This window comes from Candidatus Poriferisodalis sp., from assembly GCF_965198245.1.
In the GTDB taxonomy this organism is placed as follows: Bacteria; Actinomycetota; Acidimicrobiia; order Acidimicrobiales; family Poriferisodalaceae; genus Poriferisodalis.
This window is the reverse complement of sequence record NZ_OZ240249.1, coordinates 630,964-688,634: the sequence shown is the minus strand read 5'-3', so window position 1 is coordinate 688,634 and position 57,671 is coordinate 630,964. Positions and strand designations below refer to the sequence as shown.

The 57,671-nt window shown below is 63.7% G+C and carries 48 protein-coding genes, 1 tRNA gene, 2 pseudogenes and 1 other annotated feature (2 of these 52 only partly in view); of the genes and pseudogenes, 19 read left to right on the top strand and 32 right to left on the bottom strand.

What is annotated here, in order from left to right:
• Positions 1-629, bottom strand: partial view of an SMODS domain-containing nucleotidyltransferase gene (locus tag ACOCMM_RS03160; RefSeq protein ID WP_419551742.1) — the 5' portion only. Its footprint begins 397 nt before the window's first position; only the first 629 of its 1,026 coding nucleotides appear in the window; it begins with the start codon at positions 627-629; its stop codon lies beyond the left edge, outside the window.
• A 3-nt stretch (positions 630-632) separates the two neighbouring features.
• On the bottom strand, positions 633-1,766 hold the full coding sequence (locus tag ACOCMM_RS03155; protein ID WP_419554815.1) for an HNH endonuclease: 1,134 nt from the start codon (positions 1,764-1,766) through the stop codon (positions 633-635).
• A 497-nt stretch (positions 1,767-2,263) separates the two neighbouring features.
• Between ACOCMM_RS03155 and ACOCMM_RS03150 the strand changes: the two genes are divergently transcribed.
• The gene (locus tag ACOCMM_RS03150) at positions 2,264-3,394 is read left to right on the top strand and encodes an XRE family transcriptional regulator (protein WP_419551741.1); all 1,131 of its coding nucleotides are present in this window, start codon (positions 2,264-2,266) and stop codon (positions 3,392-3,394) included.
• Positions 3,395-3,450: 56 nt separating this feature from the next.
• Here the strand turns inward: ACOCMM_RS03150 and ACOCMM_RS03145 are convergent, their stop codons facing one another.
• The 5 genes from ACOCMM_RS03145 to ACOCMM_RS03125 are packed head-to-tail and all read right to left on the bottom strand — an operon-like array spanning position 3,451 to position 15,922.
• Positions 3,451-6,024 (bottom strand): AAA family ATPase, encoded by a 2,574-nt coding sequence (locus tag ACOCMM_RS03145; protein WP_419551740.1) that lies wholly within the window; start codon positions 6,022-6,024, stop codon positions 3,451-3,453.
• Between the two features lie 60 nt (positions 6,025-6,084).
• Complete coding sequence (locus ACOCMM_RS03140; RefSeq protein ID WP_419551739.1) at positions 6,085-9,303, bottom strand: DEAD/DEAH box helicase; 3,219 nt, start codon at positions 9,301-9,303, stop codon at positions 6,085-6,087.
• Positions 9,296-12,214, bottom strand: a complete 2,919-nt coding sequence (locus tag ACOCMM_RS03135; RefSeq protein WP_419551738.1) for a DUF1156 domain-containing protein — start codon at positions 12,212-12,214, stop codon at positions 9,296-9,298. The genes ACOCMM_RS03140 and ACOCMM_RS03135 overlap by 8 nt, the downstream gene beginning before the upstream one ends.
• Entirely contained in the window at positions 12,207-12,623 is a 417-nt protein-coding gene (locus ACOCMM_RS03130; protein WP_419551737.1) for a DUF7680 family protein, read from the bottom strand. Before ACOCMM_RS03130 ends, ACOCMM_RS03135 begins: the two co-directional genes overlap by 8 nt.
• Before the next feature lie 11 nt (positions 12,624-12,634).
• Entirely contained in the window at positions 12,635-15,922 is a 3,288-nt protein-coding gene (locus tag ACOCMM_RS03125; RefSeq protein ID WP_419551736.1) for a DUF499 domain-containing protein, read from the bottom strand.
• A gap of 129 nt (positions 15,923-16,051) precedes the next feature.
• Here ACOCMM_RS03125 and ACOCMM_RS03120 point away from each other — a divergent pair, with 129 nt between their 5' ends.
• Positions 16,052-17,326 (top strand): tyrosine-type recombinase/integrase, encoded by a 1,275-nt coding sequence (locus ACOCMM_RS03120; RefSeq protein ID WP_419551735.1) that lies wholly within the window; start codon positions 16,052-16,054, stop codon positions 17,324-17,326.
• Between the two features lie 474 nt (positions 17,327-17,800).
• Here ACOCMM_RS03120 and ACOCMM_RS03115 read toward each other — a convergent pair whose 3' ends face one another.
• Together ACOCMM_RS03115 and ACOCMM_RS03110 are read right to left on the bottom strand one after the other, a co-directional pair.
• Positions 17,801-18,631 carry a hypothetical protein gene (locus ACOCMM_RS03115; protein WP_419551734.1) on the bottom strand — a complete coding sequence of 277 codons (831 nt, stop codon included), beginning with the start codon at positions 18,629-18,631 and terminating at the stop codon, positions 17,801-17,803.
• A gap of 103 nt (positions 18,632-18,734) precedes the next feature.
• On the bottom strand, positions 18,735-20,102 hold the full coding sequence (locus ACOCMM_RS03110; RefSeq protein WP_419551733.1) for an HNH endonuclease: 1,368 nt from the start codon (positions 20,100-20,102) through the stop codon (positions 18,735-18,737).
• A gap of 355 nt (positions 20,103-20,457) precedes the next feature.
• Between ACOCMM_RS03110 and ACOCMM_RS03105 the strand changes: the two genes are divergently transcribed.
• Both ACOCMM_RS03105 and ACOCMM_RS03100 read left to right on the top strand, forming a co-directional pair.
• Complete coding sequence (locus ACOCMM_RS03105) at positions 20,458-20,835, top strand: hypothetical protein (protein WP_419551732.1); 378 nt, start codon at positions 20,458-20,460, stop codon at positions 20,833-20,835.
• 4 nt (positions 20,836-20,839) lie between these two features.
• On the top strand, positions 20,840-21,256 hold the full coding sequence (locus ACOCMM_RS03100) for a TIR domain-containing protein (RefSeq protein WP_419551731.1): 417 nt from the start codon (positions 20,840-20,842) through the stop codon (positions 21,254-21,256).
• A 14-nt stretch (positions 21,257-21,270) separates the two neighbouring features.
• On the opposite strand, the gene ACOCMM_RS03095 is transcribed toward ACOCMM_RS03100, so the two are convergent.
• Positions 21,271-21,705: a RipA family octameric membrane protein gene (locus ACOCMM_RS03095; RefSeq protein WP_419551730.1), complete on the bottom strand. Its 435-nt coding sequence runs from the start codon at positions 21,703-21,705 to the stop codon at positions 21,271-21,273.
• 435 nt (positions 21,706-22,140) lie between these two features.
• Between ACOCMM_RS03095 and ACOCMM_RS03090 the strand changes: the two genes are divergently transcribed.
• Positions 22,141-22,365 carry a ribbon-helix-helix protein, CopG family gene (locus ACOCMM_RS03090; RefSeq protein ID WP_419551729.1) on the top strand — a complete coding sequence of 75 codons (225 nt, stop codon included), beginning with the start codon at positions 22,141-22,143 and terminating at the stop codon, positions 22,363-22,365.
• Complete coding sequence (locus ACOCMM_RS03085) at positions 22,302-22,769, top strand: type II toxin-antitoxin system VapC family toxin (protein ID WP_419551728.1); 468 nt, start codon at positions 22,302-22,304, stop codon at positions 22,767-22,769. Before ACOCMM_RS03090 ends, ACOCMM_RS03085 begins: the two co-directional genes overlap by 64 nt.
• Positions 22,770-22,973: 204 nt before the next feature.
• Here ACOCMM_RS03085 and ACOCMM_RS03080 read toward each other — a convergent pair whose 3' ends face one another.
• The 10 genes from ACOCMM_RS03080 to ACOCMM_RS03035 all read right to left on the bottom strand — a co-directional run bounded on the left by ACOCMM_RS03080 (position 22,974) and on the right by ACOCMM_RS03035 (position 30,712).
• On the bottom strand, positions 22,974-23,105 hold the full coding sequence (locus ACOCMM_RS03080; protein WP_419551727.1) for a hypothetical protein: 132 nt from the start codon (positions 23,103-23,105) through the stop codon (positions 22,974-22,976).
• Positions 23,102-23,332 (bottom strand): hypothetical protein, encoded by a 231-nt coding sequence (locus tag ACOCMM_RS03075; RefSeq protein WP_419551726.1) that lies wholly within the window; start codon positions 23,330-23,332, stop codon positions 23,102-23,104. The genes ACOCMM_RS03080 and ACOCMM_RS03075 overlap by 4 nt, the downstream gene beginning before the upstream one ends.
• 282 nt (positions 23,333-23,614) lie before the next feature.
• Positions 23,615-24,178 carry a hypothetical protein gene (locus ACOCMM_RS03070; RefSeq protein WP_419551725.1) on the bottom strand — a complete coding sequence of 188 codons (564 nt, stop codon included), beginning with the start codon at positions 24,176-24,178 and terminating at the stop codon, positions 23,615-23,617.
• A gap of 24 nt (positions 24,179-24,202) precedes the next feature.
• Entirely contained in the window at positions 24,203-25,414 is a 1,212-nt protein-coding gene (locus ACOCMM_RS03065; RefSeq protein WP_419554814.1) for an ImmA/IrrE family metallo-endopeptidase, read from the bottom strand.
• A 211-nt stretch (positions 25,415-25,625) separates the two neighbouring features.
• The gene (locus ACOCMM_RS03060; RefSeq protein WP_419551724.1) at positions 25,626-28,136 is read right to left on the bottom strand and encodes a hypothetical protein; all 2,511 of its coding nucleotides are present in this window, start codon (positions 28,134-28,136) and stop codon (positions 25,626-25,628) included.
• A 230-nt stretch (positions 28,137-28,366) separates the two neighbouring features.
• The gene (locus tag ACOCMM_RS03055) at positions 28,367-28,990 is read right to left on the bottom strand and encodes a DUF6088 family protein (RefSeq protein ID WP_419551723.1); all 624 of its coding nucleotides are present in this window, start codon (positions 28,988-28,990) and stop codon (positions 28,367-28,369) included.
• 214 nt (positions 28,991-29,204) lie between these two features.
• The gene (locus ACOCMM_RS03050) at positions 29,205-29,549 is read right to left on the bottom strand and encodes a type II toxin-antitoxin system HicB family antitoxin (RefSeq protein ID WP_419551722.1); all 345 of its coding nucleotides are present in this window, start codon (positions 29,547-29,549) and stop codon (positions 29,205-29,207) included.
• A 136-nt stretch (positions 29,550-29,685) separates the two neighbouring features.
• Complete coding sequence (locus ACOCMM_RS03045) at positions 29,686-30,039, bottom strand: type II toxin-antitoxin system HicB family antitoxin (protein WP_419551721.1); 354 nt, start codon at positions 30,037-30,039, stop codon at positions 29,686-29,688.
• A complete protein-coding gene (locus ACOCMM_RS03040) occupies positions 30,036-30,236 on the bottom strand; it encodes a type II toxin-antitoxin system HicA family toxin (protein ID WP_419551720.1) in 201 nt (66 codons plus the stop codon). Before ACOCMM_RS03040 ends, ACOCMM_RS03045 begins: the two co-directional genes overlap by 4 nt.
• Positions 30,237-30,562: 326 nt before the next feature.
• Positions 30,563-30,712, bottom strand: coding sequence for a hypothetical protein (locus tag ACOCMM_RS03035; RefSeq protein ID WP_419551719.1), 150 nt, complete (start codon positions 30,710-30,712; stop codon positions 30,563-30,565).
• Positions 30,713-30,730: 18 nt separating this feature from the next.
• On the opposite strand from ACOCMM_RS03035, the gene ACOCMM_RS03030 reads away from it, so the two are divergent.
• Both ACOCMM_RS03030 and ACOCMM_RS03025 read left to right on the top strand, forming a co-directional pair.
• Positions 30,731-31,036, top strand: a complete 306-nt coding sequence (locus ACOCMM_RS03030) for a transposase (RefSeq protein WP_419551718.1) — start codon at positions 30,731-30,733, stop codon at positions 31,034-31,036.
• On the top strand, positions 31,033-31,662 hold the full coding sequence (locus ACOCMM_RS03025) for an IS3 family transposase (protein ID WP_419551717.1): 630 nt from the start codon (positions 31,033-31,035) through the stop codon (positions 31,660-31,662). The genes ACOCMM_RS03030 and ACOCMM_RS03025 overlap by 4 nt, the downstream gene beginning before the upstream one ends.
• Here ACOCMM_RS03025 and ACOCMM_RS03020 read toward each other — a convergent pair.
• Entirely contained in the window at positions 31,610-32,986 is a 1,377-nt protein-coding gene (locus ACOCMM_RS03020) for an IS30 family transposase (RefSeq protein ID WP_419554813.1), read from the bottom strand. The genes ACOCMM_RS03025 and ACOCMM_RS03020 overlap by 53 nt on opposite strands.
• Positions 32,987-33,059: 73 nt before the next feature.
• Here ACOCMM_RS03020 and ACOCMM_RS03015 point away from each other — a divergent pair.
• Positions 33,060-33,344: pseudogene (locus ACOCMM_RS03015) on the top strand (transposase); the annotation flags it as partial.
• 131 nt (positions 33,345-33,475) lie between these two features.
• Here the strand turns inward: ACOCMM_RS03015 and ACOCMM_RS03010 are convergent.
• The 6 genes from ACOCMM_RS03010 to ACOCMM_RS02985 form a co-directional block, all read right to left on the bottom strand.
• Entirely contained in the window at positions 33,476-34,330 is an 855-nt protein-coding gene (locus ACOCMM_RS03010; RefSeq protein ID WP_419551716.1) for a cytochrome P450, read from the bottom strand.
• A gap of 11 nt (positions 34,331-34,341) precedes the next feature.
• Complete coding sequence (locus ACOCMM_RS03005) at positions 34,342-34,500, bottom strand: hypothetical protein (RefSeq protein WP_419551715.1); 159 nt, start codon at positions 34,498-34,500, stop codon at positions 34,342-34,344.
• 57 nt (positions 34,501-34,557) lie between these two features.
• Positions 34,558-34,689 carry a hypothetical protein gene (locus tag ACOCMM_RS03000; protein WP_419551714.1) on the bottom strand — a complete coding sequence of 44 codons (132 nt, stop codon included), beginning with the start codon at positions 34,687-34,689 and terminating at the stop codon, positions 34,558-34,560.
• A gap of 46 nt (positions 34,690-34,735) precedes the next feature.
• The gene (locus tag ACOCMM_RS02995; protein ID WP_419551713.1) at positions 34,736-37,186 is read right to left on the bottom strand and encodes an ABC transporter permease; all 2,451 of its coding nucleotides are present in this window, start codon (positions 37,184-37,186) and stop codon (positions 34,736-34,738) included.
• 9 nt (positions 37,187-37,195) lie between these two features.
• Positions 37,196-39,205, bottom strand: a complete 2,010-nt coding sequence (locus tag ACOCMM_RS02990; RefSeq protein WP_419551712.1) for a cytochrome P450 — start codon at positions 39,203-39,205, stop codon at positions 37,196-37,198.
• 174 nt (positions 39,206-39,379) lie between these two features.
• A complete protein-coding gene (locus ACOCMM_RS02985; protein WP_419551711.1) occupies positions 39,380-40,573 on the bottom strand; it encodes a tyrosine-type recombinase/integrase in 1,194 nt (397 codons plus the stop codon).
• Positions 40,574-41,147: 574 nt separating this feature from the next.
• On the opposite strand from ACOCMM_RS02985, the pseudogene ACOCMM_RS02980 reads away from it, so the two are divergent.
• Positions 41,148-41,465 (top strand): annotated as a pseudogene (locus tag ACOCMM_RS02980) (transposase); the annotation flags it as partial.
• A gap of 302 nt (positions 41,466-41,767) precedes the next feature.
• On the opposite strand, the gene ACOCMM_RS02975 reads toward ACOCMM_RS02980, so the two are convergent.
• A protein-coding gene (locus tag ACOCMM_RS02975) for an IS3 family transposase (RefSeq protein WP_419551710.1) occupies positions 41,768-43,047 on the bottom strand; the annotation gives its coding sequence in 2 pieces (ribosomal slippage) (positions 41,768-42,768 and positions 42,768-43,047; 1,281 coding nt in all).
• Positions 42,641-42,769, bottom strand: a sequence feature (AL1L pseudoknot). It overlaps the preceding gene by 129 nt.
• 122 nt (positions 43,048-43,169) lie before the next feature.
• Between ACOCMM_RS02975 and ACOCMM_RS02970 the strand changes: the two genes are divergently transcribed.
• The 9 genes from ACOCMM_RS02970 (at position 43,170) to ACOCMM_RS02930 (ending at position 53,943) form a co-directional block, all read left to right on the top strand.
• Entirely contained in the window at positions 43,170-44,834 is a 1,665-nt protein-coding gene (locus ACOCMM_RS02970) for an ABC transporter substrate-binding protein (RefSeq protein WP_419551709.1), read from the top strand.
• Between the two features lie 101 nt (positions 44,835-44,935).
• A complete protein-coding gene (locus tag ACOCMM_RS02965; RefSeq protein WP_419551708.1) occupies positions 44,936-45,970 on the top strand; it encodes an ABC transporter permease in 1,035 nt (344 codons plus the stop codon).
• Positions 45,967-46,926 (top strand): ABC transporter permease, encoded by a 960-nt coding sequence (locus ACOCMM_RS02960; protein WP_419551707.1) that lies wholly within the window; start codon positions 45,967-45,969, stop codon positions 46,924-46,926. Before ACOCMM_RS02965 ends, ACOCMM_RS02960 begins: the two co-directional genes overlap by 4 nt.
• Positions 46,923-47,930 carry an ABC transporter ATP-binding protein gene (locus ACOCMM_RS02955; protein WP_419551706.1) on the top strand — a complete coding sequence of 336 codons (1,008 nt, stop codon included), beginning with the start codon at positions 46,923-46,925 and terminating at the stop codon, positions 47,928-47,930. Before ACOCMM_RS02960 ends, ACOCMM_RS02955 begins: the two co-directional genes overlap by 4 nt.
• Positions 47,923-49,086: an ABC transporter ATP-binding protein gene (locus ACOCMM_RS02950; protein ID WP_419551705.1), complete on the top strand. Its 1,164-nt coding sequence runs from the start codon at positions 47,923-47,925 to the stop codon at positions 49,084-49,086. Before ACOCMM_RS02955 ends, ACOCMM_RS02950 begins: the two co-directional genes overlap by 8 nt.
• A complete protein-coding gene (locus ACOCMM_RS02945) occupies positions 49,086-49,949 on the top strand; it encodes an endonuclease/exonuclease/phosphatase family protein (protein ID WP_419551704.1) in 864 nt (287 codons plus the stop codon). The genes ACOCMM_RS02950 and ACOCMM_RS02945 overlap by 1 nt, the downstream gene beginning before the upstream one ends.
• Before the next feature lie 173 nt (positions 49,950-50,122).
• Positions 50,123-50,195: transfer RNA gene (locus ACOCMM_RS02940), tRNA-Arg, on the top strand.
• Between the two features lie 204 nt (positions 50,196-50,399).
• Positions 50,400-52,592: a YncE family protein gene (locus ACOCMM_RS02935; protein ID WP_419551703.1), complete on the top strand. Its 2,193-nt coding sequence runs from the start codon at positions 50,400-50,402 to the stop codon at positions 52,590-52,592.
• 316 nt (positions 52,593-52,908) lie between these two features.
• Positions 52,909-53,943, top strand: a complete 1,035-nt coding sequence (locus ACOCMM_RS02930; RefSeq protein WP_419551702.1) for a TIGR03617 family F420-dependent LLM class oxidoreductase — start codon at positions 52,909-52,911, stop codon at positions 53,941-53,943.
• Between the two features lie 27 nt (positions 53,944-53,970).
• Here ACOCMM_RS02930 and ACOCMM_RS02925 read toward each other — a convergent pair whose 3' ends face one another.
• The 4 genes from ACOCMM_RS02925 to ACOCMM_RS02910 all read right to left on the bottom strand — a co-directional run.
• Positions 53,971-54,852 carry a DM13 domain-containing protein gene (locus ACOCMM_RS02925; RefSeq protein ID WP_419551701.1) on the bottom strand — a complete coding sequence of 294 codons (882 nt, stop codon included), beginning with the start codon at positions 54,850-54,852 and terminating at the stop codon, positions 53,971-53,973.
• 76 nt (positions 54,853-54,928) lie between these two features.
• Entirely contained in the window at positions 54,929-55,420 is a 492-nt protein-coding gene (locus tag ACOCMM_RS02920; protein ID WP_419554812.1) for a disulfide bond formation protein B, read from the bottom strand.
• A gap of 69 nt (positions 55,421-55,489) precedes the next feature.
• A complete protein-coding gene (locus ACOCMM_RS02915; protein ID WP_419551700.1) occupies positions 55,490-56,866 on the bottom strand; it encodes an MFS transporter in 1,377 nt (458 codons plus the stop codon).
• A 277-nt stretch (positions 56,867-57,143) separates the two neighbouring features.
• Positions 57,144-57,671, bottom strand: the 3' portion of a protein-coding gene (locus ACOCMM_RS02910; protein WP_419551699.1) for an enoyl-CoA hydratase-related protein. 303 nt of this gene lie beyond the right edge of the window; the window shows 528 of its 831 coding nt (coding positions 304-831); the start codon falls outside the window, past its right edge; it ends in the stop codon at positions 57,144-57,146.

Sequence of the window (57,671 nt, the reverse complement as noted above, 5' to 3'; positions counted from 1 at the left end):
TGCATTCCGAGCACTGTCGTGAGCACTACAGACTTGACGCCGCTGAAGCTGCCCCGCTCGTCCCGAAGGAACTTCATGAGGCGAACCACCTTGCGAAAGTGCTTTTCGGTGATCTCGTCTCGTCTGTAGACCCAATTTGAGAATGCCTGAGGGTCTGTCGAGCCGTAGGGTGGTTCCCATTCGTTGTCGTCTCGGTTAACGATTACGCGTCGCCCGTCCTGAAGCGTGACGAATGGAACGATATCCAAGTGGCAGCCGATATTGTTCTTAGGAGCGTACTTGAGGTATACGCAGCGACATTTGCGGCCGTGACCTTGCTTTGAATAGGTTGAATGACGGTGCAAGGCGTTGTAAACTTCGTTGGGATATGTCTTGGGTTCCCAATCCTGTTCTTGGTCCATTTCCAACAGAAAGTCGGCATCGAAGTCACCTCCCGCCTTTGGTTTTATTATTAGGCGGTGCGGCCAAGAACCCTGCGGGATCTTGCCAGTGATGAGACTGCCGATAGTGTCGTCCTGCTTCAAGGCATCATAAACGGCATCGACCCGTTCCACGAGCAGGTCCAGCGAACTCTGGCTGAGGTTCACTTCGTTCTTCAAGAATGTTTCGAAATAGGTTGCATGTTCCATGGTTCATTCCTCCGAGATCGGAAATGAGATTGCAGGCTGGTAGGTATTGTCTGTGCGGTGGTAGACGGTAAATCGGGGAGCTGCATTGTCGTGGGGCCACGCTCGGCCGATCGCGATGGCGGCAGAAATGGGTGAAGCCAAGAAGAGATGGACGTGAGCCAGCTGTTTGTGCTCTTCGAGGGCGGCTAGGAGTCTACGTATCACATCGACGAAGGCGTCAAGAGTCGCATGCGAGGCGAATGTGGAGGGGCCTGAAATGTGATCTCCCACTGGCTCGACGACGATCTGCGGAATGGCTCTCATCGGAGCTGGCAGCTCGGCGGGTTCGATTGTTCCGCTTGCGTTCACAAGCACCGCTGCTTCGGTGGCATCGCGTGTTTCCGGAATGCGGTACTTAAAGGCGATCATTGGCGCCTCTGCGTCCCAAAGCCATGAATTTGTCTCGCGGTGGCGGTCGTAGATGTCGACATTGTTCGCGTCATCGAGCAGGTACCCAAGTGCGACGAGAATCGGGATCAGGGCGAACGCGAAGACGCTCACATGGGAGGTATCTCCGTTTCTAATGGCTGCGCGAAGTCGTCCAAGCTCGGGTTGCATTGCCGTGATGCAGGCAGACCAGTAGTCAGTGGTGCCGGGGTCGGGAACTGTCGTCAGGTCGATGGTGAGGCCGACACCGCGTGGATCGGGCAGGTAGTGGGGTGTCCGCAACTGCTCGCGCATCGTGGCTTCTGCTGCTTCATCAACTCCGACGAGGTTTGTTGAGCTGCGCACATCGCCAAACAGGCGCAGCACCGTGGTCGTGCGCTCGGAGCTCAGACCTGTGACGAACTTGACCCATGCCTCCTTGGTCCTCTTGTGGCCGCGGAGATAGTCCTCGGTGTACAGCTCGTCGCTGAGCCGTCCCGAGTCGGCTTCGGTGTGGTGGCTCGGGCACAGCAACATCAGATTGTCTGCTTCGTTGCGACGCGACTCTGGTGTCACAGAATCACCACGAGGCCCTTGCCTAGATTCTCCCACGATGTGCGCGACCTCCCCAATCTGGCGAATGGGACCCGGTCCGCCCAGGTGCTCCGAGGCCAAATACTGATTGCAGAGGAGGCACCGGCCCCCTGCTCGGACCCATGCGAGTCGCTTCACTGGTTCGCTCACTGGCACGATGCACTCCCGTACGCAAGAGGCCGGACATGACAGTGGTCACAACCGGCGACAGGTCGGAGGGGGCAGCGAGCGGCTGTCAGGGCGGCGGTTGCGGGCCGCGTCGACACGACTTGGCGACGGGTCGGACATGAGCGATGTCGCGTCGAGACGTCGGGACCCAGCAAGAAAGTCGTCGGCGATGAGCCCGAAATGCTGGATTCGCCTGCGGGACGGCGGCATGTCAAGCGACGAACGCAGTGCTGTCCGCCGATCGCGCCGTCCGGACTTCGCGCCCACGGTATGCCGCCGAAATCTGTCATGACTTTATTCTAACAACCTAGATTCTGGTAGAATGCCAATTCTGGCCGGAGATTTCGCATGTACTGTGGTTGGAGTACGGACGCTGTCGGAGAGGCCCGTACAGGGGGAATCATGCAGAGTGCCCGTTCCTGCTGGCGCGCGAGCGACTCGCGCGGAGTCTTGAGGGGCGAACACGGATGACGCGTGCATCCCCTGAAGCTCACGACGATCTGATGGCAGCTGCGAGGCGAACAGCGCCTGTGTTTGCGGGCGCCCAGCTGGTGGCGATGCGAGAACTGCTTGGCCAGTCGCAAGCCGATCTGGCCGAATCCCTCGGTATCAGCCAATCGGCCTTGAGCCAAGCCGAGCGGGGCGAGACGACGCTCTCGACAGCCAACATCGCCCTTGCCGCCCTGCTCCTAGAGGTGGAACCGGAGGCGTTCGCCGATCGGCCGGCGTTCGACGTAATCCTCGCACCGCAATTCCGCCACCTGAAGAGGACGCCGAGGCGGGAACAACTGAGAGCCGAGCGATTCGTCCAAGCTACGGCGCAGGTTGCACGGGGTTTGCGAGAGGAAGTCGTGTTCCCCGATCCCTTCGAGTACGCCCATCACATTGACCCTGACCTTGAAATCGAGAGTGCCGCTGAGCAGGTCGAACTCGCTGCGGCGCGAGCCAGAGAAGCACTGAAACTGGCACCGGATCGGCCGATTAGCGAGGACTTAGTGGACGACTTGGAGTCAGGTGGGATCACGATCGTGCGCGACCCAGAAACTGACCGGGACATCGACGCCTACTCCGCAATCGTCGACGACCTTCCGATCATCGTTCTTGACGGCGGGGAGGAATCCGTCTGGGATCGCGACAATTTCAACCTCGCGCACGAACTCGGGCATCTGGTAATGCACCGCGGAAGCGAACGCAGGCCCGGCACCCGTACCGTCGAAGCACAAGCAAACCGCTTCGCCGGAGCTTTCCTAGGCCCCGCTCCCGCACTGGAGAGCGAGCTACCGTCCGAACTCGATTGGGCCTGCTACCTCGATCTGAAGCGCACATGGGGCCTGTCGATGGCTGCGCTCGCGAGACGCGCCAAAGACATCGGCAGGATTGACGAAGCGACCTACACGCGGGCTATGAAGCAACGAAGTGCATTCGGCTGGCGACGGGTCGAGCCAGGTTCAACCGATCGCGCCCTGCCGACTCCAACGCACCTCAGTCGAGCTTCGGACCTCGCCGGATTGTCCCCAGACGACATCGCGCGGCGAGTGTTGCTGCCCTGCGACGTAGTGAGCCGCATATTGGGAACCCAGCGTCCCACGTTGGTGTGACGGGATGGATCTCTAGGTCGTCGCGACTCAAGTCTCACGCGAGATTGGGCCGCTGATCAGCCCGCGTAGCGGTCTCTAGCGTCAGTCAGTTCTTTCCAGTCGTCCTTGAGATCTTGGATTTTCGGCTTTGTGTTCTGTTGCTCGAATGCCTGAGAATGGGCCGTGACATACCGACTGATCTTGGCGAACATCGGCCCGATGACAGCGATTGCACCGTCTAAGCGGTCCACGCGTACGTCTTTGAGATTGGTCATCATCACATGTGCACGAAAACGTTGTGTCACGCTCTGAAAGAGGCGCTGCTCGACGAACGCCTCACACCAACTCCGCATCAGCGAGTACGCCTCTGAGATCAGCCGGTCCTGCCTCTCGAAGTCGGATTCAGCCCCCGCTTCTTGGATGGCCTTGTTCGTTTTCTTAGCAAGATTCTCGGGCGTGTCGAGGCGGGGTTCGACGTTGAGCCCGATGACTCCCTTGAGATCGGTGCCCTGATCGCGAACCTCGATGCACGTAGTCCTTGTCGGTGTGCCGCGGTTTCCCTCCAACAGCGCTGCAGCGAACATGATGTTGTGCGTGAAGACTATGACTTGTCGCTCTTTGGCCAGTTCACAGAGCCGCTTGGTCACGCCCTCGATGCCACGTTCGTCGAGGCTCGAAACGGGGTCGTCGAACAGCAGCGGAGAGCCCTGGCCGTCAGTGCGGCATTCGGCTAGGAAATCTGCGAGGGCGAGCATCTTTTGCTCGCCCTCGGAGAGCACTGCTGACGGGCGATGGGTGCCCATGTGTTTTGCCCGCTCGGCCTTGCCGCGGCGCGCCTGGAAGTCGAGCGATACCGTACGCGCTCCCAGCGAGACGCATTCTTGCTTGAAGAGTTCTTCGAAGCTGTGGTTCATCGCATCTTCGCTGGCGCGTTTGGCGGCAAGCGTGAGGCTGCGTCGTGTCTGGCTTGAGGTGCGCTCGTTGTTCGCGTTAAGACGAGCGGCGACCTGTGCTTGCTCAATGCACCGCTCTATTGCTTCAAGGTGGCTCGACAGCTTGATCGCGTCTTCGAGGTCCCGGATTTCCCGCTGCAGCTGTGGGAGTACATCGCTCTTGCGCTCGTGCTGCTCAGCAAGATCGTTGAGTCTCTGCTTGACGCCCTCCCGCAGTTGCGCCAGCGGCTCTATGAGCTGCTGAGCGCGATCGAACAGTTCTGCGTCTGAGCAGTGCTGTCGGTTGGCGATCTGCAGCAGCGAGCCCTGTGCATCGCGGCACACCTTCTCTGCTCGGACCAGCAGGTCTTGAGGCTCAGGGAACGCCGTCGGCATCTCCAGCGATCGTTCGAGCCTCCCTTCATCTATCTGCGGCAGCGTGTGGGCGAGTTCCCGCTCGGCTGCATCGAGTTGCTGCTGTGCGGCGGAGTTCAAGAACTCGCCGTACAACACGATGAGCCTGTGAGCGTCGTCGCCCAGGTGCTGCCCGCAGTACAGGCATACCGATTCCTCCGTCGGGTAGGCGTCCAGGTCCGAGTGGCTCGCGTAGTCCGCTCCAGCCCTGACGAAGCTCTCCCAGTGCTCGTCGAGCGGGAGGCCCGCTGGCGTCGATGCTGACAGTGTCGATCGAAGCAGTGCCACTGCCTCGCGCCCTTGATTCACCGACGCGACAGCAACGTTGTATGCCTCAACGTCGAAAGCGGTTAGGGCAGTCAAGATGTCAACCGCCTCGGCGACCTCACCGACTTGTCGTTCCAGTTCTCTGGCCTGCGCGCTCTCGGTTCCTGCAGCGAGCGCAGCCGCCTCCGCTCGCTTGTGCTGCAGTGTTTCCTCGGCGTCAGGCGCGACCTGTGCGAGCTGCCGTATGGCGTCCATCAAGGTCGATTCCGTGATGTTCTCGACGCTCCGGTGCACGGCCGAATCTGGTGTGAATGGGTTGGGTGAGAGTTGTGTTCTCGACGCATGCTCCTCGGCGCGCTTGCCGATGCTCTCCTGTACGTCTTGCAGCGCCTTGGTGACATCGTCGAAGCGGGCAAGTTCGGCAGGCGTGAAGACATAGTTCAGGTCATCGTCGACGTGAACCTCTGCGGTCGCGGAGTCGAACACTGCGATGCGCCTGATGTGCTCGATGCCGACTTCGTTGTTCCAGGCGATGGAGTGTTGCGACGCGCCTATCTCGACTTCGAATTCTGCGCTCGGCGGTACGGGCACACCGGCGCTGTCGATGTTGCCCAAGATGTCTTCGTGCTCGCGTGACCCGGCAGCGCGCTTGATGACTCGCGCATAGCCAGTCTTTCCGACGCCGTTCTGGCCGTACAGAACAGTGAGGCCTCGGCCGAACTCGATCGACTGGTTCGGTGCCAGAGCATTGACGCCATGCACATTCGAGAGCTTGAGCAAGCGGATCGGGTCATCGCCAGAGCCGAGGTGGCCCTCGTCAACGAGGGCCGGAATGCCCGTGAAGTCCGCATCGTCGCTGAGCCCATCTTCCGCCAAGAAAATGGCGAATGCACCGTCGACGACTTCACGTCCCACGGGACCGGCTGCCGCCAACACTTCGCCGACGAGGTAGCGCACCCACGATTGCTGCCGATTTGCCCACTCGATCAATACGCCTCGCGGGGACAAAGCGACCGCCTGTGAAGTCTCGGTGTTCATGTCCATACCATCCATCGCAAATTGGTCACGGTGCGTCGGCAGACGATAGGTCCCCGGTAGTCACAACTCGCCGGTGGTGGACTGTGCGGTGTCGAGCAGTCGGTCGAGTAGTGGGCTGCCCCATGTGAGGAGTGACAGGCCGTCAACCTGCTGCACGCGGGCACGGTCGAACGTGACGCCGTGAACCGATCCATCGAGGTGGAGCAGCCATGCTCCGTCGATGTCGGGGTGCTGGCTCAATCGCTCGGCACACAGCGTGATCTTCAGGAGCGCATCCCTGAGACCGCTGAGATCCATCGCAGGTTGCAGAGGCCGGGCGTGTCGCGGCACCGCGTCGAGGTCTGCCAGCTTGACGGGTGACGCCATCGCCTGGCGGTTCATCTGCTCCACCTCGAGCACGGCGCCATCCGGTGTGATCTGGCCCAGGGCCGCCCGCTGCATGGCTGATTCCATCGACGCGAGCACCGGTTGCGCGTTTCCTACAACGGTCGTGAACCAGTGCAGCCGGTCCTCGATCCGCCGCAGGATGTCGTCCTCGACCGTGCCCTTGTACGACAGGTTGGTCACTTCCACGCGAGGCTGGCCTCCGATGCGGTCGACACGCCCGATGCGCTGTTCGACACGCATGAAGTTCCACGGCAGGTCGTAGTTGATGACACGGGCGCAGGTCTGCAGGTTCAGGCCCTCCGACATCGAGTCGGTGCCCAGCATGATGCGGACGTCGTCGCCCTGGCGGAACAGCTCCTTGACACGTTCCTTCGGAAGGACAGCCCACTCGCCAGCGTCAGGATCCCACCGCTCGCCCCGCCCGCCGAAGTAGCAGACGATCCCTGTGCCGTAGATGACCCGCAGGCGTTCCCGCAGGTAGCACAACGTGTCGGCGTACTGCGTGAACACCACCACGCTTCGATGCCCACCCGCGAAGCTCGACTCAAGCAACTCGTACAGCCGTCGAGTCTTGGGCTCGTCAGGCGGCAAGTCGTTCAGCTCGTCGATGAAGCTGTCCAGCTCAGCCAGCTCCTCAGCCAAGTACTCGCTGGCAGTCGCAGTCACCGCGTCGTCCCACTCGGCACCGGCGATCTCGGGATCCCACGCTGGATCAACCCCGGCGCCGCCCGACGCCGTCTGTGCAACGGCTAGGCCGTTTGCGGCGAGGGCATTCGACTCCTCAGACGACGCCACATCGTCATCGTCGACGAACGCCTGCAGATGGCGCTGGCCCCGCAGCACCTCTCGGCGCCGCTCAAGCGAACAGCGCACCGCATGGAAGCTCGACGTCAGCCGCCGCCGGTAGACGGTCATGATGAAGCCCAAGGGGCGTCGCCGGCCCCGATCGGCCAAGTAAGCGTCGTAGTGGCGCTTGATGTAGCTGTCGATGCGACCGTAGAGCGCCTCGGCCGACTCACCCAGTTCGCACGACTCGTGTGTGACTCGGCGCTCTGGAACCACCGTGCCCTCGGGCAGCACGCCCTGCTCTTGGTAGGTACGCAAGGTTGCCCGTGTGGTCCGGAACACCCGGTCGCGCACGGGTGTGTTGGCCCGCAGCCAAGTGTCCCACCACGATTTCTGTTCCTTGCCCAAGTCCCGTGTCGAGCCTTTTGTGTACGGCCGCTTGTGGAACTCGGTGATGCGCTTTGCCGCTACGAGACCGAGCGCCCCGGTCATCTCGTCAACAAGTGCGGGCTCAGCATTGGCCGCTGCGAAGTGCCCTGCCAGCATCTGCCGAAGAAACGTCCACTTACGGTCGGCGAACTCGGCGCCGAACTCACCGAAGTACCGCTCCATGTGCTCCGGCGACTCGGACCACGGCGACGGGAGACCGAAGAGCAGGAGCAAGTCCCAGATGTCGTGGGTATTCATCTGCATCGGGGTGGCGGATGCCAGCAGCAGCACGTTCCACGTGCTCGCACGCTTCATCGCCAACAATGTGGCCAGCATCTGGTTCGGCGAGTCCGATGCCTTGGTGCCGCGACGGCGAGCGTGGTGGGCTTCGTCCACGAACACAAGATCCCAAGCGGTGCCCTCGGTCAAGGCAGCACGGTGTTCCCGCCGGCGGGCGAGATGAGACGATGCCAGCAGCACGGGTGCCGACCGCCACGCACTCTCGCCGGACGCCGCCGCCTTGTGACGTCTGCCATCGGCCCACACCAAGTCGCCGCTGTCCAAGCGTGGAATGTCCAGCAGGAACTTCTCGCTAAGTTCCTCTTGCCACTGGATCAGCACCGAAGCGGGAACCAGGAGCAGCGCAGTGCTGAGACGACCAGACAGCAGCAGCTCACGCAGCACCAATCCGGTTTCGATGGTTTTGCCGAGGCCGACCTCATCGGCCAACAGGTACGAACGCGGCCACGTCTCGCAGATGCGCCGTGAGATCGCCAGCTGATGTGGCCAAGGCTCGACAGCCGCCGAAACCAGTCCGACCCCGGTGCATGTACTTGGCGCTGTGCGGATTGCAGCCAGATGCTCAAGCTCTGATGGAGTCAGCGAGGGGGACGGCTCCAGCGGATCGCGAGGCGGCGGTGTCCAACCGGGCGATACGAGTTGCAACAACCGATCGCGCACTGCTTGAGGCAATAGCACGGTTCGCCAAGCGGCAACACCGGTTTGATTCCCGCTGCTGCCGCCACCGGGAGGTGGCTGGCCGCTCCAGAGTTCCTCGAACTCCTGTGACAATGGTTCGCCGTAGTCCGCCCAGCTCTCGGCCCGCCACGATCGGTACACGTTGAATGACTCGAAATTGCGTTGCCAGCCCGCAGCCGATTCGTTGATGCTGCCGGTGAACGCCACCCGATTGGCTGCGTCATCGGCAAGCACTCCGAACTTGGAGTGGAAGTAGCGCTGCCCGGCGTCCGAGCCGGCCAAGGGGACACCGCTCGGGTCGCACGGCACGCCGACCCGGATCTGGAGGCGTCCCTGCTGCACCAGCCAAGCGATGACTCCGAGACGCTGGCGTGCGATCTCATCGGCACTCACGGAGCGGTCCAAGTCGTCGTTGAGGCTGTGAGCCAAGACATCGGTCAGCGGCGCTTGGCCGAGCAGTGCGTCACGGTCGGCTTCGGACAACTGCGAGCCGACCAGCAACCTGATGGTGCCGCTGTTGTTGATGAATCGCGCCAGCCCTGCCGCTGCTGACACGAACGACGACGACGAGAAGTATCCCGCCACTCGGTCGTACGAAGTCGCACGTTCCAGGACGGGTACGTAGAACGTGTTCAGCGGATCGTCGAGTGTGTTGTAGCGCTTGCCCAGGTTCAGTCCGACGAAGCCGTCGTCAGTCATTCGCGATGCCTGGCAACGACAGATCCTCGATCTCGAACACGACCGGCTCGGGCGGCAACTCGATGTTCTCGAAGTACGCCTTCACGAGCGAGTGCAGATGCTCGGCCTCGGGGACGTTCCAGTCCCCCTGATGCTTGGTGTTCGGAAGCGCACGCACGAATGCCTGAAGACAGGACTCAAAGACAGTGTTTTCGGTGAGATCGCGCTCGTCCAGCCATCGCTTGGCCGCTCCCGGACCGTCTTGCGTGGTGGTGTACGCGGCGGTGTGGATGGCATCCACCCAGACGTCAACAACAGCGCGGGAACGGTCGATGCCCGGCAGGTGCGCGTCTGTCTCTCTGCGCAGGCGAAGCCGCGGCTCGATCAGCCTCGCAACGCCCGACTTGACGCTCAGCAGCTTGGCGCGCTCTGCGTCGTCGAGATCGAGATCACTAATGGACAGAGCCAACTTCCGGGCTTCGTCGTAGGGGAACTCGCGGGCACCGAACGTGCTCCAGGCGAGCAGCGTGAAATCGGTGAGTGGATCGAATTCGATGTCGTGGCCCACGAGCCGCATCCGCTCACGTCGCAGGACCTCTGCCCGAGCGACGGCCAGTGCTTCCTCTGGTCGCAGCAGCCGCGAGCGGCCAGTCTCGTCGGCTTCCGCGGCGTACACGGGCCACTGCGACGACAGCACTGAGAGGGCAGGTCCGTACGTGGACAACAGCAGGTCGACGCCGATGAGACCTTGCGTGTGGCCGCGCTGCAGGGCTTCGCCAGCGGCGTTGCGAATGTCTGCTGCGATGTCGTCGAGGTACACCAAGCCATCACCGACTTGGTCGTCCGCGCGCTTGCGGCAACTCAAGAACACCGTCGACTTGACGGCATTCTGACGGGCTTGGTGGAGCGACTGCTCACTCTCGGTGTGTACCGGCCAGGATGCTCGGATCTCGAATCCGGCCTGCAACAGCGCAGTGCCGAGCGAGTCCCATGCATCGGCCCGCTTGTGGGTGAACATCACCGTCATCACGCCGTCTGGAGCGAGCACGCGGTGACACTCGGCGAAGATGGCCGCCATCTTGGCCGTGTAGTCGTGATCGGCCAACGCTCCGGCTCGCCTGCCGGCGTGACTGAACCGCGCCTTGTTGGTGACGGCCTCGTCATGCTTGTTGGTGAGCTGCTCCGCGAACAGATCTGGCCACAGCCGTCCCAGAGTCCGCTTGTGCCAGACGTAGAAGAAGTCCGCCAACTCGGCGTACATCACGTTGTCGTAGTACGGCGGGTCGATACACACGAGGGACTGCGACTCATCGGCCAGCGAACTCAGATTGCCGGCGTTCTCACTGGTCACGGTGACTGGAGCAGGTGGCGTTACGGAGTCGTCCAGGAGCCTGGCATCGCCGTCCAGCGACAGCAGTCTTGCGATGCTCCGGTATGCATCGAGCAACTGGCTGAGCGTCCAAGCCGGGAGTTGTTCCGCGCCCTCAAACTCCGCAAAGGTGTTCTTGAAGGCATAGTTATGGGAGTCGAAAACCGAGCGCATTACTTGGCGACCGGCATTCCATGAACCAAGGCGGGCGTCATAGTTGAGCGCCTTTCCGAGCATCATGGCGAGCAGCGCCAGTACCGCATTTGCACGATCAGGAGCATCAGAAATCCCGGCTCGCACCTCGTCGGCGAGATTGCGCCATTCCTCTACGAAAGATCCATGCACGAGCAGCTGGCGCGGGGTGAACATGTCCCGCCAGTGAGGCATTCCGTACTCGATAGGTCGATTGTCATTCCCTTCTGGAAACACCTCGCGTGGGAGCACGTCATCACGCTCCCATTTCGGCAGCAGACGCTCCAACTCGGCTTCCGCGGCGGCGAGAGCCTGCAGATCGACTTCCGCCGGCGCTCTGAAACCTCGTCCTCTCGTGGTGCGGATCGCCACGGCGTACATCACGTCGCCCATGCGACCGGCTTGGGCTTCGGCCTTGATGTAGTCACTGTCGATCACCAAGTGATCCCACGGTGAGACCCCTTTGCCGCGCGACCACGTACCAGTTTTCTTGGTGTCGAACCGCGCGGCAGCGCCCTCGACGATCTCGAATTCGGGCACGTCAAGAAGGTCGCCGGATCGTTCTGTGACCAGCCGCACCGCGACCGGCTTGCTGCCCCGCCGCAGTGCCCAATCGCTGACCAACGGCACACACTTGCCCGTCCTCGGGCACGCCACTGTCCGGGCGAAGATGTACGTTGCTGCCTTTTCATTGGGCAGCGAAGGAAAGTAGCGGTTGAGCCTTGTCTGTAGACGCTCAACGAGAATCGAGCCCCAGCGCTCCAGGTCCGTGATCAACACAGGACCATAACGAGCCGGAATCTCAACGCTGGCCCGTAGCACCGACGCCGCGACCGGGTTTAGGTCATTTGCGTAGGAGGGCAGATTGAAGCGCACGGCCTCGTAAGGGATCGAGCCGCCTCCCGCTGTGGGATCGAGCACCGTCGGAACGCGGTCCCAAGTGTTCTCCAACACCCTGTGAAGGAGTTCGACGTTGTACGTGTCAGGAGAATTCTTGTACGCCTGCTTGTAGGTGTACGGATTCGGAATCGAGTTACCCGTGGCCTTTGCCGCACGAACCAGCTGGTCGGCAACAATAGGGTCGCCCCAGATGCCGCAGAGATGCAGGAACCAGCGTTGGTATGCCTCCGATGTGGACAGCTCTTCATGGTCGCCGAAGTCGTCGGCGAGTTCCTGGGACCACGCAGGCAGCAAGCTCGCAAGAATCGCTCCGGCGCTGGCGACCAAGGGTCGCCGAGCCCACCACACATGCAAGAAGTAGATCGGGGGCAACGCGCTGGCCGCCGCCCGTTCACGCACGGATTCGATACCGAGCTCCGTGACCGGAAGCCAGTCCTCAATCAGCAGGCGTGGCCGGTCGCCCTCAGTCATCGGCCAGCAGCAGTCGCAGGGCCCGCAGTGCCCGTCCGCGCTCGGGGCCAGATGTTCGCGCATACCAATACAGCGCTTCTTCGGGCGACAGGGCACCCACGCCGTCAGCGATCGCCCGCCGACGAAGTGGCTTCGCCACCGGCAGCGAGGCGCAGACCGTCAGTGCTAGCCGAACTCCAGGGCCCTGCTGCAAGTTGAAAGGCCGGCACCGCCTCGGCGAAACGGCAGCGGGCGGGTAACCCGACGCCTCGACTGCTTCAAGCACGGCCCGCCTGAACTGAGTAGCGCGTGTCGCATCGACCTTCGCCACCGCCTCTATGGCACCGCCGAACGTCTCACTCAGGCGGAAACCCCAGTCGTCGCCGGCCAGCGTCGGCTGCAATTGCAGCTCAAAGCGCCGCTGACGCACGCTCGGCACGCTCACTGTGCACCGCCGGTTGAAGCGCGGTCGGCTGGTTCAGCCTCGATGCGCATGGCACCTGGGTCGTTGTTGGCGACCACCGATCGGAATTGCTCCCAGTCGCTGCCGTCGACCGCTACGGGCGACGGCGGCGTCAGTCGCATGGTCAACGTGCCCCCCACCTCGGTGCCGAGATCAGCCAGCGCGAACATCGCTTGCTCGATGCGACGCCAGTCAGCGATGCCGCCGGCGAGTTCGACGCCGACTGCACCTTCAAGCCCGCCGAACTCGACCTCCAGCGATGCCGTGATCTCGCATTCGAAGCGCGGCAGCTGAGATGCGCAATAGCCCAGCGCCCGAAGGTTGGTTGTGCCCGGACCCGCCGCGGCGCTCGCCGTGAGGGTCAGCGCGGCAATCTCATCGACGCCGCCGTCAGCGACGGCATCGCGGAGCTTGCCGAGGGCGCTCCCGGTTGTCTCGCCTTCGACGGTGATACGGCGCAACGGGGGTGGGAGCGGCTCGGTGGGCTGTGCTGGAACGAACACGAACAGGGCATCGAGTTCGGTTCCCTCGATCTCGTCCACTGGCAACGGCTGGGGCGCAACTTCGGAGCCTGGGAAGGTCAGCGAGACTGCGACTTGCCGGCCATTGCGCACTGCGGAAGCCAGTGCAGATAGCACTTCTGCCTTGGGTGGTTCACCACCGAGCGCTGTCGTGAGTTCGCGCCGGAGACTTGCCCCGTCGAATGGCCCTGCGCTGGTGGTCACCACCGCGCTGACCGCGGCCCAGTCCGTTCGCTTGCGCAGCAGGTTCAGCTCGGCAGCCCGGGCCGGCGTATAGAGCAGCGTGTCCCCGGAGGTGCGAACCCCTGTCGGCGGGTCGTCCTTGCCCCATGCCCGCTCTGCATCTGGATCGAAGTAGACCCATGTGCCGTTGCGGACACCTGCCGAGATTGCCTCGGTGAGCAGGCTGGCGTTCAGCACGATCTTCTGGCGGTGGTCACGCCAGGGCCACCCAGCCAATTCCGCCGTTGTGATCTCCGTGCGGACCTTGCCGAAGCCGCTGGCGCTCGCCAGCAGGTCAGTCGGCGGCTGCGTGTCGGTGATCTTGCCGTTGCCGCGCAGCGCTTCGATGATCACCGGGGTGTGCGAACCCTTCGGTGTCTTCCCGTAGTCGCCAAATGACAGATGCAAGTGCCGAAGGTGGCTGTTCGCAGGCGCATTCTCGGGCCAGTACAGGTGGGCGTATGCCCGCGTGATGGCGATGCGGGATTCGAGCTCGGCATCTTGCGCCAAGCGCCGGAGCGCCTTCGCTACCTCCTCGTCAAACTGGCTGAGGCGATTGGAGTCGCCGGTGATGCGTTTCGCCGCGAGCTCGAACCGGACTCGGTAGCGCATCGCCTCCACCTCATTCTCGTCGGCCACCAACGTCACGATCGAGTTGCGGTTGGTCCTGTTCTGCTCGTTCGCGCCGTAGCGCTGGGCCACATCGACGACTTGATCGGGAATCTCTCCGGCCGATGCAGCGGTGACCGTCAAGTCCTCGTGCGAGAACACCACCAAATGCAGCTGCTGGACGTCGGGAACATCGGCAGGCCCGGTCGGGAAATGCACGGCCTTGGTGGGGCCGTCGCTGGCGAAGATGCGGCGTATGCGCCGGTCCAGTTCCTCAGTGACATCCGCTTTGAGAACATTCGCCACTTCGCTGGCGATGATGCGATTGGCGTTGGGCTCCACCTGAAATCGCCATCGGGCACCGTCATAGGTCAGGTGCCAAGCGACGCGGCTGGTTGCCTCCAGCGCAGCGTCGACCGCTTCGGGGCTCTCGCCCGGAGCAAGCGTTCCTGCGTAGAGGTCGGGACCAGAAGCACCCGGCAGTGCTGCGCCAACGACGCTGTTGCAGAACACCGCACGGCAGGCACGTGTGGCGAGCCGCTCGGCCGGCCATCGTTCGTTGTCCACCGATGAGGCATGACTGGTGCCTGCGGCGAAGTCGGCCTCAGCAGGTCCGTCGAGGGACTCACGCCCGATCGATGTCGTGATGGCCGACCTGACGGTGAAGTTGTCGAGAGGAAGATCGCCGAGGTTGATGATGGGTGTGGAGACATCGGAACGCCAGAGGGCAGCCACCGTCTCAGCGAGCATCTTGAGTGCGCCGCGAGCGCGCTGAAACCCAGGCATGGGGCCGATCCGCTTGTCGAGGCAGTCGATCAGTGCGGGATGGAAGGGGTACGCGGTACGCAGTCGTTCGGCGTAGGCCGCCGGGTTGTCGGTGGCCGAGCCGCCGACTGTGACACCCCGTTCGGCCAGCGTCGAATAGAGCTTCCGGTAGGCCTGTGCCGCTGAGCGGGCTGCGTTCTCGTCGACCTCCGCAAACAGGCGCCGGCGCAGGATGAAACCGATCTCGTCGTCCTCGGCCGGCCGACCGACAGCCCCCTTTGGGCGTTCCATGACGTCGTGAGCCTCGGCGAGCGTTTGCTGGACCTCGGCATCGCGAAGCGCCTTGTCGACTTTCGCGGTCTCGGCTTCGAATGCCTCCGTGCCGGTGGCCAATGTGACGATGATGCGCGCCCGCGGAGCTGCCGTCGCCGCTTCGAACAACACCTTCAGTCCAGCGATGGTCTGGGCGGCCAGGTTGCGCTGTGCCTCGCCTCCCGACGTGGCCAGCAGCCGCAGGTGCTGGGCGACCTCGTCGATCACGATCACCGTCGGGCGGTCGCCGATGATGTCCAACCAGACCTGCTTGCCAATGGCTGTCCGAGCCTCATCGCTCTTGCGTACGGCAGCCCAGGCGTCCTCACCGAGCTGGCGAGCGATCTCGCCCCACAGGGTGAACGTGGTGACGCCGTCGGTAGTGAGTCCATTGATCGGATCGATGCTGTCGCCGACCACCGCGGCGACAGCGCACTCGTCGGGCAGCAGAACCGGGTCGATGAATTCGTCGAGGTTCGGGGGGCGGGCGCCACTGGCCAAGTGCCAGAGGGCGATGAGGCCGTGCGTCTTGCCGCCGCCGAAGCTGGTCTCGTAGCGGTAGACGGCGTGTTCGGCGCTGGGTGCTGCGCTGGCGTTGTCCGACAGGCGTGCGAAGGTTCCCGCCAGGAGGTCGCGCAGGCCATTCGTCGGGTGGGTGATCTTGAAGAACGAGTCAGGATCGGCGTAGTCGTGATATCCGACAGCGCCACGGATGACCTGGTCGAGCTGGGCTGCGAAGTGCTTGTCGACGAGGCCGCCGCCCAAGACTTCGTCGCGGGGAACGCAGGATTCGACGACGCTCGCCAGGGCTGCCGCGGACCGGTGAGGTGGAGTCACCGGCCCGGCGCGGGCGCTTGATTTGACCTAGGCCCCGCATGTTTCGTCCACGGTGGACAATTGCCGTTATCCCCTGGATACTGCCCTTTGTATGACTACATGTAATTGTGCGGATGTCGCATACTGCCGGTGGAGCCCACGGCGATCGTGCGCTTGCAGCGCCAGCCCATGACGACGCCACGTGGGCGAACATCCGGTGCCGGGCTTGCATCTGTGGAAGCGTCAGTGCCACCGGCCGAGGCCACTCGGATCAACGGGACCAACGGCTCTTGCGAAGCGCCGGACTTGCGCTGCCTATCGACATTCGAGGATGCGACCGAGCGGGATACTCCTCAACGCTCCAGCTGCTGGCAGGAAGTCGTCCGTGACAGCGTGGTCCTCACCGGCGAGCAACTGATTCGCAACTCGTCCCTCACACGCCCGGGATACGAGGCAATCCCCGATGTTGTCCTCGTCACAGATTCCGACGCACAGAACCTGAACGGGCTGTTTTGCCACGAGGTCACTCACAACACAATCCGCAGCTACAGAAGCCAATGGCGCAGCTTCGTCACCTGGGCCACTGCCCGCAGAGTCCCAGCAGTCCCTGCCAAGCCCGAACACGTCGCCGCGTACCTGGCCGAACGCTTCGAGCAGCTCGGGCACAAGCCCGCCACGCTGCGCGTCGCCGCTGCTGCGATCGCCTACGTCCACAACAACTGCGGCCTCGATAGCCCGTGCAGTCATCCCGATGTCAAGAGAACCCTCCGGGGAGCGACTCGAGTGGCCGGCAGGGCTCAGAAGCAGGCGAAGGGCCTCACCGCGGACGCACTCGACGCAATCGCAGCCACCGCCTGCCGGCAGCGACTCGGAAAGAACGGCAGACGAGAGAGCGCACAGGCTGCCGCGAGGAGAGGAAGCCTCGACATCGCCCTCGTGAGGCTCATGCGCGACGCGATGCTCAGGGTCTCCGAATGCGCCGCGCTGACCTGGAGCGACATCGAGACGGTGCCCGATGGCAGCGGGCGGCTGCTGATTCGACGCTCGAAAACCGACCCCGACGGCGAAGGTGCTGTGGTGTTCGTGTCGACGCAGACCATGGCGGCCCTTGCGTCGATTCGCAATGGCGCCCCAGCGGGACTCCGGGTGTTCGAGCTCAGCTCGAATCAGATCTCGCTTCGGATCAAGAAGGCAGCCTTGGCGGCCGGCCTGGGCGACGGTTTCAGCGGCCACTCACCACGTGTCGGCATGGCTCAGGACCTTGCACGAATAGGCGTCGAACTGCCCAGCCTGATGACCGCGGGACGGTGGCGTTCCCCGACGATGCCCGCGCACTACACCCGCAACGAGACCGCCGACCGAGGCGCAGTCGCGCAGTTCTACAACTACCCACGGGACCCCCGCGAGCCGCGTCAGGTGACCTGACCCGCACGGGGTGGCTCACCCCACGGCATCTGCAGATCGTCAACCGAGCGCAGCGAACGGTGACCTGGTCTTCCTCAGACCGGGATCGGGACCCTGTCTCAGAATGCTCGCGATGGCGTTGGTACTCTGCAGGTTCGGCCTGTTGGCAGGGACCCAAATCTGGGATCCCTGTCACTGCCAAGGGGACTCAAGATCATGGATAACGGCAATTTGTCCCCGCCTCGATCTTGACCGTGTAAGAGGGCGGGAACAAGGCCTCATCGAGTCTTTCTCTCGATGATTTGACTCGAATTCGACCCCGAAACTTGCCAAGTCCCATCACCACGAAGGCCCATTCGGACCATGCGCATCCGGCTTCGCTGGACTAAGAACTCGTGCCCAAAGGCGACGGCGCTCGGCCTCAGCGCCGGCACCCGGATGGTCGCCTGACCCCTGGACCAATTTTCACGATGCCCGTTACGGCGACGCGCTTGCTCACGGTCCGCTACTCAGCAGGCGCTTGATCTTGCGGCCCGCTGTGCTCTTGTCCATACCGCCAATCTGCAAGGGAGGAATCCGATTCGGGCATTGGACGAATAGGCAACGCTGGTCCTCAATCCTGTGCCAGCGTGATGAGATCGCGTAGGGACCGTTGCGCCGAAGCCCTCCGGACTGGTTTGTTGTGACCGTGTGCAGCGTCCGCCAATCCCCTACCGGCTCGAATGAGTGCTCTTGGCACAGGTCGCGGCGAGCGGAGAAAATGGCGACGTTCGGTCGGAGCTGACGCATCAGCTCCTCCCAGAGCTGCGTCCCGGCGCTAATCAGCGATTCGCGCTCAGTATCGAGAATCCTGCGCTTTTCGATCTTGCTCCATGTTGGAGTTGTGGCGAGCGGTGAGCAGATGTCGGTATGCAGCACGGTGGACGACTGTTGATTAGACTCGTCAGCTTCGTAATTCGCATCAAGCTCAGCTAACAGCTGCCTGAAGTGCCGAAACCAGTCCCAGTGTGGGTCGCCACTGAAGTAGCGCGCAAGTGCTTCGATGTAGCTCCTTGGATCTCGGGCGGTGTCATGGGCCAGCCCGCGAAACCGCTGGAAGGGTTCGCCGCCCAGGAACTCTTGATCGGATGGGTTCAGTCCAACGGTCACTATCCGAAGCCGTGAGGCAAGGTAGCGGCGGACGTCTCCAAAGAACAGGATGGGCATCGAGGGTCTCGTCACCGATGCGAACGACGCTGCGGCATCGAACGCTCTCCAAGCTTCGCCTGCAAGTTCAATGAGTTTCGCTTCGGCATCGTTTGCTGATTCGGCGACACCCGCCGACACGCCTGTCTGTATGCGCCGCACTTGCTCAATGCCTCCAGATGCTTGCCACATGGGCTCGCACATCTGTGAAACGGCGAACCACGTCGACCCCTACCGTGCTGCCTCAGACACTTCGCGCCTCAGCCTCTTCCATCAGCCGCTGCAGCTCTTCCACGCTGCAGGGCTTGTCGGGATGTCGGTGGAGCATGGCGTGGCAGTTCGGGCAGACGGGGACGAGGTCGTTGACTGGGTCGAGTTCGTATTCCCCGTCAGCCGCAGCTTGATGGACCGGTGTCTTGTGGTGAACGTGGATGAAGCCGTCCGCGAAGTCGCCGTAGGAGGCTCCGAAATCGATGCCGCACACCTGGCATGAGGAGCCGTGAGCGGCAATGCAACGGCGACGCGCTCGCTGGTCGGTCTCGTAGACGAGCACCGACACTCGCTTGCTGGCTCCCTCGATCACGTTGCCTTCGACATCGAGCACTCCTGCCTCCTCGCCCGACAGTGCGAGCTGCGGTGGGTCATCCGGTCCTGGATCGATGCCGTGCTCAGCAAGGCTGACGAGCCGATGCACCGAGTTCGGCGCCAGGACTCGATGCACGGTGCGCCGGCCGTTGATGGAGGCGCGCAGGTCGTCTTCGACATTGTCGTCGTGAACGTTGGTGTGCAGCCATTGGACCGGACGGCGAAGTCGCTCGCCCAAGCCCCGCGAGGGGTCGCACACTGTGGAGCCGGTCACTTGTCCGATCGCGATCCAGCCTGTTGAGATCCGCGATCCCTTGAGAGGCATCACCACGATGTCTCCGGTCTTGATCTTGTTGCGAAAGGCCAGGATCGAGTTCCGCGCGTTGCGTTTGTCCTTGGCGGATCTACGCGGGAGGTGTTCGGCGAAATGGCGATCCAGCGCCGCTTGGTCGCCGTGCTCGCCGATTGCTTGATCGAAGACCCAGTCGCCCCAGCCCAACGACACCATGCGGTCGCGCAGGTTGGACTCGACCGTTTCCAAGCCTTCACGTCCGCTGCGCACGACCCACGCAGTCACATCACTCGTCGCGGCGGTGTCGAAGCCTGCCGATTGCGGGGATTGTTGCGGCGTTGTTGGTGACCCCGATGTTGACGCCACACCGAATGCGTTCCGCAGCGCGTCGGCTGCTCCGGGGACTCCCGCATCAACGAGAGCTTCGAGACAGAGCCTCAGTTTCTTGAGCACCCTTCCTGCCCCGTCGCTGACCTTGGCCGCCACCGGGTTGTCGTGGGCATCGCGACCGCGCCTGTGCTGCCGCGCCACGACCGCCGCCTCAGCACAGTCGACGACTGTCATCGCGCGCTGATGATTGCCCGAGCGTTGACGCCCAGGAAGCTCGACACCGATCGCCGCCGCCTCGGGATGACTGGTCCAGTTTCTGCCCAACGGCAGTCGTACGAACGGCTCGGACCCGTCCGTGGGGAATTCAACCCGGTAGCGGTTCTGCGGAGATGATCGTTCAGCCACGCTGGCACGGTAGCCACGGAGTGTCAGCTGCTCCTAGAGCCGCTTCTTCGCATGCCGGTACTTCAGGCTTTCGCGCGACGAATGGGGCAACCCGATGTGGATCTCGACCGGCAGCCTGGCACCCCCTAGCTCGGCGATGGAAGGAACTGCGTGTCTGTCCCGAATGCAGCCGGCAACCGCGATGTGGCTTTGTTGTAACACCCCTCGGCCAAGATTTGCATCGTTGGCGATGGCCACCGTTCTAGTCCGCCTGCGAGTTTGCCGATCGTGCATCAGAGCAAAGCAGATCAGGGGACGGCACCGGAGCAGCACCCACGATCCGATTCATCGGTACACGACAAACCGGGAGGTCAGCATGACAAACGAGAACGACGGCCTGCGAGGATTCCTGCAGGACAAAACGAACCATGAAGTCTGGCGCAGTCTCGGTGGTCGCGGACCGATCACAGATTTCGAGATCATGCCCGCCGCGGCCGAATTCAATCGCAGTTGGGAAGACTTCAATGCTGCCGTACTTGTGCTTGAGACCTCCGAGGGGGGCCGTAGGGCGTTCGCAGCCTCCGAGAGGCAACTGGTCAATGTGGCCAAACACATTCTGCGAACACTGGCGCCAAGGCCCGAAGACGAGGTTCTCGCTGTGCTCCGTGAAATCCGCGACGCTCAAGAGCCAGCGACCGCACCCGATGAACAGTCAGAGGGCGCCGAAGCCTCCGTCGATCAGAAGTCGGGTTGAGGCTGTGGTCAAGACACGAAACCTCTTCATCAGTCACTCATGGACCTACGGCGATGCGTACGACCGCCTCTGTGGCCTCCTGAATGCTGCTCCGTACTTCAGCTACAGGAACTACTCGGTTCCGAGCAACGACCCGATTCACAACGCCCAGAATCAGCGGCTGCTGCGAGCAGCGATCGAGCGGCAGATGACGCCATGCCATGTGGTCGTCATCATCGCTGGCGTCTACGCCACCTACAGCAAGTGGATCAACGAGGAGATATCGCTAGCCAAAACTGGCTTTCTCTATGCCAAACCCGTCCTCGCGATCACGCCGTGGGGGGCACAGAGAATCTCCGCTGAAGTTCGTCAAGCAGCTGATCTTGTGGTCGGCTGGAACACCAGCTCGATCGTCCAGGGGATACGCGCCCTGTCGCCGTGACCTGTGACGCGCCGTCAACCCAAGAACGCGAGAGCCAGGAAACCGACTGCGTAGACCAACGCGAACAAACCCGGAACCCACTTCTCGACGGCCGTGAGACGCCGATAGCCCCGTCGGGACTTGCCTCGGCCCAGCAATTGCCACTCCGCAGCCCACGGCGCGGCGGGCAGGCGTTCCTCTAGGGCGTTGACGATCCTCCACTTGGCCGAACTCAGTTGGCGGTAGCTGTGGACGGTGAAGCCCCACAGGACACAGACGCTGATCATGATGATTGTGGAGAAGAGCAGCGGCCAAACGACAGCTTCATCGCTGGAAAGGCCGAATGCGGCCAATGCGACCGAGGCCGCGGAGTTGACGAGAAGGAAGAAGTTGTTTGCGATGCCCCTTCGGTGGCTGACCTTTTCGGCGGACTCGACATAGAGCCCGTACTGCGTGAGCAGTGTGCCCATGCTGTCAGCGCCGCCTTCGTGCTCAGGATTCCAAAGCGCCGATCTAGTCGCCTGCTGTCGCGCGATCTCGGATTCATTTCGACCCTCGTCGGATGTTTGGGATCGCTTCCTGAGTTTCGGCATGACAGCCCTCGAATGGCGAGTCGATTCCACCGCATCCGGTCGCAGACCGAAGGATATTGATGCGTGCGCGGTAGTCGCCCTCGCCGACGTAGCCACAGTGGCAACGAGCCTCGCTCGGGTCATGCCGTGCATCGCCGTCCCGACGTTTGCGCTGCTGTACGCATCGGGCGGTGTGCGAGCGCTCGTCGGCACATGCGTGGTCCGAGGCGTTGCCCGGTAGCCAGCCGACGAGCTGTGGCATCTGCACCGCGCCGACACCGCTCCCACGAGTCCCGTTACGTCCCGGCCAGCTCGCCGGGTATGCTGGCATACATGAATCGGACTACTGTCAAGCTCCCATTCGAGCTCGACGCCCGCCTTCGCCACGAAGCAGCTCGGCGCGACATCACTATCTCAGAGCTGACGAGAGAGGCGATCGAGCACCATCTCGGGCCTCGGCGACGCCTCGGCGCGGCGGCGGCAGGTCGCAGCGGTTGTTCAGACATCTCCGAACGCATCGAGGAGATCCTGGCCAGCGAGGTCCCAGCATCGCGCTGATCGTCGATGCTGGGCCGCTCTACGCCTACATCGACGCAGACGATCGACATCACGCGGCCAGCCTGAATCTGCTCTCGCAGCATCCGGGACCGCTCATCGTGCCGACCCTGGTGATCACCGAAGTCGCGTACCTCGTCGGTACGCGACTGGGTTCACGGGCCGAAGTGCGGTTCTTGGGCGACCTCGCTTCTGGAGACCTGTTTGTGGAGCCCGTGGCAGCGAGTGATTGGCTGCGCATCGCCGAACTGGTTCACACCTACGGCGATCTGCCGTTGGGTACGGTCGATGCCTCCGTCATAGCCGCTGCAGAGCGCTTGGGCGCCACAGCCGTGGCCACCGTCGACCGCCGCCACTTCGGCGTGGTCCGGCCCCTGCACTGCGAACGGCTCGAGATCCTGCCCTGACCGGTCGACATCGCTCATGCGGCGATCTCGATCGTCCATCAGGACTTCCTCTCACGACAAACCCCGACTGTCAACAGCCTCCGTCAGTTTCAGACCCAGCACAAACGTCTACTGGCCGCGTAGAGATCGCCGCGTCCCGCAGGGGATGCACCGTCAGAGGTCAGAGGGGTGACGACGCAGTCGAAACGTGATGGCAGGCAACGGTCAAGACTCGTCGGGCATGCCGAGCATCTGCTGAGCCTTGGCGATGCGTTCATGCGCCGCCGCTCGGCTCCGCCAGATCACAACCCCCAAGTAGGGGGCGACCACTGCGGCCTCCTGTTCCCCTTCGGTCATTCGCTGATTTCCGGCAGGCGCCGCGCAGCGACGCTTCTTGCCCTTGCTCCGTACCGCAGCCAGCTGTTCAACACCGACACATAGAGATTGGCGCCCTTGTCATCGAGGAAGTTGTAGGGCGGGTGCTGACCCTGAATGTCGAAGGCCTGCGCCACGCCGTCCCAGAACGTCGGCAGCGCGACCCTCTCGATGGGCCGGATCGATGCTCTGGCAGCGCTGTCGTTCACAGCGCACCGAGCCTGTCCGTCACGTACACAGTTGCCACACGCGCAGTATGGCGCGCGCAACACCCGTGTACTGACGCGCAGCACCCGAACGCTGGATCCGCGGTCAGTCCCCGAAAATCCACAGAGTTCGTTCGAGTTCGCTGCTCACGTGGCGCGGATCGGATGATGAGCCGCGTACCCCTGAGCACCCCGTCCCGAAGCTAGCCGGGATCGTGACGGTGCCCGGCTTGTCAGGGTGGCGAAACGGCCGGTGGCTGCCACTCACCGTCTCGACGATGCCGTTCAGAAGACCGGCTCGAAGTACTCGGTACGAATCTGTCCGTCGTGCACAGGGCGAAGCCATCGATCCACCGCCTCGATGTCATCTGCGATGTCGACCGCTTCCTGTGCTGTGATGACTTCCTGCTCGACAGCGCTGCGGAGGATGTCAACGGTATCGATCACTCTTGTCAGCCCAAGTTTCGATCGCCGAGTCGCGAACTGATAGGCCGCGTTGTCATCGGTCGCGAGCATCCCGCCGTGCTTCTCGGCGAGCACGATGCTCTCTGCTTCGCCTCGGTGGCCCTGGGGCGGCCTTTGGCCGTCGGAGAGGCTGATGCGCAGCTTGGTCACGAGCCTTCGCTCCGCGGGAGTGAGCACCGGGGGATCGCCAAGCCACGACTCGCCGAGAATCTGCGTGCAGTGGGCCTCGCCCTGGTGAGCAGCAGCGTCAATCTCATCAAGAACCGCTGGCGCCACCCTGGGCTCGGGCAGCGACCCATGAATGTCCTCAAGAACGTCAAGGCGGTTAGCTGCTGAGAAATGACGCAACGTGACGGCGTCGTGCAGTACCGGTCTGTCATCCACCGTGTCGCCTCGGCTGTGACGCCGCTATACGGCTACGGGATCGGCGTCGTACGCCTGCTCCACGACCTCGGGCGAGTCCTTGGGCGTCGAGTAGTCCTCGGTGATGGCATCGGCCGTCTCCCAGGCCCTTCGCAGTTTCTCAACGAGTTCGTCTGTCTCCACGTCCAGCAGCCCTGCAAGCGGCGCCGCGCTGATGGTTCCGTCCCAGATTCCGCTGATGCAGCGGGTTGTGAGGTGACGAGGCGGCTTTCGAGGCGGCCGTTCACGGGCCGATAGCAGCATTGTCGACTCCTCGGTGTCCTCGAGCGCTCTGAGTAAGCCGTGGAGCCCGGCGTTCTTGAGCGCATCACGTCCCGTGGCGTTGACGATCTGCAGATTGTGCAATCGGTAGATCAGCGACTCGAAGCTCACTCCGAAGTACAGGATCATCATTGCCAGGCACTTGGCATCACGCCCGTGTTCTTCGATCAATGAGCTGACCCTCTGTTCAGGCATCAGCAGCCCCGCGGCGAAGGCGTTCGCCAGCCGCTCTTCGTCATTGTTGCCCCGGAGATCTTCATCGATCTTGATCTCAGATCCATCACCAGCGAGCACATGGCCGAGCTCATGCGCCAACGTGAACATCGCTCGGGGTCGCATCACGTCTGCGTTGATGAGAATGAACGGAAACTCGGGATCTGTCATCGACAGCCCCAGCGGGCCATCTTCACCTAGAGACTCAATCATGACGTCGACGCCGAACTGGCACTCGATCGCCGCTGCGAGGGCGGCGAATCTGTCCGCCTCCGGCGGATCGCGCGTCAGATCGCCGAGGCGCTGGCCGGCCCATTCCGCCAATTGGTTCGCGCGGCTCAGCCACCGCCCGGAGCTGTCCTGCGGGACACTCGCAACTCCTGGCTCAGCCTCGTGGCCGCCGTCGCGGAGCACGTGATGAATCTCTGCGAGCGCGATCAGCCTCCGATGGGCCTCTCGCGTCGACACGGTCTCGTCCCCGGCACGAGGCGCAACAGCGAGTCGGCCGAGCAACGAATCGGGCTCCAGGATCGCCAGCTCTGAGACGCCGACGAAATCGGCGAACGTTGTGAGCTCGGCGTCTCCGATGTCACGATCGCCGCGCTCTAGGGCAGACAATTCTCGGGCGCTCACACCGAGCGCGCTAGCTACATCGTCAAGAGCCGCCCCGGCGCCAATCCGCAGCTGCTGCACTCGACGGCCGATATCGGCCGCTTCCCCCATCACCCTCAAGTATCGGACGCTTGGGCCTGATCTGCAAGCACCGCAGCTCGAACGGTAGGCACCTTCGTGCTGTGCGGTATCCCGTAGCTATATAGGCGAGGAAGCGCGTTCGGAAGGTTTTCTCGAGAGAGAGCCGGCACGGGGAGCCTCATGGCCGGTGACTCTACGAGATCCGCGCGACCCCGACTCACACTGCGCTCGACTCTGGCTTCTAGTCGCTGTCGTCGGTGCTCAACGATTCGGTTGTGAGGCTGTGGATCGATGCGACGACTGGGGCGGCTGCTGATGTGCACCACTCGATGAGCTCGTTGATGCTCATCTCGGGCTTGCCGTTCTCGGTCGGATCTTCGTACTCTGATCGGCCGTTGGCTGATCGTTGATGCGCTCCCATCACGGCAAGACCGAGAGCGGCCATGACCACGCCGAACTGGTGCCTGAGGTCGGCGGCTTGGTCCTCGCTCGCCTTGGAGCGTGAGATCTCTTTGCGGAGCCACTTGTTGTCGGCGTTGTACCTGAGTTCGTAGACGCCGTTTCCGTTGTCGATTCTGCGCAGAGCCGTGTCGCCGTCGAATGGTTCGGGCACCTGCCGGCCCCAGTCCTCCTCGCGGACTTCCTTGATTTCCGGTGCGTCGCCCTTGGGGGGCCGCTGCCGCGGCTGGCGAGGCGTGTCGGGAGGCCCGCTGGGTTCTTTGGACGGCAGCACGGCCAGCTCGATGGTGCTGACGAAATCGGAGGTCTCGTGGTTGTCGTCGAAGACAGTGAACTTGAACTGGAGCACGTCTCCGGCCGCTGCGGTGTCCGGCAGCCGGAGCCTCATCTCAGCTACGCCTTCGCTCAGATGCCAGCCGTCCACGAGATGATCGGCGTTCTCCCAAGAGCCTCTGTCGGATTCAATGTCCAGGCATCTCACGCCCGGTGCGTCGACCCGATCGAAGTAGTCGTCTTTGGCGTCTGTCTCGAACACGAACCGGAGATAGTCGAGCCCGAGGTGCGCGTCTCGACGTCGGTGACCGTCTCTGGCGCCCTTGAGACGAAAGAAGGTCGGGAACTTGCGGAGTTCTGGTCTTTCATGGGCGTGTGCGAAGGGTCTGTGCGGGTTCGAGATCTCGGTGCCGTCGATGAGGAGCCTGCCCAAGTCCGGGTTCTCCCGTATCAGCGTGTCCAGCAGTTCCTGAACGGTGCGGCGTGCCTGCTCGTCGGCGGCGCCCGGGTAGCGGGAGCGCTCGTTGCGCAGCGTCCGCAACGCCGGGTGTTCGCTCAGATCTTTGGCGAGCCTGTCCTTGATCTGCTTCGCGAACAGGGAATCCGCTAGACGATCCCTGCTCGTCATCATCAGAGCGCTCTCGTGAGTGCTGCTGATCGCAGTGCAGTCGACGACAACTAGAAGCGACTTGCGCAGAGGGTTCATCCCGACGTCAGTCCGGTCGAAGAACGAGTCGGGGAGGGTGGCATGCGTCTGGCCGTTGAGCGTGAACAGCACCCCATGCGATCCTCGCCATGAGCCTGCCGGCTTCTTGAATGCCCACACGGCGACCTTGATCAGTTGCCCGTCTACCCGGAACTCGAGCGATTTTGGTGTTCCGTCCCACTCCAGCGACTCCGATGGGTTCCGGAGATTGTGGAGGCGTCCCATGATGCCCGTGAGCACCATCGTCGGATGCTGATCTGCGACACGTCGGAACGGCCGACATTCGTAAAGCCTTACCGGCAGCATGGCGTTCGGCATGCGCAGTTCGAGCTTGCGCAGCAGCGATAGGCGAGCCTTCGGCGAATGATCCGACGAGTGTGTGATGTAGGTGGCCCTGATGTACTCGTACAGCTTCGTGAGCGTGCCCCAGCGGGCTGCACGTGCGTACGGCTCAGCCCGCCCACGCTCAGCCGGCTCCAGAGGAAAGATCGCCAACTCGTCCGCTTCGAAACGAAGCACGGACCCGTTGGGCGCCAAGAATCGGAACGTCGGGGTCTTCTCGTTGTCCTGTTCAGGGAACCGCCGAACGACCGTGAACCCCCACGGAATCTGATCACCCGCGGACGCGAATACCGGATTGCGCCGTGAGACAACCAACTGAAGATTGTGGGCATGCACTCGTCCGGCACCGCAGAATCGCAGCGCACCGGTGCCACCCATGGTGTGCTTGCCCTGCACAAACGGGATAGAGCGCTTGTTGCCGGTGTTCAACGAGCAGAAGGTCTCGGCGAAGTCGTCGGGCTCCTGGCCCTCTCCATCGTCGGCGATCGAGACACTGGCGTAACCGTCGGTGGGACCGGTTGCTGCGACAGTGATCCGGTCCGCTTGCTCCTCGCGTTTGCCCGGTGCCCACGCCACGACATTCCCTGCCCGGGACACCTGGCTGGTGTTCATGCCATGGTCGAACCACGACGACACAGCCTCCAGCCCGCTCGACGGCATGCCATCAACCGACCGAGGATCAAGGCCGCGCTGTCGGCATGCGTCCAGCAGGCGAGCATCGATGGAGTTGACGATCTTCTCGACGAGGGCAGCCTCTGGTGCTTCCTGCTGCCCTCCGATCACCGAAGCGTTCGCTGGGTTGGCGCCGAAGACGCTCCACGCGTCGATGTCGTCCCAGTAGCCGGCGTCGCTGAGAACGGCCTCAACCTCAGCCTCCGTATCCGCTCGAATCAGAGCCTCACACAACGCTCGGCCGCTCTCCTGTGGATCCGGGAACGACGTGTCGAACAGCTCGGCAGCACGAGACACCATGTCGAACGGTCCCCTCTTCGATGACACTGGTTCACAAACGCAGGCCGAAGCGTAGGCGCTGACCAGAAACCGGACATCCGCAGGCTTTGCAGAGCGGATGCATCGGGGAATTGGTCCGCGCCCTTGGACCGCGGTGCCAGCCAGTCGACGCCCGCTTCTCAACATCCGGATCTCGTGATTTCGTCCCTCGCGCACAGACGGAAGCCCAAGCCTTCCCCACGAGCGGCTGTTCACGCGGTGGCAGCTTGACCGCTCACGATGCTGCGTGCGAGCGGCACCGCCCAGCCGGGAACGTCGTTGATGTTCCGGCCGAGGTCATGCTTCACCTCATCGGGAAGGCGGCGCTTGAGCGTCGCGGCGACCTGGACATCGCTGGCGGCGTCAGGGCCGAGCCACTCCAGTGCCTGAACCACCGGAGCCGCCGGCCTGCCGGCCCACTGCATGATTCGGGGCCTGCGATGTCGGAGCCGAACCGTTCTTCCGTCGATCTTCAGCGTCCTGGAGGGTCCGTCGGTGATGTAGCTCGCCTTTGCCGGCACTGCATTGGTGAGACCCAGCCGGTTCGCCGCCACCAGCCCATCGGGCATGATGCGCACGCCGTCCCGCCGCGCTAACGCCGACACGGCGGCGTCCATATCGGCTGGCGCAGGCCGATTCAACACACCGCTGAACCGCGGCATGTCGTACAGGCCATGCCCGATCCGGCGCAGCTTGCCGGCCTTGACCAAGCGCGACAGTGCCTGATCGACAGCATCGCGGCTCCCGAGGCTCAGAAAGTCCCCGGGGGTGCACACCCATGCCCCCGGACCGCGCTCGGCCACCCGCTGAGTGATCCTGTCCGCCACGGACGCCATGAGTGACCTCCCTTCGTGTCATACGGCTCACAGGGTATGTCAGAAATATATCTAAAATTTCTGACAACATCGACGGTTCGCCGCGGCGCTAATCTCGAAGCAGCGTTCCCGCGAGCGACGGCCGGACTGCTACTCGACATCGACACGGTAGGCGTTCAAAACCGCAGGCCACAGCCGATTTCTGCCTCGGCTCACGGAGCCCGCTGGGTTGGCGTCAGCCAGCGGGAGTCGCTTGAGGGGTTGAGATCTCGACTTCGACCGTTTCGAACCGGGTCGACAGCGTCGCCGTGGCGTCACCGCCCGCAGCCAGCCACTCCGCGTCCCCATCGGCGAGGGCCCGGCCGTGGTAGGCGATGGCGTCGTCGATGGACATCGCAGGCGCCGGCACCGGGTCGCCGCCGCGGACCAGGCCGTCGATGTGGAAGGCGAGCGTCTCGCGGATGTTCGCGAGCATCTCGTCGGGGGTCTCGGCGGTGCTGATGCATCCCGGAACGCCCGGCGCAGGGGCGCCGTAGTTGTTCGGGGTCTGCTCGATGACGACGGCGCGGGTCAGCTTCATCGCGAACTCCCGCGGAGGCCTGCTTGTCTCAAGATGTTGAGCGGCGTAAGGCCTGGTCACGGCCGCAGTTCCTGACGGGCGTGCGCCGCGAGTGTCAACCTCGCTGACGCATGCGCTGATCAATCACCCGACAAGCTCAACCCGCTACCTCGGCGAGAGCCGCCGGATGGCTTCCAATCTCGATTTCGACCGTCTCGAATCGAGTCTCAACGGTTTCGCCACCACCACCGAACTCGGCGTAGGAGCTGAGCACGTCATCAGGAACGGGCCCACTGTGGTGCGCAACGGCATCGTCGATGCCGGTGGTCGGAGGCGGGGGCAGTTCGCCATCCGACATCATCGCTTCGATGTGGAATGCGAGCGCCTCCTGGATCATCTCCAGAGCCTCCTCCCGCGTCTTTCCGGTGCTGACGCAGCCTGGGACATCGGGCACGCAGGCGCTGAAGTTGTGCGGCAGCTCCTCGAGCGTGACCACGTAGGTCAACTTCATCGGCTTCGCCTCCTCAGACCCGCTTGGGTCATGATGCTCGCCCAGAGCCTCGGGCCTACATTGTCGCTCAGTTTGCCGGGGATCGTGACCGTGCCAGGTTTGTCGGGATGTCGAAAGTGGCGGTGGCTGCCTCGTGTTCGCGCATGGGTCCAACCGTCACGTTCAACGAGACGTATCGCATCGCGCACTGTCGGCATGCTTCGCTCCGTGCTGCCGACCGAGACAGGTACCCGGCGGTGGCGGGCGCAGCCTCGCGCCGCCTCCGACGCGAGGCCAGCGATTTTCTCGGCGATCCGTAGGTCGGCTGCTTAGCTCGCCAACTCGAGCGATGTCGAGGTTCGTCGGGGCGATCCTGGCCAGCACCAATACGTTCGAAGTGCCGCGGCGTGGGGCGCAGTACGGGAGGCCGGTCCGCCTGAAGTCGGCCCAGGGCCGAGTGCTCAGGTTCCCCTGCGCAAGCGGTGGGCTCCGCGCCTCCCGTTGACCGTCACCATAGCCATGGGGATGTGGTGCATCTCGCCGTCTAGGCCAGCGACTCGGACCCGCCCTGCTCCTGCATAAGCACGTCGATCGGGCCCACGTCGGCGGGATCGACGTCGAGCATCATGGCGATCGCCTCACGAGCGGTGCTCCTTGGGTTTCGCGCGGGGGCGATGCTGGATTCTGCTGTCATGAGCTGTGAGGAGGCTTCATGGCACCGAAGGGGTATCCGGCAGAGTTCGGGCGGCGTGTGATCGATTTGGTCGACGCTGGCCGTCCGGTCGCGGCGGTTGCGGCTGAGCTGGGGATCAGCGGCCAGTCGATCTACACGTGGCGCCGCCAGGCGCGTATCGATGCGGGGGTCGAGCCCGGCATGAGGACCGCTGAGCATGCCGAGCTGGTGGCTCTGCGCAAGCGGGTCCGTGAGCTTGAGACCGAGCTGGCGATCCATCGTCGTGCAACCGAGCTGCTGAAGGGGGACGGCGACCCAAAAGGCGGTACGCGGCGATCAGAGTGATCGCCGCAGAAGGACTTCCGGTCGAGGTGGCGTGCCGACTCTTGGGTGTGTCGGTGTCGGGCTATTACAGCTGGATGAGTCGTCCGCGGTCCGCGCGGTCGATCCGTCACGCGCAGCCGGCGGGAATCATCGCGGAGATCCATGCCGATTCCCGACGGACCTACGGCGCCAAGCGTGTTCACGGCGAGCTCACCTTGGGTCGGGGCATAGCGGTGTGCCGCCAGACCGTCGAGACGCTGATGCGGCGGGCGGGGCTGCGCGGCATCTCGGGACGGCCCAAGCATCGCAAGGCCCCGAACACTGCTACCGCGGCGGACCTCGTCGACCGCGACTTCGCAAGACCCCGGCCCGATCAGCTGTGGGTGACCGACATCACCGAGCACCCGACCCGCGAAGGCAAGGTCTACTGCGCGGTGGTGCTGGACACCTTCAGCCGACGGGTCGTGGGCTGGTCCATCGATTCCCGACAGACCGCCGCACTGGTCACCAACGCATTGGGCATGGCCATCGACGGCCGCAGCCCGACACCGGGTGAGACCGTGATCCACAGCGACCAAGGCACCCAGGCCGGATTCAAGGGGTCGTCGCAACACCGGGCTGTTGAAGAGAGCGTAGGTGTTCGTTGAAGGCTTCGGCGGGCGTTTGCCAGTCGAGTGTCTTGCGGGGTCTGGTGTTGAGGGTGTGTGCGACTGCGTCGATGTCGTCGCGGCTGTGGCGGGCGAGGTCGGTGCCTTTGGGGAAGTACTGGCGCAGCAGTCCGTTGGTGTTCTCGTTGGTGCCTCGCTGCCAGGGGCTGTGGGGGTCGCAGAAGTAGATGTCGAGTCCGGTGTCGGTGCAGAGCTGGGCGTGCTGGGCCATCTCGGCGCCTTGGTCCCAGGTCAGCGAGCGGCGCAGCTGTTGGGGCAGTGTGCTGACCGACGCTGCGATGGCGTCGCGGACCGCTTCGGCGCCATGCCCGGCCAGGGGCGGCCCGTTCTTGACCCGTGGCTGTTGGCCGTGGCCTTCCATGCGGGGCAGGTGCAGCAGCATCGTGAAGCGGGTGCTGCGCTCGACGAGAGTGCCGATGGCCGAGCGCTCCAGCCCGATGATCAGATCGCCTTCCCAGTGGCCGGGCACCGCCCGGTCCTCGATCTCGGCGGGCCGCTGGGAGATCAGGATCTCCGGGGTGATGAACTTCTTGCCACGCTGGCGAGTGCGGGCCCTGGGCACTCGCAGCGCCCGCCCGGTCCGCAAACAGGCGACGAGCTCTCGCTTGAGGGCGCCGCGTCCTTGCACGTAGAGCGCTTGGTAGATGGCCTCGTGGCTGATTCTCATGGTTTCGTCATCGGGGAAGTCGAGCTTCAGCCGATGCGAGATCTGCTCAGGGCTCCATGCGGTGGCCCAGCGCCGGTCCGCCCGGCGACCGTGACGGCGACCAGTGAACGGCACCTCGGGGCCGGCCACCAGCCCGCCGTCGGGCCTGGCGATCCGCCCGGCCAGACGATCGGCCACATAGTCCCGCAACCGGTCGTTGGCGGCGAGCTTGGACACCTTCGGACGGCTCGCTCGCCGCTCGGCGTGCCATTGCGCCGTCGACGCCCGATACGCCAGCTCGTTGCTGCGCGTCGACGCGTTGCGGCGAAGCTCACGCGAGATCGTTGACGCGCAGCGGCCCAGCTCCCGGGCGATCGCCCGCACGCCAGTCCCCTGTGCGTGCAGGATCGCGATCTCCTCACGCTCGGCAAAGGACAGATAACGGCCCGAAGTCGGCGACACCTCCACAGGACACATCCCGCCAGCCTCACGGAACCATCTGGTCCCAACCGCCTGGGACACCCCCGCCAACCCGGCCGCGTCCTCGCTCGACACCCCACGAGCGATCGCCTCCCAGAACCGAACCCGGTCCTCACGACACGCCACACCGGGCCGGCCCGGCGACCAGACCTTCCCACGAAACTCCCGCACCGCCATCTGACGCTGATGCCTGGTCTCGGCCACGAACCACCTCCATCACGAGGCGTTGCAACCACCGATTGAATCCGCCCAGTTCACCTCCTGGGCATTCACCCAGCGGGCAATCGACTCGGGGCTGCTGCCCTCGATGGGCTCGGTCGGCGATTGCTTCGACAATGCGATGATCGAGTCGTTCTGGTCCCGGATGCAAGTCGAGCTATTGGACCGCAAGCGCTGGCACACGCGCATCGAGCTGGCCAACGCCATCTTCGAGTATCTGGAGATCTGGCACAACCGGCAGCGACGGCACACCTCGCTTGGCATGCTGACACCGGTCGAGTTCGAAACTCGACACCAACACAAACCGGCAGCATGAATCCAACATCACGCCTACGCGAAACCCATGGACCCCCACCGCCTGCGCAATAGCCGGTGAGGTTCACCTGGGAGCAGCGAGCGCTCCATACACAGGTGCACACTGGCCCCTCCCATCGATCAATATGCCTGTCAGCTGGCTGAGGGGAAGCGGATTGGCACGTAGCGGGGGCCGCGGATCTGCCCGCCCGCCCAAGTGACCTCGTCGGGTGCGCTTACTTCGAAGTCCGGGATGCGATCGAACCAGGTGCGCAGCGCGATATCCATTTCGAGGCGGGCGAGGTTGGCGCCTGCGCATCGATGAATGCCTGCTCCGAAGGCAACGTGGCGGTTGTGCGGCCGGTCCAGGATGACCTCGTCGGGGCGTTCGAACATTTCGGGGTCGCGGTTGGCACCTGGGAAGTTCATGATCACCTTGCTGCCCTGTGGGATGGTGACGCCGCGGATCTCTACGTCCTCGGTGGCGAGGCGGCCCATCGTTACTGGTGCATAGAAGCGCAGCAGTTCTTCGATGGCTGTCGGCCACAGTTCGGGCTCTGCCGCCATGCGCTCGCGGTCGGCGGGGTGGGTGCCGAAGTGCCACAGCGCCGAGCCGATCGAGCTCCAGGTGGTGTCGATACCCGCGATGAGCAGCAGGTTGAGCATGCCGACGACCCTCATGGGATCGATGGGCTCGCCGCGGTCGTCGGTTCCCGCCAGCAGCGTCGAGACGAATCCGTCGTCCGGGTTGGCTTGATTCTCCTCGATGACCTCCGGCGGCGGAGTTGTGACCAGCGGATCACTGTTCGACAGCTCGGGAACCAGCTTGACGAGCGTTTGGACGTCGTCGTATCGAGTCGGCAGGAATGAGCCGCCCCAGCGTTCGGTGTGAGCGACTGGGCATCCCTCCCGCAGTTCGTCCCAGACCGGGGCCGGATCGCGCACATACTCCGGGTCCAAAATGTCGTAGTCGGTACCCCAATCGTCAACGGGGGCCGTATCAGACATCGATGGTTAGTTCAGTACGCAGAGGTCGGGGGGCCGCCGAGCTCGGTGGCGTCGGCGCCGCGGCTGATCCACTGGGCGTACACCTCCAGTGTCGCGTCCCAAAAGCGTGGATCGAGCTTGAATTCGATCCTCGACCTGAGGAGGTTAAGCCGTCGTAGGCGATCTGCCACCTCGTCTGCGTCGTGTGGATAGCGAAACGAGGAGGCCGTCCGAGCTGCGCATGTGACTCAACGCCTGCTGAAGGCAGTTACGCCGAAGATCCCGATGGCCAGCACCGCCGCGGCCCACTCGAACTGCCCGGCGACAGCCAGGCCGGCACCGATGCTGGAGACCGCCAGGTACCCGAAGGTCGTGCCCATCAATCTGCTGCGCGGTCAGTCACGTAGCGCCGCCTCATCGGACGAGTCACTCCATGACGCGCAGCGTGCCCGGTATGAACATCTTCTTCAGCTTGCGAACCAAGAACGCGGGCGCCAATGCGACTGCGACGAGCGCTACGGCGAAATACAGCGCCATCTCGAATGGTCTGATCGACACGAGCGGCCCAATCTCAGGAATGGCTGTCGGCATCAGGTACAGGACCATCCACAGCAGCAGCGCGTAGCCGAACAGGACGCCGAGCACCACCGCGGCCACGCCGAGCAACAACCCCTCCACCGAGAGGTTCGCGATCACTCTTCTCACGGGAACGCCGTAGGCGAACATCGTGGCGTGGTCCCGAGCCCGTTCGTCCACGTTGATGTTGGCGGTATTGAACGCGATGAGCAGCAGAAGCAAGATCATGAAGACCCGGGTGGCGGCGTACAGACCTGCGGACTGATCGAGTGAGTCTTCGACTGACTTGAACGATTCGTCGAGGCCCTGTACGCGCGAGACGCCGTCGCCGCTGCCGAAGAGCGACCGCTTCACGTCGTTCAGGCTGCTGCCTTCTGCTGGCACACCCGTCACGATGTTGGCAAGACCGCCGAAGCCCCACGTCGATGCCTGCGAGATGTCCATGTAGGCGTTGAGCCTCAGCGGGTGGGGGTGAACCGCCGTGACCGGCAGCGTGCGGGTGCTGTAGGTGAATGCCCCGTCGACGAGCGCGGGATGAGTGACGATCACGTCGTCGCCGACGCCTACACCGAAGTCGCGTGCGGCCTTGTCGGCTAGCACGATGCCCTGCGCTCCCCGAGTCAGCGTTCCCTCCGCTGCGGTCGGCGTCCACACCGTGCTGCCGAAGTCCACGAAGCGAACCACAAGATCGAGTCGGGTCGCCTCGTCGAGGCTCTCGTCACCCTCGGCGGCGATGACGCTCGCCCCGAACTGCAGTGCTGGTTCGCCGAGATGCACCGTGGGATCGGTCAGTGCACCGTTTACTTCTGACGAATCGACTGGGTACAGGGAATCGAATCGAATCATGAAGCGTTCGGGCTCGGCCCCGAGCAGTTCTTGATTGCCCCGTTCGAAGGTCGCTGCAAAGGAACTGCTGAATCCCACCATGGCGAACAGGATCGCCAAGCTCATCGCGAATGTCAGCAACGTCATGAGAGTTCGGCGCGGTGTGCGCACGAGGTTGCGGAACGGCATTCGTGCGAGACTGCGACCGGGCAATGGCACGCGGCCGATGATCGGCCCCAGACTGCCGCCCCGAGACGCCAGATGGCCCGACCGAAGCGCCTCGACCGGTTGGACCCGGACAGCGCGGAAGACAGGCCAGAGCACCGCCAAGAGCGGCACCGCGAAGCCGATTGCGGCGGCCCGCGCGTAGATGCCCGGCTTGAACGGCTGCTCGAAGACCGGGTAGGTGAAGGTCGTTTGGGCAAATGCCACTGCTTGGTTGGACAGTAGGAATCCCACGGCGACGCCGAGGACGACTCCGAGGACACCGATCTGGACACCGATGAGCATCGGTCGGACAGCGATCGACCTTGGATTCTCGCCGACCGCCATGGACACGCCGATCTCCCGGCGCTGGGATTCCACCATGCGGGAGGAGAAGTTCAACGCAGCGAAGCCGGCGCCCGCGAAGAGCAAGAAGGCGAAGACGTTGCTCAGGTCTCGGTCGATCTCTGGAGCGTTGATCAATCCGACATATGACGGTGTTTCGTCTCGGGTGATGACTTCCAGCGGCACCCCGTCCAATGATGCTGCAGCATCGACCAACTGTTCCCGTACCACTTCGGCGTCGGCACCTGGCTCCAGCGTCACCACCAAGTCGTTTACCGCGCCGGTTCGGCTCGAGATGTCCTGCGCGGTGGCCAGTGGGGCGAAGAGCGCCGCAAAGTTGGACTGGCCGAGCGAGCCGTCTCCTTCAACGATCAGGAAGTACTCCGGCGATGTGGCATGACCGACAAATTCGACGCTGGTGTCACCTCCGACAATCAATGTGCCGCTTTCCGGCAAGTCATGGAATCGGGCGAACTTCGATTCGATCAAGACGCGAGGCTCGCCCGTTCCCGTTTGGGGCATGGCGTCGCCCTTTGTGACTTCGACCCGGTTGACGCGTGGCCCCCCTGGGGCCTCCTCGACGCCGACGATGCGTCCGTGTACAAGTAGCTCTTCGCCGTCCGCTGTCGTCTCAATCTGCATGTCAAGCACGAGGCGTTCGCTGTACTCGTCAATGCCGTCGATGTCGCTGGCAATCCGCGCGAGAGAGCCCACGGGAACGTCTTGGCCTCCGCTGACCGTTGCCCGCAGGTCGTACATGTTGGTGAGGTCCAGGCTCTTCTGGGTCGCGTCGAATCGCCAGTCAATGGCACTCGCGGGCCCTGCATAGCCGCCGATGCCGATCGCGAGGGTGAAGGCGATGCCCACGATCTGGATCCAGCGCCTGCGTCCCTCCCGCAGAGACCACCGAAGACGAAGAAGCGGCATGCTCAAGCCCTACGGGTGGAGCTGGGACAGCGGAGCCGTGCCGACCCCCGTTAGGTTCCCGTCGGCATCACGGAGACTCTTGATCTGGATTCGACACTTGGTGTGGGGGCGAATCAGGGGATAGGACGTGATCCGCACGCGGCGGTCTCCCGACGGGAGCCGATCAATCTCGGCGAAGCACATCATCGTGGCCAGATTCAGGGCCATGAGATCGGAAGCAAATTGCTCGCCGATGCAGGAGTGCGCGCCAGCGCCAAAGGCAGCGTAGGCACCCTCGCGCTGGGACTCCAGCCGGGGTGGAAGGTGCCGATCGGGCTCAAACACATCGGGCTCGTCGTAGTTTTCAGGGTCGCCGTGAACGACGGCCGCGGCCACCCACATCGGGGAGCCGGCAGGCACCCAGTGGCCTTCGAATTCAAAGGAAATGCGTGCCGTTCGCTGCATGATCGGTGCTTGCGCGTGAAGGCGCAGCACCTCGGCGATCACGGCTCTCGTCAATTCGAGTCCCTTCAGTCCATCGGCGCTGAGCGTTCCTGACGAGAACGCTTCGTCGGCTTCGGCTCGACAGCGCTCAGCGAGGCGCTGATCTGCGAGCAGGTACAGCACTGCAAGCCCCAAGGTGCATGCGATCTGGTCAGATGACTGGAAGTACGGATTGATGACGGCCGCCATCAGATCCGGCACGGAAATGAACTCCGGCTGGCGTCGTTGCATCTCCAAGAGGCGATCGAGCAAGTCGCGAGGACGACCAGAGCGCAAGTCCGGATCGTGCTCCTCCAAGCTCTCGTGGAAGAGCCGCTGGATGTCGCGCCGCACCTTGCGCAACCGGCGTTCGACCATGAAGTACGGCCGGTCCCCGCGCATCGAGATGATGAGCGTGTCATTCCAGTACCGGACGCTGTCGACGTAGGGGGCCACTGACTTGTCGAATGCCACGTGCCCCACCTGCATGATGGACATTCGCTGCATCGCCGCATACGCCGACACGGATTTGTCCTGTTGCCAATCGCTCAGCAGGTCTCGGGCGACAGCGATCAACTTCGGAAGATTCGCCTCGACGCTCATCGCAGAGGCAATCTCGTGAGCGATTCTGCGGAGCTTGATGTGGTCATGGCCGCCGGTGGCGATCAGCAATCGATCGGACTGCGCGGCACGGCACATCGGCGCGAATGCCACGTCGTTGCGGAGGTGCGTCTGCGAGTGCTTCCTCGCGAACTCCACTCCTTCCTTGCCGCTCAGCACTACGATGCTCTTCCCCGGTATGCGGACGCGGCAGATCGGACCATGCACTCGATACAGAGCGTTTAGGTAAGGACCTATTTCACCGGCCAAGCCGATGGCATTGCCTAAGAACGGCAGACCGGGAACGTCGGGTATGGGCTTGCAGGGAGCAGAATCAGGCCTTGGCGGTGAGCTGCCCGCAGCGACGAGGCGTGCAACCGCCTGGCAGAGCGGATGCAGCGAGCCCAGCTGCCCTACTGAGCGTCGTGCCCGCTCTCGTTCCGGCGCGTCGAGGATGCAGTCGAATAATCCGCAGGACTCGACGAGCTGGATCAACGTGGCATCGTCCGTCTCGGGCTTCTCGCCGAGAAGCAGAGCCCGCATGACCCGTACCGAGACATCGTCCGCACCCGATCCCGTCGCCTCGGACGGGCATCGACGGGTGAGCTCGACATCCGACGCGAGAAAGAACAAGTCGCCGGGCACTCGTTCCACAATCCCGGACTCGACCAGGTCGCTCAGACTCGCATCGGCGATCCGTGAACCGAAATCGGCGCCCAGGTGACGCACCCACCACTCCGCAGAGTGCGGCTGCTCGGCGTCACGAATCCGATCAAGGACCAGGTCCGGGACTTCATTGCCGATCGGTCGATCATCGATCACGCAAAGCGGATCGGACCCGGGATCGATCCGATTGCGTCGAGCCAGCTCGAGAAGGACACCCGCCGCGAATCCGAAATCGTTGGCTTGTCCCGGCAGAGTTCGTATGCGTCCGCAGTCGTTGTCTAACAGCAGCACGCAAAGTTCGTGAAAAAATGCAGTTATCCATGGCCTGCATCCCCTCGACGGGCCTCACCAAGAGACGAGACTAGTGGGCATTGCCTGCGTCGGCGATCCAATGCCGCGCATCGCGCGATGCCCTCGATCGTCTGGGGAGCTCCGTCGCACCGACTGTTCGTAGGAGGGGCGCGCTCAAGCGGTTGGGCTGCGCTGGGCATAAAACTGGGCCACCGCCCCTCGGCCGGCGGTCTCATTGCGGGTGTAGAGCGCGGGCATTGCGGGGGACCGCCATCGTCCGGCGGTCATGAGGCTGGTCAGCTCGATGCCGGCTCGTGCGAGGTCCTGTGCCATGCCCACACGGGGGCTGTGGCCGCTGTAGCCCTCGCCGAGTCCGGCGGCGCGTGCCGCGTTCTTGATGCGGTTCGAGATTTGATTGCGGCCCAGTCCGAAGATGCTGTGCCGGCCCTGTGCGCTGTCGCGCACCGGTTCGAGCGCGACCAATGCCATGGTGCGGGGAGACACGTACACGACCGCTCCTTCGCCGGTCGGGTCGGTCTTGGAGCGCCGTATGAGGAGCCGGCCGCTGCGGTCGGGAGCGGTGCTCAGGTCGTCCCAGGTGAGCGCTGCGGTCTCCGAGACGCGCAGCATCGCATCGCGCATCAAGCTCGCCAGCGCGATGTCCAGGTCGCCTCTGGCGCGGGCAGTGCGGGCGCTCTCGGGCCGCCCGCCTCGTCCGGTGCGCGGCATGCGGGCGGTCGCGATGATCAGGCTCAGCTTGTCGGCGGTGAGCCCATTGGCCTGTTTCTGGGCACTGCCGGCTGTGCGCGCGGCCCCTTTGAGGGTGCGTCTCACATCCGGATGACCGCAGGGGCTATCGAGCCCGTGCGCGGCGTGCACCCAGGCGATCGCGGCGGCGCTCACGCGTAGCGTCGCCGGCTTGTGCCCGTGGGACTCCAGCCGCTGGGCCAGATAGGCGGCCACCGCGGCGGCATCCGCGGGCAGCGCCCTCACTCCGCGCCGTGCCGCCCACTGGGTGAACCCCCGCCATTGGCTCGCGTAGCAGCGAAGCGTGCCTTCCGCTATATCGCGCTGGGCCAGCCGCCGCGCAAGCTGAGCGTCGCTGTTAGTCAGGCCATCGGTTCCCGACGACGGCCACGTCGACGACCCGCCAGCACCGGCGGCCGCGTCGGCTTGCGCGCCGGACGCGGTCGTCTGCGCGTGCCGCGCGCTGTGCACTGCGGACTTAACCGCCGCGATCGTTCTCGGCGTTGCCTCAACGGCACCGGCCTCGTCGGTATTCGTGGTTGTGCTGGCGCTGCCCGGTGCGCCGAAGTTCGCTGGCTGCAGGCGGTGAGAGCCAGCGCCGCAAATCTCGTCACCGACCATCAGCAAGTCCCATCACCGACTGTCAACGAATACCCGAGCGGGGAGCCGCGTTCCAGCGGCAACCGGCCGCCGAAACAGAGCTTCTTCCTAACGATCAACGGCAAAACAGGAAAATTCGCGGCGGAATCCTCAACTTGGGGATAACTGCATTTTGACTCACCTTTAGGGTCGTATCAGAATGCCCCCGAATCAATACAAACTCTTGGGCACTTCGAGCCTCAGCGGCACCGTTTCTTTGCTGAATCCGCATCAGATGGCGCCCGGACACGTTCAGCGGGCGATCGACGGCTGAGTCGGCGCGACACCCGTCGAGACCCCATCGAGTGACGCGACGGGGTCGCTGGATCGCGGGCCGCCTCAGCCTTGATGGCCCCCGCCTCGATCCGCTTGACCGGCAACAGCCGCCCACCGAGCGTCAAGCAGGCACCAGCGGGAGACATCGAGCCTCCTAATGCGTTCGTGGTCGTTCTCACAAACATCACGCTCGCGCAGGAGGCTCAACCCATCACGCGGCTGCCAACCTCCAGATCCAAGCCAGCTAGCCGCAGACAGCGTTCGCTTTGTCCAGTTCGCCGCGGGCCACAACATCGACCGCCTCGGCTCCGAGGCGTCCTTCGCTCACCTGTGCGCTGCCGCGCCGGTCCCCGCATCCAGCGGGCGCACCCAGCGTCACCGACTCAACTTCGCCGGCAACCGCGACGCCAACCGAGCCCTGCACATGATCGTCATCGTCCGGCTCCGATACTGCGAACGAACCCGCAGCTACACCGAACGCCGCCTCGCCCAAGGCAAGACCAAAAAAGAAGCCATCCGCTGCCTCAAACGCTTCGTCGCCCGCGAGCTCTACCGCACACTCCGAGCCGACCTCGCCACCCTCACAACCCGCACTTGACATCTATAGGAACGTCCCGGGGTGATTCATGTTGCAGTTCTGGGATGGTCAGCGGCGGTCTGCGGAGGCGCACGATTGCGTGGGGGGATGCGCGAATTACAAGCCCCGAGGTCAGGGGTTTGACGGCTGAGGGACTTGGAACGGATTTCGCGCGATCCTGGAACGTTTTTTGGGCTCGTGGGCGCGAAAGCCCAGGTCAGAGGCGTGATCGCCGTTTTTGTCGCCTGCCTATCCCGACAGGGTCAATAGTGTTGTCACCCAAGCCTTGAGGGAAATCCGGCGCAGGGGCTAGGTGTAGTGAATCACACCGAGTCTTGTAGAGGCTCGGGTTGTTGAGTCACGGCCGGGGTGGCTGTGACGGTTTGACGGTAGTAGGCGGTTTCGTGGTCGGCGGGTGTGGTGTAGTTGCCGCTGCCGGTGAGCAGGGCGCTGTGGCTTCGTCGGTGGTTGTACCAGTCGACGTATTCGAGGGTGGCGAACTCGACATCGCGCAGTCCTTGCCACGGTCCTCGTGAGTAGATCAGCTCCCATTTGAACAGGCCGTTGAACGACTCGATCATGGCGTTGTCGTAGCTGTCCCCTTTGGTGCCGACCGACGCGACGATGTCGTTGTCCGCGAGGCGCTGGCTGTAGCGAATGGAAAGATATTGCGATCCGCGGTCGCTGTGATGAGTGACCGTGTCGATGCCGTGGCCGTCGCGGCGTCGCCCCGAGATGGCCATCTCCAGGGCGTCGAGCGCCAGCTCGGTGCGCATCGACCGCGAGGCCTGCCAGCCCAGGACCCGGCGCGAATAGGCGTCGATCACGAACGACACGTACACCCAGCCGCTGCGGGTGCGCACATAGGTGAGATCGGCGAGCCACAGCCGGTTCGGGGCCGGCACTGTGAAATCCCGGTTCACCAGGTCCGCGGGCCCGCAGGCGTCGGGGTCGCTGGTGGTGGTGCGCACCGTACGCCCCCGGCGGGTCCCTTCGAGGCTCAGCTGGCGCATCAGCCGCTCCACAGTGCAGCGAGCCACCGTGATGCCCTCGACGCGGTTGAGGTGATCCCACACCTTGGCCGCCCCGTACGCGTCGTAATTGTCCCGGTGCACACGAGCGATCTGCTCGCACAACCAGGCGTCGCGCTGCGCCCGAGCCGACGGCGGCCGGCACCTGGCTGCGTAATAGGTGGACGGGGCGATCCCGACGCCGTGCTCGCACAGCACAGCGCAGATCGGCTCGACCCCGAACCGGCCTCGATGGGCGTCGACGAACGCCACTATCGCTTCGACTGGCGGTCGAGCTCCGCCCCGAAGAAAGCCGACGCCGCCTTCAATATCTCGTTCGCTCGGCGCAGCTCACGGTTCTCGCCTTCGAGCTCTTTGATCCGAGCCCGCTCCGCTGAGGTCACCCCGGCCCGGGTCCCGCCGTCGATCTCAGCGCGGCGCACCCACAGCCGCACCGTCTCCGGGGTCGGGCCCAGCTTGTCGGCGACCGAGCAGATCGCCTCCCACTGCGACCCATAGCAGCGCTCGTTGTCGAGCACCATTCTCACCGCACGCTCACGCAGCTCGGCTGGATATCTCCCATTTCCTGGCATCGCTCCATCCTCTCAAGGAACAGAGCCTCCACCAAACCCGGTGTGATTCATAGGCATGGCAATTGCCTAAGGAAGGGAAATTTGTGACACATCTACGCAAATCCAAGATGAGGCGGTTGTGGTTGCTGCTAACTGCATTCGCTTTGATCGCGGCGGCCTGTGGTGCCGATAGCGACGGCGGTGCCGACGAGCCCGCAGCCGACGAGCCCGCAGCCGACGAGCCCGCAGCCGACGAGCCCGCAGCCGACGAGCCCGCAGCCGACGAGCCCGCAGCCGACGAGCCCGCAGCCGACGAATCCGCAGCCGACGAGCCCGCAGCCGACGAGCCCGCAGCAGGGGGCGGCGAGCTGATCATCGCGCTCACGACGCAGCCCAACGCGATCGACGGCGCGAACGCGGCCGAACGCAACGCAGGCAATGTGGCCAGCCAGATATTCGATCCGTTGGTGTGGATCAATGACGACTTGGAGTTCGAGCCAGCTCTCGCCGAGTCGTGGACAGTATCTGACGACGGTCTAACGTACACTTTCAAATTACGTGAGGACGTGCTGTTCCATAACGGCGAACCGTTCAACGCGGACTCCGTAGTCTTCTCGTGGGAGGTACAAAGGACCCCGGACAATCAGTACTTCAACTACTACCAACGAGCGTCCGAGGTTAACAAGATCGACGAATTCACTGTCGAACTCGTCGCACCGGCACGCAATGCACTATTCCTCGGTCTCACGGCTGGTATATGGTTCTTTGTTCCTCCTGAATACTACGCTGAGGTCGGGCTCACGGGGTTCGGCCAAGCGCCGGTAGGCACGGGTCCGTTCATGCTGACCGAGTGGGTCCAGGGTGACCGCATCGTGTTGGACCGGAACCCGAACTACTGGCGTGAGGGCTTCCCCAAACTTGACCGGCTCATATTCCGGCCGATCACCGAGTCCTCCACCCGGGCCTCTGCGATCCAGACGGGCGAGGTCGACATCGTGAGCCGCCTCAGCCCAGACGAAGCTGCATCGCTAGAGGGCATCGACGGCGTCAACGTCATCGAGTACCCAACCAACCGGGTGTACTACATCGCGTTCAACAACCTCACCACTGGTGTGGGCGAACCAATTGAAGATCCCCTCGTACGCCAGGCCCTCAACTATGCGGTCGACGTCCAAGGCATCATCGGCGCTCTGTTCAACGGCAAGGGCAGCCAAGCCACCGGGATGATGACGCGGGCCGACTTCGGTTACAACGACGGTCTCGTACCGTATCCCTACGACCCTGATCGGGCGCGGGAGTTGTTGGCCGAAGCCGGGTTCGCCGATGGGTTCGACATTGGATTCGCGTGCCCGTCGGGTGCCTACACCAACTTCGAGCAGGTGTGCGAAGCCGTCGCGGCCCAACTCGGCGACGTAGGAGTCAATGCATCACTTGAGATCATCGAGTCCGGGGCCTACTGGGACCTGGAGGCGGATAAGCAGCTACCGCCGCTATTCGGCGATAGCTGGTCGAACGCCAATCCTGAGGGATGGGACCGCCTGCAGGGGGCCATGGGCGGCAACGCTGCAAGCTTCTCAGCATGGTCTGACCCCGTGGTTGACGATCTCCTCGTTCAGATACTCGCGACCCCCGACGACGACGAGCGTGCGGATCTGTACCGACAGCTGCAACAGCGGATGTACGATAACCCGCCATTCATCTATCTCTACGTGCCGTTTTCATTCGAAGCAACCAGCGATCGAGTCTCCAACTACAAGCCGCGCTCGGCCGAGGAATATTGGCTCTGGGACCTAGCGGTGGCTCCCTGACAGACGCCGGCTCGTAAGCCAATGGTCGACCGGTGGGCCGAGGTACTACACCTCGGCCCACCGGTAATTAACGCAAGGAGAGCGAGCAGAACGGAGAGTCGGTGACGAGGTACTTGGTTGGGCGCATAGGTCAGTCGCTACTGCTCGTGCTCGGCGTGATGGTCATCGTCTTTGCGATGCTGCGGGTGTCAGGGGACCCGACCAACCTGCTCGTTCCCAGGGAGGCAACCCAGGAGCAAAGAGAAGCGGCACGAGAGGCGCACGGCTTGGACAAGACCGTTGCCGAACAGTTTGTCAGCTTCGTGGGCGATTCGGCCCGTCTCAACTTCGGTAATTCTCTTCGGTACAAGATTCCGGTTCGAGAAGTGATCTTCGACCGTATGCCAGCGACGATCGAGCTTGGCATCGCGGCGATGGCCTTCGCGGTCGCAGTCGGAGTACCGCTCGGGATCTTGGCGGGTGTCAAGGCGGGCGGCCGCTGGGATGGTGCGGCGCGCGGGTTCGGCCTGCTCGGCCAGACGATCCCGAATTTCTGGCTGTCCTTGGTCTTCATCGTGGTGTTCGCGGTCGAGTTAGGGTGGTTCCCGTCGTTCGGGCGTAGCACGACTTCGATGTGGTTCCTCACCATTCCTGACAATTCGATAGTCTTGCCGGCCGTTGCTCTCGGCTTGTTTCCAATGGCTCAGCTTCTGCGGTTCACCCGATCGTCGGTGCTGGAGATCGTCAACGAGGAGTACGTGCGCATCGCTCGCAGTAAGGGCCTCAGAGCGCCAGTCATCTACGGTCGTTACATATTGCGCAACGCGCTCATTCCACTCATCAGCGTAATGAGCCTGCAGATCGGGGCGCTGCTGGGTGGATCGTTGTACATCGAAGCTGTCTTTGCCTGGCCGGGCGCCGGAGGGTTGTTGGCCGAAGCGGTGAGCAATCGTGACTTCCAGCTCGTGCAGGGAATAGCGTTCTTCGGCGCGCTCATCGTTATCCTCTTCTCGCTTCTTGCTGACGTGCTGTACACAGTCGCCGACCCGCGGATCAGAGTGGGGACGTTGCGCCAGACGCGGACCCCTCGGCCTAGATCATCTGCGGACGGTACGTCGGCGACGATACCGAAGCCACACGGAGAGGGGATCACATGACTGATCATGCTGCTCCCAGTGGCGCCGATTTCCATGCTGGCGAGACTGAAACCGGCCATGAAATCGACATCGAAAGGGATTTGCGGTTCCGGGCTCGGATTCGTGAGGCCCTGCGGCTGCTTTGCCGCTCCAAGGGCGGCATGTTCGGTGCCTTCGTATTCGTCATGTTGCTCATCCTCGCGACGTTCGCTCCATGGATCGCTCCTCACGATCCTCTCCAGCAGACACTGAGTGATGCCAATACTCCACCGTTTTGGTCCGATGGGGGTTCCAATGACTACCTGATCGGCACCGACACCTTGGGACGCGACATGCTCAGTCGCATCATCTTCGGAACCCGAGTCTCGCTTGGTGTGGCTCTCGGTGGCGTCGGAATCGCCATCATTCTGGGAATGGCAATCGGTCTGATCGCCGGCTACCGGGGCGGCACGATTGACGCCATAATCGTCGGTTTCATCAACCTGATCCTGTCGCTGCCCTATCTGTTGTTCGTGGTGTTCTTTGCCGCGGTCGTCGGGCGAAGCCTCATCAACGTGATTCTCATCTTCGGCTTCACGTCGATTCCCGTGTTTGCCCGTGTGACGCGGGGCGAGGTCTTGAAGCTACGGGAGAGCATGTTCATCGAGGCAGCAAGAAATGTCGGAGTACCGGAGAGCCAGATCCTGCGACTGCACCTGTTGCCCAACCTCATCGGCCCACTGGCCACGCTGGCCACGTTCGAGATGTCGGCCATGATCCTCTACGAGGCCGGCCTCGGATTCCTCGGTCTTTCGGTGCCGCCTAGCACTCCGAGTTGGGGCAACATGATCAACGCCGGTCGAGGCGTGCTCACGATTCGTCCGTGGATCTCGCTCACACCGGGGGTCGCCATCGTCTTTGCCGGGCTCGGGCTCAACTTGCTCGGCGATTGGTTGCGCGACGTGCTCGACCCTCGATCTCAGCGAGTGAAGCAATGAACGCGCCAGCACTGATCGACGTGAAGAACCTTGAGGTCCGGTTCGACATCCCGGAAGGCACTGTGCATGCGGTGAACGGCGTGACTTTCTCCGTCGCCAGGGGTGAGACTCTGGCCATCGTGGGCGAGAGCGGAAGCGGGAAATCCGTGACGATGCTCGCCCTGCTGCGGCTACTCGCCGAGCCGCCGGCACGAATATCCAACGGCACAGCGACGCTCGAGACAAGCGACGGAACGGTCGGCCTCCTTCGCGAGTCTCAGCGCCGGCTGCGACGGGTTCGAGGGGCCGAGATCGGGTTCGTTGCCCAGGATCCCATGAGTTCCCTCAATCCAACGATGCGAATCTCCACCCAGCTCATCGATGTGATCCGCACCCATCTCGGTCTGTCGAGGCGACAGGCTCGCAACCGCGCCATACATCTGCTGGAGAGAGTCGGGATACCCGACGCCCCGGGCCGCATCGATGCCTATCCTCACGAGTTCTCGGGAGGCATGCGACAGCGTGTCATGATCGCTATCGCAGTGGCATGCAACCCCCAGCTAGTGATCGCCGATGAGCCAACCACGGCACTCGACGTGACGGTCCAGGCCCAGATCGTGGAGCTTATGCACGACCTACGTGACGAGCTCGGGCTGGCCTTGATCTGGATCACCCACGACCTCGGCGTAGTTGCCGGTTTGGCCGACCGGGTAGCAGTCATGTATGCCGGCAAGCTCGTAGAGATCTCCGATGTGGGCAGCCTGTACACGCGGCCACTACACCCGTACACCATCGGGCTCCTAGACGCTCTGCCTAAGATGGGCGACCGAGCTGACCGGTTGACCAGCATCCCCGGTCTGCCGCCCGATCTAGCTGAAGAGCCGACTCGTTGCCCGTTCGCGGATCGCTGCCCCCATGTGTTCGACCGCTGCAGAAGCGAGGTGCCGGCACTGATCGAGCCGGTCCATGGCCGATACGTCGCGTGCTTCTACGACATCGAGGCGGGGATGCCACGACATGGCTAGGCGCGGCTCGGCTGAGGTGGACCGGCCCGTCGCCAAGACGGCGGCGTCAGCCACGGCCAGGGACTCTGCTGAGCCCGTGCTCAGGGTCGTGAACATGCGAAAGTACTTCCCGGGAAAGTCGAGCGACAAGCCGCTAAAGGCGGTCGATGGCGTGAGCTTCGAGCTCTTCGCCGGCGAGACGCTCGGGCTGGTCGGCGAGAGCGGGTGCGGCAAGTCCACCACCGCACGGGCCGTGCTCCAGCTCCACCGCCCTTCTTCCGGGCAGGTCTGGCTGGACGACATCGAGCTCACGAGCCTCGGCGAAAAGGAGCTGCGCAAGCTCCGACCGCGGATGCAGATGATCTTCCAGGACTCGTATGCGTCGCTCAATCCCCGGCATACTGTCGGCCGAATCATCGGCGAGTCGATGAGGGTCCACACGGAGATGACAACGCAACAGGTCAACGACCGGGTGGTTGAGCTTCTCGACTTGGTCGGCCTGCGTGCTGCCCACCGCACCCGCTACCCCCACGAGTTCTCCGGTGGTCAGCGCCAGCGCATCAACATCGCCCGGGCGCTCGGCCTCAGCCCCGACCTGATCGTATGCGACGAGCCCATCTCCGCGCTCGATGTGTCGATCCAGGCGCAGACGATCAACCTCTTCGCTGATCTTCAAGACGAGTTCGGAATCGCCTACCTGTTCGTGGCCCACGACCTCTCGATGGTGGAGCACATCTCCGACCGAGTCGCGGTGATGTATCTCGGACACATCGTCGAACTCGCCCAGACCGAGACTCTGTTCGAGGCGACGCTTCACCCGTACACGCAGGCCTTGCTGTCGGCAGTTCCGATACCAGATCCCGCGGCCGAGGCCAGTCGGACCCGTGTTTCTCTGGTCGGAGAGGTTCCGAGTCCTGCGGCACCACCACCCGGTTGTGTGTTCTCCACCCGCTGCCCTTTGGTTGTCGACCGCTGTCGTGCTGAGGTGCCCGAGTTGCGTGAGATCACCCCCAACCACTGGGTTGCGTGTCATCTCGCTGATGGGAAAGGTTCGTCGATCGTCGGCGAGCCTCGAGGAAGATTGGCGGGTCACGACGGCGACCTCACTGCGTCGCCCACAGCCCAGAGCCATCACCTGACCCTTCCAGCGCAGTCCACTTTCCCGACGGACCCCTGATGAGGTTCGTGTCGTACAACATCCAGTACTCAAAGGGCAAGGACGGTTGCTACGACCTCGAGAGGATCGCCGACGCGGTACGTAGCGCCGACGTGATCGCACTACAGGAAGTCGTACGCAATGTCGAGGCGCTTCCTGACAAGGATCAACCAGCCCGGTTAGGCGAACTGCTCGCTCAGCATCACTGGGTATACGGACCCAATGTCGATCTTGACGCAAGCTCGAAAACTCCCGATGGGTCAGTCGAGCATCGTCGACTTCAGTTCGGCAATATGGTCCTTTCCCGCTGGCCGATCCTCTCGTGTCGGAACCTGCTCTTGCCGAGAGTACGGGTCATCAATGCCCACGGCGCACAGCATGGCGCGCTCGAAACAATCATCGATGCTCCGTCTGGGCCTCTTCGGTGCTACTCAGTCCATCTCGATTCTGTCAACTCCCGGCTACGGAGAACGACGATCGAGTTTCTGCTGCCGCTCATGTTTGGGGTCCCCTTCAATGGGGCGTCGGTCACCGGAATCGAATGGATGGGCATCGGCGAGAGCCCTGCGCCAAGCGAGTTCGTGGTGATGGGCGACTTCAACCTGACTCCAACGTCAACCGAGTATCCACTCATCGTCGGCGAGGCTGACTACTACTATGGCCATACTCTCGCCGGTGACCGGCTCGTGGACACGTGGACTGCGGCCGGCAACTCCCTCGACGAGGGAATCACCTGGTACGACGAGAGTCGAGGATTCGAGGTCGGTTTGAGGCTCGACTACGGATTCGTGACACCGGGCCTAGCATCAACGGTCGAGTCAGCGTGGATCGACGTCGACGCGGTCGGGTCGGACCACCAGCCAACGTGGTTCAAGCTCAACTAGGTCTGTCCCTGTGGGTGCCGGGCGCAATTCCAACAGGTCGAAGCGTGCGGGAATGTGGAGCGCATCGGGGAAATGAGGGTCCGCCAGATGGCTGATCCTCGGATGCGTGGCGAACCCTGCAGTGAATCGGGCCATACTTCGAGCAGCCGTCCTCTCAAGGACGTTTGCGAATTGCCCTCGTAGCTCAGGGGATAGAGCGTCGGTTTCCTAAACCGTGCGTCGCAGGTTCGAGTCCTGCCGAGGGCGCAGATCTGAAACTGACGGAGGTTGTTGAGAGTCAGGGTTTCTCGCGAGAGGAAGTCCTGATGGACGACCGAGAGCAGCAACGCAAGATCCGGCAGCACCAGCCCGGACCTCAAGCGCCGACACAAACGTGTCGATCTGACTAATGAAATCCCCGAATACCTCGAAATAGGGCACAACCGACAGCCGCGGCATACCTCGCTTGGCATGGTGACGCCCATCGAGATCGAGACCCGACACCAAACGTCTACCGGCGGCATGAATCCAATATCTCGCCGACGCGACATCCGCCCCAAGAAGGGGCGGTCAGCCCGACGGACAATCGCTGTGGCGGTCTTCTTGGCAGCGCTGCTCGCGCTGTGGCTTGGCGTCCCCAGTGTGTCGAACGCACATTCCGCGGCGACGGTGTCGGTGGAATTGTCACCGGGCCGGGCCGTGCCAGCGAACACCGCCATCGACGTGGCGGTGTCGGTCAGCAATCTTGAGGCCGACAGTTCGGTCACGTTCCGGGCCGATGTACAGCGCTACGGCGCCGACAAGGACGAATGCGAGGGCAGCGGCATCGGCGCGGACACTCAGCACACGGCCCACAACGGCGACGTCGTTGTCTCGGCCACGATCAGTGCGCAGTGCCCGGTGGGCGGACCCTATGTGCTCAAGATCAATCTGGTCCGGCCAGGGGCCACGCCGTCAGATTCCGAGGTTCAGCTTGCGTCCAGCAGGACCACGTTCGTGGTCTCGAGGTACCTGGTAGCAGGGGTGACGCCAGGCCCGCCGCCCCAGCCCAAACTCGACGCATGGCTCGATCCCGATCCGCGCTCGTTGGACATGCGCGTGCACGGCGAGTGGCAGCGGATATTCGTTCGCAGCGATGTTCTGCTGTCGATGTTCGGGCACGCCTACGTCTATGTCAACGCCGCCCAGCCGGGCCAGTTCGCATCGCACGCGCAGCCCTACAGCGCCACCGAGCCGCCGTCGGTCGATCCTGCCCAGGCGTGCGCGGGGCAACAAGACGACACCTCCGGATGGCGTCGCGCGATCGACCAGTCGCTGTGGATCGTGGCCTGCAAACCGGGAAGCGCCGTATTCGTCTTGACAGACGAGTTCGAGCCCGGGGCGCTGTACCGCTACGAGTTCACCGTCGCTGAGGCGGATGACACGCACGCCGACGATGACGGGAACGACAGCGACAGCAGCGACGACGAGACCCACACGGTCACTGTCGACCGGGCAGCGTCCGAGTGGGGTGTGCTGCCGGATGACAGGTTGCTTGCCTCAGGCAACTCAACTGCCCGGGCGATCTGGTCTGACGGTGTGACGATGTGGGTCACCAATCTGGGCGGTTACGTTTACGCCTACAGCCTGGCCGACATGACCCGCGACGCCTCCAAGGACATCAGCGCGTTGGGCTCGGCGGGCAATCACCACGCGAACGGCGTGTGGTCCGACGGCGCGATCATGTGGGTGAGCGACGACAACGACGACCAGATCTACGCCTATGACCTGCACACGGGCGCCCGTGTGACGGGCCGCGACATCGACTCATTGGACAGTGCGCACAACAACCACCCCAAGGGCCTGTGGTCCGACGGGGTGACGATGTGGGTGGCCGACCACAGCGACGACGTGATCTACGCCTACGACCTGCACACCGGCGCTCGCAGGTCCAGCCAGGACATCACCGGGCTGGGCTCAGCAGGCAACGACCGGGCTGCTGCTCTGTGGTCCGACGGCACGGTCATGTGGGTGAGCGACGACCACGATGCCAAGATCTATGCCTACGGCCTGCACACGGGCGACCGCAAGGCCGACTTGGACCTCGACGGGTTGCTCGCAGCAGGCAACGACAGTCCCAAAGGCATCTGGTCCAACGGCAGCACGATGTGGGTGGCCGACAACACAGATGCCCGCATCTACGCCTACAACATGCCAGAGCTGAGTGCGGAGCCCGTCGCGTCGACGATTCCGCCGTCGCACGATGGCAGCGACGACGGCAGCGGCGGCGATGATGGCGACGGCGGCAACGACGACCCGACGCTGACTGCGGAGTTCGTCGCGTCGACGGTTCCTCACGCGCACGATGGCAGCCGCGAGTTCACCGTGCGTGTGCAGTTCAGCGAGCCGATCGCTGTCAGCTACCGCACGCTGCGTGACGACTTGCTGGACGTGACCAACGGCACAGCCCTCAAGTTCAAGCGCGTCGATGGGCGCAGCGACCTATGGGAGATCCACGTCAAGCCGAGCGGTACTGGCGATGTCACGCTGTTGCTGCGGGCTGCAACCGAATGCGCCACGCCGAGCGACGGGCCAGCCCGTTCCCAGACTCAGGTGTGCACCGCAGCGGGAATGGCGCTCTCGCAGGATCTCACCCTGACGGTGCCAAGCAGGGTCCCGTCATAGCGGGCGGATCGTCCTCGCGGTCTGCTTGGGTCCTCTAGGCCGGCATCACCAGCCTGGTCACCCACGACCCCGGCACGACGTTCCTACGTCCTGAACCACCACGCTGCCGAAGGCGCAGGGTGCACGAGCGGATCAGGGGTTCGGGCGCCGTCGTTCGGCCACTTTCGCTCGGTCGCCGTTCTTCGGCCGCGGAGGACTCGACCGCTGCGAGCTCGGCGTGGAGTTGCGGTACCGGCAGCAACCACCTGGCGGATGCAGCAATATGGCTCAGCGATAGGCCTCCTCGACAGAGGTCGCTGGAAGACAGGAGTGCCTTATGCACGTCAACGCGACATTGCCTCAGCACAACCTGCGAGCTGTGCCCGACGAGGTTCGGCGGATCGAGGCCGACGGGTACGACTGCGTCGTCACCATGGAGAACCGGCACGAGCCGTTCATCCCGCTGGGCATCGCAGCGGTGCACAGCGAGCGGGTGCGACTGTCGACGAGCGTGGCGATCAGCTTCCCTCGCAGCCCGATGGTGACGGCGTCGACCGCATGGGACCTGCAGGCCGCCTCGGGCGGGCGGTTCGTGCTGGGCATCGGCAGCCAGGTCAAGGGGCACAACGAGCGGCGGTTCAGCGTGCCGTGGTCGGCGCCGGCGCCTCGCATGGCCGAGTACGTTCAAGCGCTGCGAGCCATCTGGCACACGTGGGCCACGGGCGAACGGCTCAGCTACGAGGGCGAGCACTACCGCTTCTCCCTCATGACGCCGAACTTCACGCCCGAACGGCTCGACGGTCCACCACCGCCGATCATGATCGCTGCGGTCGCGCCGGCCATGCTGCGAGTGGCCGGGCAGCACTGCGACGGTGTACGCCTCCATGGCTTCTGCACGCCGGACTACCTGCGGGAACATGTCATGCCGCAGCTGCAGACCGGGCTGGATCGGGCCGGGCACAACCGCAGCGACTTCTGGGTGACCGGCGGCGGGTTCATCTGCACCGGGCCCGACGACGAGGCCGTCGAGCGCATGGTCGAGTGGGTCCGGTACCGGATCGGCTTCTACGGCAGCACCCGGGCGTACTGGCCAGTGCTCGAACAGCACGACCTGGGCGAGCTCGGGGAACGCCTCAACCATCTCTCACGCAACGACGGCTGGGGCGAAATGGCCGGCTGCATCGACGACGACGTGGTGCGGCTGTTCGCCGCTGTCGGCCGCCACGACGAGATCGCCAGCGCCATTGCGGAGCATTTCGACGGACTTGTCGACGAGGTCAACGCCAGCGTCGCCATGGACATCGGCGCCGATCTGCCGCCCGATGTGATCCAGGACATCCAGGCCATTCCGACAGCCGGCAACTCAGCCTGAACACGGGCACCATCGCGCCCGCTTGACTCAGCCCATCGGCTCCAATTCGGCCGTGCCGAACACGACGTTGAAGCGGACACACCAGATGGCCACGGTGCTGTAGCGCTCGAGGTCCACATCGGCAGGGATCTCGTAGTTCTGTGCACCGATGTTGCCCTTGAGGTCGCCCAGGTCGACGAAATCGGCTGCGAGATCGCCGACCGAGGCGTCGGGGCCTGCTGCTGTCAGGTACACGTTCAGATCGGGACCGTTATCGGTGGCGAAGTCGTCATCGAACCGCAGGAACGTCTGAGTGCCGTCGGTGAGCACCACCGCAACGCCCGAGGCGGGATGCGACCGGGCTCCGAACGTGCCCACTGCGGTCACCCGCACGCCGCCGTCATCGGGCATGTCGACCGCCTCGGGTTCATCAAGCATGTGCTCGGCTACCGACATCGAGTGCTCGGTGACCTGCTTCTCAGCTTCGGCGGCCTGCTCGACTTCAGTCGGGGTCATCAGCCGCTCACGCTCGGCCTCCAACTCCGCTAGCTCGGCCTGCAGCACATCCACCTGCTGGTACATGGCCTCCATGGCCTCGTCGGTGTCCTGCGCCATCGCGGCATCACGCACGCTGACGATCTCTGATTCCAGCTCGGCGATCTGTTGGTCGACCGCGGCGCGCTCGTCGGCAGCGGCCGCTGCGTCAGTGTCGTCGCCCCGCGCCTCGCTGATCAGCTCGTCGATGTCGGCATCAGCGCCGACGAATTCGGGGGCCTCTTCGTCCACCACCTCATCCACAAAGATCAGATGGAAGCCGAACACGAAGAAGGCCAGGTAGAAGGCCAGCGCGGCTAACACCGCAGTGCCGGCAGCAGCAGCCCAGCAGCCGCCTGTGGTCCGGGGAATCAACCTGTTCAGAAGCCGCCTCATCGCTGGGTCGCGTTCTTGATCATGTCAACACCGTAGGAGCCAGACGCACCGACTCATAGTCAGGAACGAAGAGTCGTCAGGAACGGCGGCGCGACAGGTTCAACAGCACCCCAACCAGGACGAACACGCTGCCGGCCATATACGGGATCGACACGAAGCCGAACTCCCATGCGTACCGAACTGTGCACGGACTGGTCAGGCTGCACGTCGTGGCGCCCTCAAGACCTGGGAAGTGCTGCAGCAAGTAGTGCCAGGTCGACATCGCGGCGCCGATCACGCACATCGGCAGCCCGTAGCGGTACACGCCCCGATCACGAACGAGCATCCCGATCACCAGCACGAGCGCCAGCGGGTACATGGCGATGCGCTGGAACCAGCACCAGCGGCACGGCTCAAGGTGCGCAATCTCCGACAGGTACAACGAGCCGAGCATGGCCCCCACCGCCAGCGCCGCGGCGACTCCCGTGACGGTACGAGCACTCAGCTGCCGCCCACGTGCGCGGCGGAACAACACCACAACGGTCGCCGCATTGCAGGCAAGCGCTGCCACCGCGAACAGCCGGAGCATCTGATCCAACGACACAGGTGATCAGCGTGCCATACACGATTGCAGGGCACCATTCGCAAAAGCTGATCGTTATCCGCGCGAGCGGTCCGGTCGTCCGATGGGAATCCACAGCGACACGAACGCCGCAATCGCGAAGACCAGGAAGAACGACAGCACATGCTGGTAGTAGACGAGCGCGCTCTCGCCGGATTCGTCCTTCAGCAGCGCGAACAGGCCGGCGATGCCGATCGCGGAAGCTGCGTACCGCAGCGTGTTGAACAGTCCGCTGATCTCGCCGAAGTACGACTCGTCCACCCAGGCCAGCGCCACGCTGTTGAGCAGCGGCACACACATGCCCCAGCCCAACCCGAACAGCGCGATCGTCGGTGCCATCTCGCCGAGATAATCCGCCTCGGTGCCCAGCCGCACCACCTGCCATCCGATGGCCAGGATCTGTATGGCCGCACCGGTGCGGCACAGGGTGATCGCGCTCCATCGTTCGCCCAGCCGGCTGAAGAACACGGTGGACGCGCCTGCCGCGATGGGCCCGACCGTGACGCCGAGTCCGACTTGGTTCGCGGAGTAGTCCCAGAAGTTGAACATGAACAGCGGCCAGATCAGCCAGATCGCCTGCGACGAGACGCCCACCAAGAAGTTGGACAACTGCGTCACCCATACGCCGCGTCGACGCAGCAGGTGCAGATTCAGCAGCGGCTCCGGATGGCGCAGCGAGTTGTTGACGAACCAGGCGAACGCGCCCAGCCCCACGACCGCCACGGTGAGTGTGACCGGCGACGTCCAGCCCCAAACCCGGCCACCCTGCATGATCGCCGTGACAAGCGCCGCGAGCCCGATCGTCCCTGCTGCGGCGCCGGTTACATCAAGCCGGTGCGAAGCCTCCGGCGTCGGCAGCTCCCGAAGAACGCGCCACGCCACCAAGAACATCAACACTGCAACGGGCGCGCTCACGAAGTAGAGGACCCGCCACCCGGCCGCCCCCAGCAAGAGCGCAGACAGTCCCGGGGCAATTCCGGCCGCCAGCGGGCCCGCAGCAGACCACAGACCCACAGCGGTGGTGCGTCGTGACGTAGGAAAGAGCGGCAGCACCAAGCTGAGCGAGGCAGGCAGAATCGCCGCGCCGCCGATGGCCTGCAGCACCCGGGCCAGATTCAGCGTCCACACGGTGGGCGCAATCGCCGAAGCCACCGCAGACAGGGCAAACAGCACCAGTCCTACCTGGAAGATCAGCTTGCGCCCGATGCGATCGGCCAGGCGGCCTGCCAGCGGCAAGAACGCTGCGGTACCGATCATGAAGCCGGCAATGCCCCAACCCACATCGGCTGCGGTGGCGCCGACGAAACTCTCCTGAATCGCATCGAGCGCGAGATTCGTCGCGGTGCTGTTGAAGCCCACCAAGACCGTGCCCAGCGACGCCACCGTGAGCGCCCGCCAGGCCCGTCCTGACACCGCTTCGCGCGCCCCCGGACGACGCGGCGGTTGATGTGCGGCGGATGCCGGGCGGGGTGGCGTGACCTAACCCTTTCGTTGACCAGCGATACCGGCACCGTCTCGACGCTCGATAATCGGGGCTGCCACCGCGACGCGAGGAACTTGCGGCACCCGCGCCGGATCGACCTGGCCGGGGTCGACGTCGTTCCGCATCCGCACAAGCGTACGGCTCAGCCCATGCCGCCAATCGCAGAAATCGAACTGTTCTTAGAAGAAGCGCGGACAGGCGAGACCGTTACCGGCCGTGGAAGACCGGCTCGCGCTTGTCCACGAAAGCTTGCGCCGCTTCCTTGTGGTCGTCGGTCTGCCCACAGTGGATGTGGTGGGCAGCCTCCATGTCCAAGCACTCGCCCATGCCACCGTTGACGGCCCGGTTCAGGTTCTCCTTCATGTACCGGAACGCCACGGTCGGGCCGTTGGCCAGCCGCCGCGCAATGGCACCCACCTCGTCCATCAGGCTCTCGGCGGAGAACACACCGTTCACCAAGCCCAATGACATCGCTTGGTCCATATCGACCCGGTCCGACAGGAAGTACAGCTCGCGCGCCTTGGCCGAGCCGATGAGGCGTGACATGAACCACGTGCCGCCGTAGTCGCCGCTGAAGCCCACGCGGGCGAACGCCGTCGTGATCACCGCGTTGGGCGCGGCGTAGCGCAGGTCGCACGCCAGCGCCATCGACAGCCCCGCCCCGGCAGCAGCGCCGGGCAGCGCAGCAATCGTCGGCTTGGGCATCTCGTACAGCTTCCCGGATGTGTCGCGCTG

What these genes read in the sequence shown, in the direction of transcription:
- ACOCMM_RS03150 (WP_419551741.1), top strand. Translation starts at nt 2,264, where the DNA reads ATGACGCGTGCATCCCCTGAAGCTCACGACGATCTGATGGCAGCTGCG.
- ACOCMM_RS03145 (WP_419551740.1), bottom strand. Translation starts at nt 6,024, where the DNA reads ATGAACACCGAGACTTCACAGGCGGTCGCTTTGTCCCCGCGAGGCGTA.
- ACOCMM_RS03140 (WP_419551739.1), bottom strand. Translation starts at nt 9,303, where the DNA reads ATGACTGACGACGGCTTCGTCGGACTGAACCTGGGCAAGCGCTACAAC.
- ACOCMM_RS03135 (WP_419551738.1), bottom strand. Translation starts at nt 12,214, where the DNA reads ATGACTGAGGGCGACCGGCCACGCCTGCTGATTGAGGACTGGCTTCCG.
- ACOCMM_RS03105 (WP_419551732.1), top strand. Translation starts at nt 20,458, where the DNA reads ATGACAAACGAGAACGACGGCCTGCGAGGATTCCTGCAGGACAAAACG.
- ACOCMM_RS03095 (WP_419551730.1), bottom strand. Translation starts at nt 21,705, where the DNA reads ATGGGCACACTGCTCACGCAGTACGGGCTCTATGTCGAGTCCGCCGAA.
- ACOCMM_RS03090 (WP_419551729.1), top strand. Translation starts at nt 22,141, where the DNA reads ATGAATCGGACTACTGTCAAGCTCCCATTCGAGCTCGACGCCCGCCTT.
- ACOCMM_RS03080 (WP_419551727.1), bottom strand. Translation starts at nt 23,105, where the DNA reads ATGACCGAAGGGGAACAGGAGGCCGCAGTGGTCGCCCCCTACTTGGGG.
- ACOCMM_RS03065 (WP_419554814.1), bottom strand. Translation starts at nt 25,414, where the DNA reads ATGGGGGAAGCGGCCGATATCGGCCGTCGAGTGCAGCAGCTGCGGATT.
- ACOCMM_RS03060 (WP_419551724.1), bottom strand. Translation starts at nt 28,136, where the DNA reads ATGGTGTCTCGTGCTGCCGAGCTGTTCGACACGTCGTTCCCGGATCCA.
- ACOCMM_RS03055 (WP_419551723.1), bottom strand. Translation starts at nt 28,990, where the DNA reads ATGGCGTCCGTGGCGGACAGGATCACTCAGCGGGTGGCCGAGCGCGGT.
- ACOCMM_RS03050 (WP_419551722.1), bottom strand. Translation starts at nt 29,549, where the DNA reads ATGAAGCTGACCCGCGCCGTCGTCATCGAGCAGACCCCGAACAACTAC.
- ACOCMM_RS03045 (WP_419551721.1), bottom strand. Translation starts at nt 30,039, where the DNA reads ATGAAGTTGACCTACGTGGTCACGCTCGAGGAGCTGCCGCACAACTTC.
- ACOCMM_RS03040 (WP_419551720.1), bottom strand. Translation starts at nt 30,236, where the DNA reads ATGCCGACAGTGCGCGATGCGATACGTCTCGTTGAACGTGACGGTTGG.
- ACOCMM_RS03035 (WP_419551719.1), bottom strand. Translation starts at nt 30,712, where the DNA reads ATGACAGCAGAATCCAGCATCGCCCCCGCGCGAAACCCAAGGAGCACC.
- ACOCMM_RS03030 (WP_419551718.1), top strand. Translation starts at nt 30,731, where the DNA reads ATGGCACCGAAGGGGTATCCGGCAGAGTTCGGGCGGCGTGTGATCGAT.
- ACOCMM_RS03020 (WP_419554813.1), bottom strand. Translation starts at nt 32,986, where the DNA reads ATGGCGGTGCGGGAGTTTCGTGGGAAGGTCTGGTCGCCGGGCCGGCCC.
- ACOCMM_RS03010 (WP_419551716.1), bottom strand. Translation starts at nt 34,330, where the DNA reads ATGTCTGATACGGCCCCCGTTGACGATTGGGGTACCGACTACGACATT.
- ACOCMM_RS03000 (WP_419551714.1), bottom strand. Translation starts at nt 34,689, where the DNA reads ATGGGCACGACCTTCGGGTACCTGGCGGTCTCCAGCATCGGTGCCGGC.
- ACOCMM_RS02995 (WP_419551713.1), bottom strand. Translation starts at nt 37,186, where the DNA reads ATGCCGCTTCTTCGTCTTCGGTGGTCTCTGCGGGAGGGACGCAGGCGC.
- ACOCMM_RS02985 (WP_419551711.1), bottom strand. Translation starts at nt 40,573, where the DNA reads ATGGTCGGTGACGAGATTTGCGGCGCTGGCTCTCACCGCCTGCAGCCA.
- ACOCMM_RS02960 (WP_419551707.1), top strand. Translation starts at nt 45,967, where the DNA reads ATGACTGATCATGCTGCTCCCAGTGGCGCCGATTTCCATGCTGGCGAG.
- ACOCMM_RS02955 (WP_419551706.1), top strand. Translation starts at nt 46,923, where the DNA reads ATGAACGCGCCAGCACTGATCGACGTGAAGAACCTTGAGGTCCGGTTC.
- ACOCMM_RS02950 (WP_419551705.1), top strand. Translation starts at nt 47,923, where the DNA reads ATGGCTAGGCGCGGCTCGGCTGAGGTGGACCGGCCCGTCGCCAAGACG.
- ACOCMM_RS02945 (WP_419551704.1), top strand. Translation starts at nt 49,086, where the DNA reads ATGAGGTTCGTGTCGTACAACATCCAGTACTCAAAGGGCAAGGACGGT.
- ACOCMM_RS02935 (WP_419551703.1), top strand. Translation starts at nt 50,400, where the DNA reads ATGGTGACGCCCATCGAGATCGAGACCCGACACCAAACGTCTACCGGC.
- ACOCMM_RS02930 (WP_419551702.1), top strand. Translation starts at nt 52,909, where the DNA reads ATGCACGTCAACGCGACATTGCCTCAGCACAACCTGCGAGCTGTGCCC.
- ACOCMM_RS02925 (WP_419551701.1), bottom strand. Translation starts at nt 54,852, where the DNA reads ATGAGGCGGCTTCTGAACAGGTTGATTCCCCGGACCACAGGCGGCTGC.
- ACOCMM_RS02920 (WP_419554812.1), bottom strand. Translation starts at nt 55,420, where the DNA reads ATGCTCCGGCTGTTCGCGGTGGCAGCGCTTGCCTGCAATGCGGCGACC.